Below are 55339 nucleotides of genomic sequence, written 5' to 3' on the forward strand. Positions count from 1 at the left end.
ACCAATGATGCCGCGCCCGGCCTCGAAGTGGTTTTCGGTGGTCAGCAGCAGGCTGCCATCGGGTGTGAAGACGCCGTGTCCGTAAAAGTGATGACCTGCTGGAGGCTCCAGCCGGGCCAGTTGCGCGCCGGTGCGGCAGTCGATCACATCGGCAAAGCGGCCGGGGCGGCGGGCAAAGGCCACCGCGATGGGCCGCGTGGGGTGGGCGGTGGCAGCATGGCCGCGGCCGGGCAGGGGGTGGCTGAACAGGAGGGTGCCAAGGTCCGAAAGACCCGCCAGGAAAAAGCTGCCGTCGGCGGCCTTGCCTGCGGACAGATAGGCGGGCGAGCCCAGATCGGCCCAGCTGGCCGCCGGGGCCATCCCCACCGCCAGAAGCCCGGCCAGAAATCCACGTCTTGAGGGCATGTCTTTGGGTCCTTTCTGTTAATCGCCATCCAGGGCGTTGAAACCGGCCTCGACGCCAAGCGCGGGACCAAGATCCTCACCGATGGTTTCGCGCAGTTTCCGGATGTCCTGCTGCACTGCCTCGATCCGCAGCCGCGTGCCCGGCTCTGCAACGCCTGCAAAGGTCGGATCGTCGAGGCGGCTGGCGTGCTCGACCGCAATGTCAAAGGCTGCATCCAGTTCCGCAGCAAGGTCGGCATCTCCGTCGCTGAGGATACGGGCCAGCGGTGCCAGCGCTTCCAGCGCCAGGATCACGTGGTGCTGGGAGCGCCCCGAACGATAGGCTTCGGCGCGTTTCGGGCGCGGCCTGTCGTAGGTGCCCAGCGGCCGTCCCAGCCGCATATCGATCAGGATCTGCAGGCCGGTATCCAGCGCCTTGAACAGTTCCTGTTTGACCTCGGCCTCTGAGCGGTAACGATCACCCGGGTGGCGGATCTGGTCGGCATAGCTGTCGCGCCAGTCCATCCAGATCACATCGGCTGTGGTGGCGATATCTTCTGCAATGGCGCGGGTCAGCTGGCAGCGGTAGTCGGCGCTGCCCAGCTGCTGCATGTCCTCGTCGTAAAGGAGGAATTCCAGCGCATAGAAGCCGCGCGCTGCAATCGATACGCTGGTATAGGCCGCCGCATCCTTGGCAATCGGATCCTCGGCAGTGATCAGCGCCCGCAGCGCCTTTGGCGTTTTGCCCCGGCTGTCCGGCCAAAAGGCGAGCGCAAAGGCGCGGTTATCCCTTTCGGTCGGCCCGAACCGCAGGTGGCTGACCGCGACCCAGGCATCAAAGGCTTCGCCGTAGGCCTGCTGCAACTGGACCGATCCGGGGTCGCAGACCTCAGCGGCTGTCGCGCTCAGTTGCTGGGCCTCCTGCGCCAGTGTTTCGAAGCCCGGCAGAATGTGCTGCTCCAGGGCCTCATCAATCACCTCCGCGCGTGCAGAAAATGGCGTTAGGGTAAGGGTGACGGCAAGGACAGGGGCCAGCAGGCGGGGCAGGATGGGGCGTGTCATAGGCGCTCCAGAAAACGGATAAGATCGGCGCGGTCCTCGGGGGGCAGGGAGACCACGTGGTCGCGGGCATCTTGCGCTTCGCCGCCATGCCACAGGATCGCCTCTAGCAGGCTGCGGGCGCGGCCATCGTGCAGGTAGGTGGCGCGCGGCGACACCTGTTGCGTCAGGCCAATCCCCCACAGCGGCGCGGTGCGCCATTCCCGACCAGTGGCGCGGGCTTCGGGGCGGTGATCGGCAAGGCCCTCTCCCATGTCGTGCAGCAGCAGGTCGCTATAAGGCCAGATCAGCTGAAAACTGTGCTCGGGGCGGTCTTTCAGGCGATGGGTCACGAATTTGGGCCGATGGCAGGCGGCGCAGCCGCTGTCGTAGAACAGTTCCTTGCCGCGCAGCACCTGCGCATCGTCCAGATCGCGGCGGGCGGGTACGGCCAGGTTGCGGGCGTAGAAGGTGACCAGATCCATGTTCGGTTGATCAATCTCGGTGCCGCGGGCGTCATCATTTCCGTGCGGGGCTGCGCGGCATTTTGTTTGGCTCGTGGTGCATTCCCCCCAAGGGGCGGGAAACAGCGGCGTGGAAATGCCGATATCGCCGGAAAAGGCAGCGGCGGATTGTTCGTGCACCGTCGGCATGCCCGCCTTGAGGCCAAAGCGGCCCAGCATGATCTGCTGAAACTCTTCGGACCAGACCAGATTGGCCCGACCGGAAATGCCATCTCCGTCGGCGTCGTCCGGATCGGCAGCGGCAAGGATATCGGCGGTGGGGATCGCCTCAAGCAGGCCAAGGCCAATCATCGGCGGCGCCACGCGGGGGGACAGCATGGCGTTGGTGTGCAGCGGGCCGTAGCCCAGATCCTCGGCGCTGTAGATCGGTCTGCGCAGCGAGGCGGTTTCGCCACCGTTCAGATCGACGGTCTCTTCTTCATATCGGATGCCAAGCCGGTATTCCGGGGAAATGCCTGGGGCCGAGAAATCCTGAAGCTGCTGCCCATAGGTGGGGTCGGGGGCCGTGCCGATATAATCCTTGATCGCCTGAACCTGCTCGGGTACCGGGCCGGGAATGGAGACGCGCAGAAACATCGCGGTAGAACGGTAATCCGGCCCCGCAGGCACATGGCCGCGCCCATCCTTCAGATGGCAGCGCTGGCAGGAGCGGGCGTTGTAAAGAGGGCCAAGCCCGTCAGAGGCGCGGGTGGAGGAGGGCGAGAACACCCAGATCTTCTTGAACAGCCCGTTGCCCAGCTTGAATTCCAGCTCCTGCTCGAAAGACAGGTTGGCGGAGTGTTGGGAAAAGGCCTCATCGTCGCTGCGGGCGCGTGTTGTCGTCGCGCCAGCAGGATGGGTTTCATAGGCTTCGGGAGCCGAAAAATCCGTGGCAGGGGCCGTCACGGCGCGGATGCGCTGGCTGTCCTCGGTGGTGCGGGGGATCACATCCAGATGCGGATCGCCAAGGGGCAGGCTGGTCAGATCCAGCGCCTGTCCGGCGTTGGCTGCGACAAGCGCCGCAGCCAATAGGAGGTTACTCTTCAGCCTCTTCCATCTTGGTGGCGTTGAGTTGTGCATAGTTTTCGGCACCGATCCGCTCGTGCAGGTCCAGCTGTGTCTCAAGAAAGTCGATATGGCCCTCTTCATCGGCCATCAAGGCTTCGAACAGCTTCATGGTTACGTAATCGCCTGCGGTGTCGCAGGCTTCGCGGGCTTCCTTGTAGAGCGCGCGGGCGCTGATTTCGGCCGCAAGATCGCATTCCAGCGTTTCCTTGGGGTTCTGGCCAATGCGAAGGGGGTCCAGTTTTTGCAGGTTGGGATGGCCGCCAAGGAACAGGATCCGTTCGATCAACTTGTCCGCGTGCTGCATCTCTTCGATGCTTTCCTCGCGGCTTTTCTTGGCCATGCTGCCCAGCCCCCAGTCTTCCTGCATGCGGAAGTGAAGCCAGTACTGGCTGACAGCGGTCAGTTCATGGCGCAAGGCCTTGTTGAGGTAGTCGATGACGATTGGGTCGCCCTTCATGGCTGTTCTCCTGTCCGAGTGGCTTGCGTAGGTTCTGCAACTGCGCAGGTACACTTACCTTAGCATTGCCGCGCATCGTGTCCAGGAAGAGCGGCATGCATCCGCCACAACCAGCGGCTTTGCCGAGCGCATGGTAGATTTTGCCGGGGGTGATGATCGTCCGGGGGTCTGCGGCGCGCATCCAGTCGATGGCGGCGTGAATGTCGTGATCGGTGATCTGTGTGCAGTGGCAGACGATCATGGCCTGGCTCCCTTAGAGGTGGCAAAGGGGATCTCGATTCCTGACATCAGGTATCTGACAAAAATAGTCAGACGGCAAGGGGTAATGCTGACTATTTTTATCGGAGATTGTCCGTGGCACAGTGTGGCTAGCCCAATGGGGACAGCAGGGCGCATGAAAAAGGGCCGCAGAAACTGCGGCCCAGTCGGGTTCTGTTGCGAAAAGCAGTCAAAACCGAGGGATCGTTCAGCCGCCAAGCGGAATGATAAGGCTCACACCCAGCGTCGTGTCGGCAACGCCGGTGTCTTCGACCTGGGCCAGCGCTCCGGACAGGGTCATGCCGTTCTGGAATTCGTAATCCGTGCCAACCGAGATCAGATCGGTGTCGCCAGCGCTGTCCAGATCACGGTGGGCCAGGGTGCCGGACAGGGTCCATTGGCCAATGCCATAGGCCGCGTTCAGCGTGGCATAGGTGGCGTCATCCGCGCCGCCGCCAAAGTTGGAGAAGGAGGCAACCTCTGCGAAGACATCAAACCCGTCTGCAAAGGAATGGCCGATGCCGGCGACGAAGCCTTGTTCGTCATCCACATCGCCAGCGCTTGCGCTCAGATGGCGGGCGCCAATATGGAACCGGGTTGCGCCGACGCTATGCGCCCATTGGATTGCAAAGTTGTCCAGCTCGCCGGTGTTGCCTGCGCCGCCCGCAGCGGCGGTATTACGGCCCCGGTCGAACCATGCCGAACGGCTAAGACCGGTGTCATCCGCATAGAAGACGCCAAAGGACAGGGTGCCCGCGCCATTGAGTTCTACATCAGCCAGGACACCGATCTGTTCGGCGAGTTCATAATCTTCGGCCAGGGTGCCGCCAAAGAAACCCGCTGCATCGTCCCATGCGGTGCCGAACACGGGGTGGAGTTTACCAATGGAGACGGTGGTTGCTTCGCCGATGCCAAAGCTGAGGCCGATCTCTTCGACGTAGAGGCCGATGTCGTCAAAGCTGCGGTCGGCAGTGGCGTCAGTCACGCTTTCGGCGGTGAGGGTCGAGAACAGCGAAACGCCATTGCCGAAGGTATAGGTGCCGGTGGCGGTGATGGTCGCGTAGGTGTCGCGGATTTCGTTCGCGGCCACGTCCGAAGAGATGATCTGCTCGTTGCCGATTTCGATTTCACCTTCCCAGGTGAATTCGGCCTGTGCCGCCGTTGCGGAAAACACGAAAGGGGCGCCGAAAGCCAGCGCCGCAGCCAGAGTCTTGTTCATAGTACTGTCCTGATATTTGGATGCCGGGCGGCGTATCTGGCTGCGGTTGTCGGCTGGGCCGCCCGGTGATTTTTTGAGTTATTGGAAGACGGCGCCCGGGTTGTCGAGCGAGTCGGAGCCTTCGAATTCGACGTCGGTCAGTTGCAACGTCGCAACCGCGCGTTCGATCGAACGGGTCTGGTCGATCAGACCGTTCACACCGCCCATCACCAGCGCTTCGCCTGCGGCATTGCCCTGTTCCAGCATCTGGTCATAGGAGAAACCGGCCTCGGCTGCGGTCTTGATCCGACCAAGCGCCTGCATGGTGTCGGCCAGCTTGCCGCGCAGTTCCGCGTCCAGATCGGCATCGGCCGAGGCAACAAGATCAGACAGTGAGGCGCCGGAGACGAGCTCACCGTTCACCCGCACGTATTCGCCCAGATAGACGTTCTGAATGCCAAGCCCATCGTAATAGTGGCTGTTGTGGGTGTTGTCGGAAAAGCAGTCGTGCTCTTCCTCGGGGTCGTTCAGCATCAGGCCAAGGCGCATCCGCTCACCGGCCTGTTCACCGTAGGAGAGCGATCCCATGCCGGTCAGCATTGCGACGATGCCTGCGCCTTCATCGGCCATCAATTCGGCGCGGGCGGCGCCACCCTCGGCCCATTGTGCGGCCATCCAGTCCAGATCGGAGACCAACAGTTCAGTTGCGGCCTGCAGGTAGGCGCCGCGCCGGTCACAGTTGCCGCCGGTGCAGGCCTCACCCTTGGCGTAATCGGTCCATGGGCGGTTGCCCGCGCCATGATCGGTGCCATTCAGATCCTGGCCCCAAAGCAGGAATTCGATGGCGTGATAGCCGGTTGCCACGTTGGCCTCGACGCCGTCTGCCTCGTGCAGGGTGTCTTCCAGCAGTGCCGGGGTGATGTCGCTGGTGTCGATGGTCTGGCCTGACAGCTCAAATGCGGGATTCGCGATCACGTTCAGCGCGGCCAGTGCATTCTCATCTGACGGGCCGCCATAGGAGGCATCCACGTAGTCGATCAACCCTTCATCTAGCGGCCAGGCGTTCACCTTGCCTTCCCAGTCGTCGACGATGGCATTGCCGAACCGGAAGGCTTCGGATTGCTGGTAAGGCACGCGTGCGGCCAGCCAGGCGGTGCGGGCGGCTTGTAGAGCTTCGGCCGAGGGCTCTGCCACCAGCGCATCAACCGCCGCCTTCAGGCGCTGGGCGGTGGTCAGGCTGTCCTGATAGGTCGCCTGGGCGATATTGGCATAGGTGGTCAGAACGGCGCCTTTTTCGGGGGCCGCTGGTGCGGCCATTGCGGCAGAGCCGCCCATGGCGAGGGCTGTGAGAGCGGTTCCGGTGAGAAACAGCGATTTCATCGGGGTTATCCTTGCTTGGTTGGATCGGAAGATGGAGGGGCGCAGGTTGTGCGTAGGCTGTGGCGAGCCTCTGAGGTTATTTTGTGAGGATCAGCTTCCCGGCGCGGGTGATGCGCAGGCTGTAGATCTGGCCGTTCAGCAGAATGCGTGCCTGAATTCCGCCGCGCGTCAGGTCTTCGGCGTGATATGTGGGGAATGCTTCAGTCGTGGCGGTGGTGGCCACGGGTTCAGATGTAATCTGGTTCATGATGAGTGCCCATTTCTGAAATCCGCCCTGTCAAATTCGGCCCGGTCCAGCAGCCATTCCAGGCAAAACCCCGAAAGGCTGCCGGAGCGCGCAAATACTTCGAGCCAGATCTGGGACAGGCTGTCCTGATCGTCAGGTTCGGATGCGGTGGGCGCGGGGCCAGGAGCGATGTTCGACATGATGACGCAATGTGGTTGTCTCGGTTCGTTCGGGCTGGCCTGACAGATCAGGTTGGCTGGATTGTGTTATACCTGATTTATTTACTCACCTTTGTCAATCCGACTTTTTTACTCGGAAATTTGTGCCGAGCGGCTCGCCTTAATGTGGATTGTTTCCAAAACTTAGGGAAAGGCGCAGTTTTCGTGCGGTCTGTTGCCGTCACGTGTCTGCCGCCCGGCTGCAACCTGGCGCCACGAGGTCTGATGTTTGCTGAACTAGGCCGAGTCGCTCAGGTGGCAGCAGACACAATAAAAAAGGCCGCCAATTTGGCGGCCTTTGAAATTTGATAAATTGGGCGTTGCTTAGTCGCGGGTGCCCGAGAACCGTTCCTGCCAGTCTTCGCGCTGCTCGTCTGCGATCTTCGCGAACAGAACCTCCGGCACGGTGAAGCCATGCCCGGCGGGCAGGGCGGAAAGGGCCGCAGCAACATCGGTAGGCCAGCCCATGTCCGAGCTATTCAATGCTTCCATCAGCTTGGCGCTGGCCTGCGGGATGAAGGGTGCGCTGAGCACGGCATAGAAGCGGATCAGGTTGAGGCCGAGACGCACCTGCGCAGCGGCGCGCTCGGGGTCTTCCTTGAACACCGACCAGGGCGCAGCCGATTGCAGGTATTCGTTGCCCGCAACCCAGATCGCGCGCAGCTCCTGCGCCGATTTGCGCACCTCCATCGCGCCCATCTGCTGCTCATAGGCGCGCAGGCGGGTGGTCAGCTCTTCGATCAGCGCCGTTTCCTGTTCACCGTATTCGCCGCCCGCCGGAACCTCTTCGCCGAACTTGGAACGGCAGAATTTGGTGATACGGGAGACGAAGTTGCCGAGGACATCCGCCAGGTCCTTGTTCACCGATTGCTGGAAGTTCTCCCAGGTGAATTCGGAATCGCTGCTTTCCGGTGCGTGGCTCAGCAGCCACCAGCGCCAGTAGTCGGCGGGCAGGATTTCCAGCGCCTGATCCATGAAGACGCCGCGCCCCTGGCTGGTAGAGAACTGACCGCCGTCATAGTTCAGGTAGTTGAAGGACTTGAGGTGATCGACCAGCTTCCACGGCTCACCCGACCCCAGAATGGTCGCCGGGAAAGACAGGGTGTGGAAGGGCACGTTATCCTTGCCCATGAACTGGACGTATTTCACATCCTCGGCGCCCTTGTCGGTGCGCCACCAGCGTTCCCAGTCGGCGTCCGTCTTGCCATGGGCATCGGCCCATTCCTTGGCGCAGGCGATGTATTCGATGGGCGCATCGAACCAGACGTAGAAGACCTTGCCTTCCATGCCGGGCCAGTCTTCTTCGCCCTTCTTGACCGGAATACCCCAGTCGAGATCACGGGTAATGCCGCGGTCCTGCAAGCCGTCGCCATCGTGCAGCCATTTCTTTGCGATGGAGGTCGTCAGGACGGGCCAGTCGGTCTTGCTGTCGATCCAGGCGTCCAGTTGGTCCTTCATGGCGGACTGGCACAGGTACAAGTGCTTGGTCTCGCGCACTTCCAGATCGGTGGAGCCGGAGATGGCCGAGCGCGGATTGATCAGATCGGTGGGATCGAGCTGCTTGGTGCATTCCTCGCACTGATCGCCGCGCGCCTTCTCGAACCCGCAGTTGGGGCAGGTGCCCTCGATATAGCGGTCGGGCAGGAAACGGCCATCGGCGTTGGAATAGACCTGTTTCTCCACCACTTCACGGATCAGCCCGGCCTCGGCCAGCTTGCCCGCGAAATGCTGGGTCAGCGCGTGGTTCTGTGGGCTGGAAGAGCGCCCGAAGTGATCGAAGCTGAGGCAGAACCCCTTGGCGATTTCGGCCTGCACATCGTGCATCTCGGCGCAGTATTCCGCGACCGGCTTGCCTGCCTTGGCGGCGGCCAGCTCAGCCGGGGTGCCATGCTCGTCGGTGGCGCAGAGGAACATTACCTCGTTGCCGCGGCCACGCTGATAACGCGCGTAAAGGTCGGCAGGCAGCTGGCTGCCCACGAGGTTGCCCAGATGTTTGATCCCATTGATGTAAGGGATCGCCGAGGTAATCAGAATGCGTTCCATACCATCCATCCACATGTCGCTTTGCCTGACCCTCTATCGCATGGCGGGGGCGGCGGAAACCCCGCCTGTGCCATTCGCGCGAAATCCAACAGAAGTCGAAACATGTTCAAGGTTTTTCTTGAGTATCAAACGGTCCCCGGCCATCGTACCCTCAGGTTGTACAGGGTGCGGGATTGAAACGGTCAATAACCCTTCCCATATTCATTGTATACTACTGCATACTTTATGATCCTGAGTTGTGAGGTCGGTTTCTACATGCTGCAATTTCTGCTCGACGGAGCTTTTGCCCCGTTCACATTGGCGCTTGGGCTGCTGACCGGCTTGATGGTGCTGGAATTGGTGGCCTTGCTCTTGGGCGGGAGCCTGATCGGCGCTGACAACGATGCAGATCAGGATATCGATGCGGGCGATGTCGGCGACTTCGATCTTGATCTGGATGGTTCGGAACTGGGCGGGGTTGAGGGCATTGATGCTGCGGATCTGGACCTGCCAGATGCAGAACTGGATCTGGAACTGGCACCTGATGCACCTGCAGATGCAGGTGTTTCGACCCCGACAGGCCTGGCATCCTGGCTGGGGCTGGGCCGCATGCCGACGGTGATCTGGCTTGGGGCTATTTTGCTCGGCTTTGGCCTTTCGGGTATGGGCTTGCAGGTGGCGCTGTCCTCGCTCTTTGGGCTGCTTGCCCCGGCTTGGGGCGCAGCCATTCCAGCAGGCGCCTTTGCCTTTTGGTTCGCGCGGGTTTTTGGGGCTGCGTTTGCCCGCGTCTTGCCGCAGACCGAAACCGAGGCACTGTCCGAGCGCAATCTGGGCCGCCGCCGCGGTATTGTCACCCAAGGTACCGCCGCCAGGGGGCGCCCGGCTGAGGTGCGAGTCATGGATGGCTATGGCAATGCCCACTACTTGCGCGCCGAACCTCTGAAAGATGGCGATACCATCGCTCAGGGCACCGAGGTTCTGGTGATCCGGGATCGGCGCAGGGGGAGTTACGTGCTTGTTGCCGTCTCCGAATAAGCTTGACGATAAAATTCTAACTTTTGTCCCACAGGGAGGTTTCTCAATGGAGTTTGAGTTTCTGTTGATTGTTGTTGTTACCGTAATTATTTTTCTTGCCCTGTTCGGGCTTGTTATTGGTCGCCTCTACCGGCGCTCTACCCGCGAGATCAGTCTTGTGAAAACAGGGGCTGGCGGCAAAAAGGTGATCATGGATGGTGGCACGATCGTTGTGCCCCTGTTGCATGAGGTCAGCCCGGTCAACATGAAGACCCTGCGCCTTGAGGTGAAGCGCGATGGCGAGGCGGCATTGATCACCCAGGACCGGATGCGCGTCGATGTGGGGGTGGAATTCTACGTCTCGGTCATGGCCACAACAGAAGGGATCGCCCGTGCGGCTCAGACCCTTGGCAGCCGGACCTTCGATGTGGAGCAGCTGCGAGAAATGATCGAGGGTAAGCTGATCGATGGTTTGCGCGCCGTGGCGGCGCAGATGACCATGGATGGCCTGCATGAGAACCGCGCTGACTTCGTTCAGGAGGTGCAGAACGCGGTTTCCGAGGATCTGCTCAAGAACGGTCTGTCGCTGGAATCCGTTTCCTTGACTGCGCTCGACCAAACCCCGTTCGAGGCGCTCGATGAAAACAATGCTTTTAACGCGGTGGGTATGCGCAGGCTGGCCGAGGTGATTGCGACCTCGAAGAAAGAACGCGCCCAGATTGATGCAGAGGCGGATGTCGCCGTGCGCCGCGCCGCGATGGAGGCTGAGCGTCATAAGCTGTTGATCGAACAGGACGAAGAACAGGCCCGGATCGAGCAAAAGCAGAAGGTGGAAACCCTGCGTGTGGCGCAAGAGGCCGAGATTGCCGCCCGGACTGAGGACAGCGTGCGCGAAACCGAACGCGCCCGGATCGCGCGGGAAGAGGCCATTCGCGCCGCCGACATTGAGCGCGAGCGTAAGATCCGTGAGGCCGAAATCTCCAAGGAGCGGGAGTTGGAGGTCGCTGAACAGGAGCGCCAGATCATCATCGCGCAGAAATCCGAAGAGGAAAGCCGCGCCCGTGCCTCGGCGGATCTGGCCCGCGCCGAGGCGACCAAGGCGACCGAAGCGGTGGCAACCGCCCGCCAGGTGGCAGAGGCTGAGCGTCAGAAGCAGATCGTTCTGATCGAAGCTACGCGCGAGGCGGAACGTCAGGCCACCGGCATTCGTCTGGCCGCTCAGGCGGAGAAGGAAGCCGCCGCCGACCGCGCCGAAGCGCGCCGTGAAGAGGCGCAGGCCGAAGCCGATGCACTCAACATCCGCGCCGAGGCCAAGAAGAACGACATGCTGGCCGAGGCCGAAGGTAAGCGCGCCATCGTTGAGGCAGACAATGTCCTGTCTGAGGCGCAGATCCGCTTCAAGGTCGATCTCGCCCGGATCGAAGCGATGCCTGCCATCGTGGCGGAAATGGTCAAACCTGCCGAAAAGATCGACTCGATCAAGATCCATCAGGTCGGAGGCATGGGCGTTGGCGCAGGCGGTGCAGGCTCCGTGGCCGCACAGGCGGGTGGCGGCGACAAGCCCGTCGTCAATCAGGCGCTCGATTCCATTATGGGCATGGCGGTTCAGATGCCCGCCCTGAAGAAGCTGGGCGAAGAACTGGGCCTGTCCATGGAGGATGGGGTGGCCGGGATCACCAGCGGCGCTTTGGGGGTGTCATCTGGACCTGCCAAAGAGACGGTGGAGGCCGAGGCATCGGCGGCAGAAGAAGCGGCTGATGAGGTGGAGACGCCGCTGGCCTAGATCGCCTGGTTGCACACATTGTATGAAAGGGCCGGATTTCTCCGGCCCTTTTTCGTGGGATCTAGCGTTTCTCGCGCGAGCCTTTCATCAACCGTCCGATGGTAAAGGAGGTGCGCGGGGCGTAGACGTAGTTGGTGCGTTCGTCCGGGGTCGGGCGCGAGCGCATGCGCGACAGGCCGAACAGGATCAGCCCGAAATGGCCAACCGCGATAAAGGCAAACAGCGCCTTGGGGCCGTAGCCGCTGATCAGTGCGGAGGATACATAAGGCGCAGCGATGGCGCCGAGCGCGTAAAAGAACATCAGTGCGGCAGAGAGTTCGACCCGCTCGTCTGATGTGGCAAAGTCGTTGGCATGTGCCGATGAGACCGAGAAGACCGGGAAGGCGGTGAAGCCAAACAGCCCTGCCATCATCATGGTGGCCTCGGTGCTTTGACCCGATATGAGGATCGTCAGGCCGCAAGACATAATGGCGGCTGCTGACAGCCAGATCAGCACCCAGCGGCGGTCATATTTGTCCGCAAGCCAGCCCACCGGGTATTGCGCGAGCGCGCCGCCCAGCACGAATGCTGCAAGGAAAAAGGCGACCTGGTTCAGCTCCAACCCAACTTCGGTGCCGTAGATCGGCCCCACCATCCGGAACGAGGCGGCGCCGATCGCGGCGACGATGACGCCGACAACGGCCAGTGGCGAACAGCGCCAGGCCAGCCCGGGCCGCAGGCGCGGCGCTGCTGGGGTTGCGGGTTGGCTGTTGCGGGTCAGGGTCAGCGGCAAGAGCGCGGCGCAGCAGAGCAGGGCCAGAAGGTTGTAGGAGACGTAAGAGGCTGGTGGCAGTACCGCGATCATCATCTGCGCTGCAAGTGAGGCGATCAGGTCGGCCAGCCGGTAGGTGCCCATGGCCCGGCCACGGCTTTCGTTGGTGACCTTGGCGTTCATCCAGGCTTCGATCACCGTGTAACAACCAGCCACCGACAGCCCGGATGCGATGCGCATCGCGGCCCAGGCCAGCGGCGCTTCGGTGAGGGTGTGTCCGATCAGGCCCATCGCCCCGAGGGCGGTGCAGACGGCAAATGCGCGGGAATGGCCCACCGTGCCCATCAGCCGTGGGGCCCACCAGCAACCGATGAAAAAGCCCAGAAAATGCGCAGACCCCAGTAGACCGATTTCTTGCTTGTCAAAGCCGAGCGTCAGGCCCGAGATCGCATCCAGCGGTCCGACGCCGCCAGCAGAGAGCTGCAACAGAATGACAGAAAGGAACAGGGCGGCAAAGGAAAGGATCAGGCGCATGGTGTTGCCGACTGTGCCAATGCGCGTGGGGATTGCTAGCCCTTTTCGTCAGATCATGTCGTATTCAGCTAACTTTTTTGATTTGCTTCCCGGCTTCTTCCATTGGGGGCGTGCCTCGGCTCTGGCCTTGGTCTTGTCCGGGGGAGGGAGTGGACGTGTCTGGGGCAACAGTTTCAGTCAAAGGGCCGCCCGGAGCCCGTTGTGTCAGCTGCCAGCTGCGCGGGGGCAGGGCGCGGGCGCGCAGCCGGTCCAACTGCCAGATACGATTGCGGTACTGATGCGCGGGGCGCATGGTCCAGCGGCTTTCGATGCCCTGGGCGCCGCCCGCGCCGGGCGTCAGCAATAGGGCCAGCGGCGCGTTTCCGTCCATCGCCAGAGGCCCGCCCGCCGCAGCTGCCATATGCAGGCGCCGGACCGGGGTAATGGCCGGGGGGGCGGGCAGGTCCGCGATGACAAGCGGGGTGGCGCCGCTACGCAGGGCTTCCTCCATGGTCCAGAGAACATCTTCGGATCGGGGGGCTGTCACCCAGAGAAACCGGGACGGATCCGCAAAATCCACCATGCCGTCGGGGTTCAGTTCTGCGGCGTCCCGGGGCGGAGAGATCCACAGCACTGGCCCGGCCATCGCCCCGGCCAGCCAAAGCGCGAAACTGTACCGGGCGCTACCACAGGCTTCATGCGCTCGACCGCGCTGCAGGGCGATATCCCCGAGCAGGGTGACGCTGGCCTTTCGCTGTCTTTGGCCAGGGGTGGAAGCAGAGGCTAGTCCGGTAGGCAGCTGTGGAGGGATGGGATGAATCGACATGGTTGTCAGATTACAGTGTTCTCTTTTTGTTCTCAATATTGTTTGGCGGGAGTGCAGCAGAAAGGGCAAGGCATGAAGGAGGGGGAATGGGGCAAAAGGAAAGCGACACGGGAGGGCCGTGTCGCTTTCCTTTTGCCGCTCAGGGCGGGTGATATCCGGCGGTGGGTCAGCTCTCGCGGGGGACGACGGCGCCGCCCTCTTCGGCCCATTTGGTAAATCCGCCTTCCAGATGCATGACCGGGGACAGGCCCATCTCCATCGCCGCGCGTGCGCTCAACGCCGAACGCCAGGCACTGGCGCAGTAAAACACATAGGTTTTGTCCTGGTTGAAGATGGGCTTGTGATAGGGGCTGTCCGGGTCGATCCAGAATTCAAGCATGCCGCGCGGGCAGGAAAACGCGCCGGGGATCATGCCCGAGCGCTGCAGCTCGCGAATATCGCGCAGATCGACAAAGATGTAAGACTCGTCCTGGGCTTTCTCTTTGGCGTCCTCCAGGGACATGGTGTCAACCATGGCGTTGGCTTCGGCAAGCAAGGCCTTGATGCCTTTGGTGATGTTCTGTGGCATGGAGACTCTCCCTGATTAGATCCGCCGCAGGCTGTTCTATTTTCACACCCTCGGCAAGACCCTCGGATGCGACAGGCAGCAGGAAAGCGCAGGGAGACATGACGACGCCCCGGCATTCGGAGGTGCCGGGGCGTCCAGAGAAGGGCGCAGGCCCTCTCTTTACTCAGTGCGGGTAGGCCAGCGTTACCATTTAACCGGACACAAGGCGCCGCCGCTTTCCATCCAAGCGTCCAGGCCGCCCTCCAGATGCCGGACCTCGGGAAGGCCCATTTCCAACGCAGCCTTGGCAGCCAAAGCCGATCGCCAGCCATTGTCGCAGTAAAAGACAAACAGCTTTTCTTCGTCAAAGACCTCCTTGTGGTAGGGGCTTTCCTTGTCGATCCAGAATTCCAGCATGCCACGCGGGCAGGAAAACGCGCCGGGGATCACGCCGGTGCGGTAAAGTTCGCGAATGTCGCGCAGATCCACGAATTGGGAGCGTGCCTGGCTTAGGAGCGCCTGGGCTTCATCGAGCGTCACGTGTTTCACCACGCTGTCCGCTTCGGCGATGAGTTCCTTGTAACTTTTCTTCAGTGGAAATGTCATGGGGTGCTCCTTCAATTCGGGTTATGTTTCAGGGTCTTGTTCCGGGTCCTTACGTGATTTTCGTTCGGGTCGGGCGGTACCTGTTCGCGTTAAGAGTGTGCCTTTTTTGGAGGCAGCAGGTAAAGCGACCAACGGCATAGGGTTGCACTCCTTTGGGTCAGGAGTAGTGTCTTTTGAAACGTTTGAGACAGGGATCGCGCGATATGAAAATGAACCCTCTGGGCCGCACCGGAATGACGGTATCCGAGCTGTGCCTTGGCACCATGACCTTTGGCACCCAGACCAGCGAGGCCGACGCACATACTCAGATCGACATGGCGCTGGCGGCGGGCGTGAACTTTGTCGACACCGCCGAAATGTACCCGGTGAACCCGGTCAGCAAGGAAACCGTCGGCCACAGTGAAGCGATTATCGGCAACTGGAATGAAAAGACCGGACGCCGCAGTGATTACATCCTGGCCACCAAACACTCGGGTGAGGGGCTTGCTGTGGTGCGCGACGGAGAGGCGATCTCGTCAAAGACCATCGCGCCGACCATCGAAGGCTCGCTGAAGCGGCTGAAGACCGATTACATTGATCTCTACCAATTTCACTGGCCCAACCGGGGCAGCTATATGTTCCGCAAGAACTGGAGCTATGATCCCTCGGGCCAGAACCGGGAGGAAACCCTCGCCAATATGCTGGATTGCCTGGAGGCGCTGCAGGCGCAGGTGGACAAGGGCAATATTCGCGCCTTTGGTCTTTCCAACGAAAGCGCCTGGGGCACAGCCCAATGGCTGCGCTTGTCCGAGGAAAAGGGCTATCCGCGCGTGGCTTCGATCCAGAACGAATATTCGCTCCTGTGCAGGATGTATGATACGGATCTGGCCGAACTCAGCGTCAACGAAGACGTGGGGCTGATGGCGTTTTCGCCGCTGGGAACCGGACTTCTGACCGGGAAATACCAGGGCGGTGCGGTGCCAGAAGGATCACGCAAGACGCTGAACCCAGAGCTGGGCGGGCGCCACTCGCCGCGGGTCTACGCCGCCGTTGATGCCTATCTGGAGATCGCAAAGCACCACGGGCTGGATCCGGTGCATATGGCGCTGGCCTGGTGCCGCACGCGGCCCTTCATGGCCTCGGCCATCTTCGGGGCGACCACCGTTGCGCAGTTGGAGCATGCCCTGCAATCAGTCGATGTAACGCTGGATGCGCAGGTGTTGGAGGAGATCGACGCGGCCCACCGCGCCCACCCGATGCCTTACTGATCGTTCACTACACGAAACAGAGCGCTCCCGCGCCCGCAGGTGCATCGGCTGATGCCGATACCCCTTGGCGGCCTTGGGCCAGGTTCGGCGCTTCCGCGCCGAGCCTGACCCAAGGGGAACGGTACATGTTTCATGTGCCGATGACGCGCGGGAGCGCCCCGCGATCCTTCAGCCCGGTCGTGTGACTTGGTCGACCCGTTTGCCGCATCCTCAGTGGGTGGTGGGGCGGTGATCCTGCGCGGCGTGGTCCGCGGTGGAATAGGCCGTGGATTGCGTTTCGTTCCGCTCCTGGCGCAGATCCCGGGCCGAGCTGCCATGTGCCAGCCGGAAGGCGCGGGCAAAGCTCGATTGCGAGGTGAAGCCCGTGGCCATGGCCACATCCATTAGCGGCAGATCGGTATCGGTCACCAGCCGCCGCGCCTCGGCCAGCCGCAGTTGCAGGTAATGGTCCTGCGGTGTGGTATTAAGGCGCAGGCGGAATTGCTGCTGCAGGCTGCGCGGGCTGGTGCCGAGGCTTTCTGCAATGCGCGCAAGTGGCATCGGATCATCCAACGCTGCTTCCATCAATGCATTGGCCTTGGCCGTCAGCGCGTTGTGCTTGTGTCCGCCAAGGCGGCTTTGCGGGCGGGCCATGCTGGCAGCTCCGTCATAAAGGAACAGACCAGCGACGCGGGCGGCAAATCCGGCGCCATGACGGGCGCTGATGATATGCAGCATCATCTCGATCGCAGGGGTGGCGCCGCCCGAGGTCATCCGTCCGTCGGACACGGTAAAACGGTCGCTGCGGCAATCCACATCCGGGAAACGGGCCGAGAAATTCTCCAGATCCTCCCAATGGGTGGTCGCGGGGTGATCGTTCAGCAGGCCCGCTTCGGCCATCAGCCAGGGACCGCCGTCGATGCCTGCAATGGTGGCACCTGTGCCCGCAATGCGGCGCAGCCCGGCCAGCAGGCTGGGGGTGGCGTGGCGCGCCAGCTGGAATCCGGCCACCACAATCATCAGCTCGCATCCTTCGAGCCGGGACAGAGGCGTGGTCGGCACCGTCAGCCCACTCGTCAGCATCGGCGGCTCATCCGTTGCGCTGATATAGTCCCAGTCAAAGGCACAGCGACCGGCCAGCCGGTTGGCCGCGCGCATCGGGTCGACCGCTGCCGCAAAGGACAGCGTGTTGCATTCGTCCAGCACCAGAACCGCGCATTTCAGCGGGCGATGCTCGGGTTGCAGGATGTTTTTCGCGGATTTCATCAAGTCGGATTCGCTTTGCGTAAACTGTTCCCCGGAAGGCTGAGGCACAGTAGAGGTCAACGCAAACAGGAATCTGGGGAGGAGCCTGGGGATAACCCACGGCAAAACCCTGTACATTGAGGGGAAAACGAAAACATGCCTCTGACCATGAACCGCGACGTCTTTATCACCTGTGCCGTGACCGGCTCTGGCGGCAGCCAGGACCGCAGCCCGCATGTGCCGCGCTCGCCCAAACAGATCGCCGACAGCGCCATCGCAGCAGCCAAGGCCGGCGCGGCCGTGGTCCACTGCCACGTGCGCGATCCGGAGACCGGCACCCCGAGCCGCGATCTGGGTCTTTACCGCGAAGTCACCGACCGCATTCGCGACAGCGACACCGATGTGGTGCTGAACCTGACGGCCGGTATGGGCGGCGACATCACCTTTGGCGACGTGGAAAACCCGCTGCCGGTCAAGGACGCGGGCACCGATATGATCGGCGCCACCGAACGCATGGCGCATGTGGCCGAATGCCTGCCGGAAATCTGCACTCTCGATTGCGGCACAATGAACTTTGCGGAAGCCGACTACGTGATGACCAACACCCCCGGCATGCTGCGCGCCATGGGGCAGATGATGACCGATCTGGGCGTGAAGCCCGAGATCGAAGCCTTTGACACCGGCCACCTGTGGTTCGCCAAGGAACTGGTGAAAGAGGGCATTTTGGACAGCCCGGCGCTGGTGCAGCTGTGCATGGGGGTGCCCTGGGGCGCGCCCAACGACCTCAACACCTTCATGGCGATGGTGAATAACGTGCCGGACGACTGGGACTGGTCGGCGTTTTCGCTGGGGCGTGATCAGATGGCCTATGTCGCGGCCTCGGTTCTGGCGGGCGGCAATGTGCGCGTCGGGCTTGAGGATAACCTCTGGCTGGAGAAGGGCGTGTTGGCCGAGAACTGGCAGCTGGTTGAACGCGCAGGCACCATCATCGAAAACATGGGCGCCCGGGTGATCGGCCCCGAAGAGGTCCGCAAGCAGCTCGGCCTGACCAAACGGGCGCCGGTGGCGAAGTGATCCGCCGGGCTCTGACATCCATGGTCTTTTGCGGCGCGGCGCTGTCTGCTGCCGCAGAGGAGGCACCGCTTTGGGAGGGCTACTGGTCCCCCAATGCGGCCTGGTGCGCCCGGGCCGGGGATGTCGGAGAGCAAACGCCTGACTGGTACGGGCGTGTAGGATTGTTCGGTCTGGAGTGGAGCTGTGACATTGCGGCGGTCCGCGAGACCGGCGTGGGCAACAGCTGGGCTCTGAAACTGCAATGCCTTGATGCGGGATACGCGTACAGCGATGCGCAGATATTCCTGGTGACGCCGGATGATCGGCTGCAGATCATTGATGAAAACGGGTTTGCGGCCGATCTGGTGCGCTGCGCAGCTCCACAAGACTAAACTGATGGGATGGCGTGCACGGCGCGCCCTGTGAAAGCGTAGGCGTTGCCCGCGCAGAGGCACAGCCAAATGCAAATGGAAATGAGAACATGAAAACAGCAGCAATCATTGGCGGCGGCGTGATCGGCGGCGGCTGGGCCGCGCGGTTCCTTCTGAACGGCTGGAACGTACGGGTCTTTGATCCCGACCCCGAGGCGGAGCGCAAGATTACGGATGTGCTGGACAACGCCCGCCGGTCCTTGCCGGGGCTTGGCAATGTGGCCCTGCCTGCCGAAGGCGCGCTGTCTTTCCATCCGACCATTGCCGAGGCGGTTGCTGGCGCTTCCTGGGTGCAGGAAAGCGTGCCTGAGCGGCTGGACCTGAAGCAGAAGGTCTATGGCGAACTTCAGCAGCATGTGGCGCGGGGCGCGGTGATCGGCTCCTCCACCTCTGGCTACAAGCCGTCGCAATTGCAGGAGGGGTTTGACAATGCGGCGCAGATCGTGGTCGCGCATCCCTTTAACCCGGTCTACCTGATGCCGCTGGTCGAAGTGGTCACGACCGAGACCAATACGCCCGAGGTCATCGACAAGGCCAAGGCGATCATTACCGAAATCGGTATGTACCCGCTGCACCTGAAAAAGGAAATCGACGCCCATGTGGCGGACCGCTTCCTGGAGGCGGTCTGGCGCGAGGCGCTGTGGCTGGTCAAGGACGGCATCGCCACCACCGAAGAGATCGATAATGCGATCCGCTATGGCTTTGGGATCCGCTGGGCACAGATGGGTCTCTTTGAGACCTATCGCGTTGCGGGCGGCGAAGCGGGCATGAAGCACTTCCTGGCCCAATTCGGCCCTTGCCTCACCTGGCCCTGGACCAAGTTGATGGATGTGCCGGAATACAACGACGAGCTGGTCGACCTGATCGCCGGTCAGTCCGATGCGCAATCGGGCAAATACTCGATCCGTGAGTTGGAGCGGATCCGCGACGACAACCTTGTCGGCATGATGCGGGCGCTGGGCAATACCAACTGGGGCGCGGGTGCGCTTCAGAACGCCCATGATAAGGCGCGCGAAGGCGCCATGGGGTTGGCCAGCACCATGCAGGACGTCGCCGACCTGTCGCAGCCGGTTCTGACCCTGAACCGCACCGTTCCGTTGGATTGGACAGACTACAATGGTCACATGACCGAAAGCCGCTATCTGGACGCCTTTGCCCAGTCCACCGATCGAATGATGGCAATCATCGGCTGCGATGCCAACTATATCGCCTCGGGCGGCAGTTTCTTTACCGCCGAGACCCACATCCGCCACATCGACGAGGTGCATGCAGGCCATCCCATTCAGGTCAGGACGCGGGTGATCATGGCCGAAGGCAAAAAGATGCACCTGTGGCATGAAATGTACGAAGGTAAACGTCTGCTGGCGACCGGGGAACACATGCTGCTGCATGTGGATCTGAAAACCCGCCGCTCGGCGCCGCCCGAGCCGCATCTGGCAGCGAACCTGACAAAATTCGCCGAGGCGCATGCGGCGCTGCCGACCCCTGAGGGGCTGGGCCGCGCCATCGGCGCGCCGCGCTAGGGCGGCGGCGATGCGGGTTCTGATCACCGCCGGGGCATCGGGCATTGGCCGCGCCATGGGCGAGGCTTTTGATGCCGCCGGGGCCGAGGTATGGGTCACCGATCTCGACCCCGCAGCGCTGGAGGCGCTGCCGGATCACTGGCACTGCCACGCGGCGAATGCCGCGTTGGAGCCGGAGATGCGGGCGGTCTTCGACAAGATCGCCGACGCTGGTGGGCTCGATGTGCTCTGCGCCAATGCAGGCATCGCCGGGCCGACCGCGCTGGTCGAGGATATCGACCTTGAGGACTGGCGCTCTTGTGTCAGCGTCAATCTCGAAGGCGCTTTCCTTGCTGCCAAACATGCCACGCCGCTGATGAAATCGGCGGGGCGGGGGGCTATCGTGCTGACCTCCTCGACGGCGGGGATCTATGGCTATCCGAACCGGGCGCCTTATTCGGCGGCGAAATGGGCGGTGATCGGCCTGATGAAGACCCTCGCGATGGAATTGGGGCCTTTTGGCATCCGCGCCAATGCGATCTGCCCCGGCGCTGTTGAAGGCCCGCGCATGGAGGGTGTGCTGGAGCGGGAAGCGGCGCTGAAGGGCATGAGCCGGGATGCGGTGTATGAGGGGTATGCTTCGGGCACCTCGATGCGGTCCTGGGTGACAGCCGCGGATGTGGCCAATATGGCGGTGTTCCTAGGCTCGGATGCCGCGCGGCTGGTGTCGGGTCAGGTGATCGCGGTGGATGGTCATACCGAAAACCCGGACCCGAAGGTCTGAAGGTGGCTCTGCCTGCTGCCGCAGGCCGAGCCTGAAGCTGCGCCTGGGCGCAGCTGTGCCTAATCGCGGATACCGGTTTTCCAGGCCCGCAGCCGTTCGGGCAGCTGACGGGCGGTCAGATCCGCCTCGCGGATCAGTTGGTCGAAGTGGTTGGTGAAGGTCTCGATCCGTTCGCGGTCGCGGAATGCCATGTAGTGGCTTCCGGCATAAAACACGCAAAGCAGCGGCCCGAAAATGGTCACAGGCGATGCGAACAGGCGTTTTGCATCAAAGAGATAGATCCGCAGTCGCGGATAGAGTTGGGTGCAAAGCCGTTCGAAATGATCCAGCTGCTCAAGCCGGATATCCAGCGGCAGACCTTCGTAATAGCCGCAGGCATTGGCAAAGCTTTCCAACTCGTACAGCGGCATCGCGATTTCATAGTCGGATTGGGCTTGCCGCATCAGGGACAGGCGGTCTTCGGAGGCGCCGATGGCCTGATCGGCAGTGCGGCCCAGGTGCGGCGCATATTCCCATTCCAGCAGGGCGCGGGTTTTCAGCAGATCGGGCAGGGCGGCCGGCACATGGCGGATCTTGTAACCCGCCGCCTCCCGATGCCATTCGAAAATCCTTTCATCCACCAGGGCGCGTGGGGCCTCGGTGACCGACATGCTGGAGGCCAGCAGCTCTGCCGCGCTTTCGGGGCGGTCCGACAGGCTCAGCAGCCAATCCGCCGATACGCCAAGCGCCGAGGCGCAGGACCCCACCACATGCGCATTCGGCAGCCGGGCGCCGTCATCGGTGAGCAGCTGCGAAATGGTGGACCGGTCCACGCCGGTCTGGCGGGCCAGGGCGCTTTGGCTCATCCCGCGTTCACCAAGTGCCCGGTTCAGGCGTTCGCGGAATTGCTGCGCGCGAACCCGTTTGTCAATTTTAGTATCCATTGGTGATAAATATCACATGTGATGAAGTTTGTTAATTACATTCAGAATGTCGAACATCCGATACCGGGCCTAGTCTGAGCGTAGAAGCAGAGCAGGGCGCGACCGACGGCAGCGCCTGCCAGCTCCAGTCAGCACAGTGTAGGAGGTACTATGGAAACGCGCAGACGTTCTGTCGTGAAAGCGGTAATCTGGAATGTGATTGGCCTGACCGTGATGACGGTTGTGGGCATGCTTGCAACCGGATCGGCGACGATCGGCGGGGCGATGGCCTTGGTGAACACGGGGCTGGGGTTCGTCACCTACCTGATCTATGAGCGGATCTGGGCCGGGATCGCCTGGGGGCGGGCGCATGTCTGAGGTGCGCGCACAAATGTCCGAGGCAATCGGCCAGGGTACGGAGGCGCCGATACTGCCCTCTGACCTGATGCCGCGCGGCGTGGAATGGGGCACGCTGGTGCTGATCCTGATCTGCTATACCACCTGGTTTGCGGTGATTTTCTGGCTTGCGGCCCTCAGCATGGCGCTGGCCGTGGTACTGGCGGGCGTGTTGATCGCCTTTCACTCTTCGCTGTGTCACGAGGCCTTGCACGGGCATCCGTTCCGCAACCGTCTGCTGAATGAGGCGCTGATGGCGCTGCCGCTCAATCTGGTGATCCCCTATGGCCGCTTTCGCGACACCCATCTGGCGCATCATCAGGACGAACGTCTGACCGATCCGTTCGACGATCCCGAAAGCAATTTCATGTGCCCCGAGGTCTGGCGCGGGCTGGCTCCGTGGAAACGTGCGGTTTTGCGTATGAACAACACGCTGCTGGGGCGGATGCTGCTGGGACCGCTGATCGGGCAGGTCTGTTTCATGGCGGGGGATTGGCAGCTCGTTCGGCAGGGCGACAGGCGGGTGATTGCGGATTGGCTCCTGCACATTGCGGGCAGCGCGCTGGTGGTCTGGCTTGTGCTCCGTGCGCCGATGCCGGTCTGGGCCTATGCCATCGCCGCCTATCTGGGGCTGGCGCTGCTGAAGATCCGCACCTTTCTGGAGCACCGTGCCCATGAAGAGGTCCGTGGCCGCACCGTGGTGATCGAGGATCGCGGGCCGCTGGCGCTGCTGTTCCTAAACAACAACCTGCATATCGTGCACCACATGCACCCGGGCGTGCCCTGGCACGCGTTGCCGCGGCTCTATCATCGGCACCGCGCGCTCTATCAGGCGGCCAACCGTGCCTATGTGTTCCCCTCCTACCGGCAGATTTTTCGCGACTATTTCCTGCGGGCCAAGGATCCGGTGCCGCATCCGCTCTGGCAAAAGGGGAAATAAGCGCTCATAAGCTGATCATGCTGACCTGGATTCCCGTTTCAATCGCCGCCGCGAGCTTTCAGACCGTACGCTTCATGCTGCAAAAGGTTCTGAGCAGTGTCACCCTGTCCCCGGGCGGGGCGACCTTTGCCCGCTTTGCCTATTCGGCGCCGATCATTCTGGCGGCACTGGCGGCTTATCTGATGGCAACTGGGCAGAGCCTGCCGCATCTAGGCCTCATGTTCTGGGTCTTTGCCACCATCGGCGGCACGGCGCAGATCCTCGCCACGGTCTGTGTGGTAGCCCTGTTCAAGCAGCGCAATTTCGCGGTTGGAATCACCTTCAAGAAGACCGAGGTTATCCAGACCGCGATTGTCGGCCTTGCGGTGCTGGGGGACGGGATCAGCCCCTGGGGCTGGGCAGCGATCCTGATCGGGCTCTCGGCCGTGCTCGTCTTGTCGAAAACTCCGGAAGTGAAGGGCGCCTGGTGGCAGCATCTGACCAACAAGGCCTCACTGCTGGGGCTTGGCTCTGGTGTGCTTTTCGCCTTTTCCGCCGTCAGCTATCGCGGGGCATCACTGCAACTCGGTGATCTGGACCCGGTCTTTCGTGCCGGTGTGACGCTGGCATCGGTTGTCTCCTTGCAGACGGTGCTGATGCTGATCTGGCTGGCGCTCAAGGAAAAGGGTGAGATTACCCGCGTCTGGCAGGCGCGCCGGGTTGCGGTCTGGGTTGGTCTGACCAGTATGGGCGGTTCGTTCTGCTGGTTCTGGGCCTTCACCTTGCAAAACGCTGCCTACGTCAAGGCGCTGGGACAGATCGAACTGGTGCTGTCGCTGCTGGCCTCGGTCCTATTCTTCCGGGAGAAAATCACCGTCCGCGAAATCACCGGCATGGGACTGCTGATCCTGTCGATCCTCGCGTTGGTGCTGGCAATCTGACCTTCCGCCGTCACGGAGGGGTGAGCAGGTTCAGGAGCTTTCCGGCATCGGATAGCCCTTCAGCCGCAGGAACAGGCTGGTTTCATCATCGTTGCGGAAATAGGGTACGCTGTCCGGCGGATTGGTGTCGCGGATGCGGCCAGTCACCTCGGCCAGAACCACTTCGGTGATAAAGGGCAAATCGAAGGTACGAACCTCGCTGAGCGGGATCCACTGCAGATGCGACAGCTCGTCCGAGGCCTGCGAGAAATCATCGAGATCGCCGACAATGGCATCGGCATCGATCAGAAAGAACCGCGCATCGAACCGGCGCGGGCGGCCCGGCGGGGTGAGCGCCCGGAACACGAATTGCAGCGCCCGCGCCGAAGGCAGATGGCCGCTTTTTGCAAAGGTCTGCCAATCCTCGGGGATCGGGTCGGCCCAGTCGCCCGGCGTGCCAAGCAAGAGCCCGGTTTCCTCCCACAGCTCGCGGATCGCGGCAATGGCCAGTGCGTGGTGCAGATCATGCGGCGCCTGTTCGGACAGGCGGTCGCGGCAGACGGCGGGCAGAGGATCGGCCAGCGGCACGGAACTGTCGGCCAGATCCACCGCGCCGCCGGGAAAGACGAACTTGTTCGGCATGAAGGCAGCCTTGGCGCCACGCTGGCCCATCAGGACCTGCGGGTCATCGGCCATCCGATCACGTACGGCGATCACCGTCGCCGCGTTGCGGATTGCCGTTTTGTCCTGACTTGTTACGCCCTGAACCTCTGCGCTGCTCATCTGCCTCTCCCCTTTGTTTCCAAAGGGTTCAGGTTCTGTCTTCGAACCCGTGCATCCGCCGCGCCCATTGATAGGCGACGACAACCCCCTTCAGTCTGGGGAGAAGATACAGCGACGAAGCCAGACAGCCAATCGAGAAAACTGTGAACGTTACGAGAGGTGCCGGCCGCCAGGCGAAATAAACCACATGCAACAGCGGCGCCATCAGATGGCCCACCACCAGAATGGTCAGATAGGCGGGGCCGTCATCGGCGCGGTGGCCGGACAGATCGAGGCCGCAATTACTGCAGCTGTCGTTCACCTTGAGGTAGGAATGCAGCAGTTTGCCTTTGCCGCACTCGGGGCATTTCTGGCGCCAGCCTTTCAGCAGGGCAGGCATCGTCTCGCGTTCGGTATCGGTGTCGGGGGCCATCACGGCTTGGGACTCAGTCATGAAATATCCTGTGTTGCAAACGCATGTTTGCGCGCTTCTTGCCCGAGGGAAAGGGGGGCGCACAAGGTCTGCGGCTGGATGCCGCAAAAATAGCAGGCAAAAGTAAATCACATTTTTGCGACGGAAAGATCGGGCTGCGGCGTTTCTTCTATGCATCGGGCAGCACAGGGCTGCCACCAATCAAAGGGAAGATGACATGAAACATACGCAGTTCATCGCCGCTATCGTTGCAGTTGCCGGCCTGGCCGGAGCTACGGCTGCTCTTGCTCAATCGGGTCCCGGCCATCACGGCCCCAAAGTGTCGTTCGAGGAACTGGATGCCGATGGCAATGGCGCGGTATCGCCCGGGGAAATGACCGCCCACCGCGCGGCCCGTTTCGCGCAGGTTGATGCGAATGGTGACGGCAAACTGTCGGTCGAGGAAATGCAGGCCGAAGGTGCGCGGCGCGCAGCCCAGCGTGCGGCGCGGATGATGGAACGGTTCGACAGCGATGGCGATGGCGCGCTCAGCCAGGATGAGTTGCCTGATCACTCCAAGCGTGGTGATATGTTCTCTCGGATGGACAAGGACGGCAATGGCGCTGTGTCAAAGGAAGAGTTTGACCAGGCCCGGATGAACCGTGGTGGTATGCATCATGGCGGCAAGGGCGGCAAGAATTGCGGTCAGAAACAGGGCATGGGGCAGAACTGATCCTTCAGGCGTGCTGCAAAGAACGGATACATCAGCGGGCAGGGCTTCCTTGGAAGGCCTGCCCAAGGTGAGCGCGTCGCCGGATGACGAGGTGCTGCTGGAGCTCTTTGCCCAGGGCGACCAGCGCGCAGCAGCCCTGCTGACCGACCGGCTTGGCCCCCGTGCATTCGGGGTGGCCATGCGGGTTCTGGGCAACCGGGCCGAAGCAGAGGATGTGACACAGGAGGCGATGATGCGCCTGTGGCGGATCGCTCCGGAGTGGCGGCGCGGAGAGGCGAAGATCTCAACCTGGCTCTACCGGGTGGTGATGAACCTTTGCATCGATCTGAAGCGTCGCCAGCGCGGCGGGTATCTGGATCTGGACGCGGTCCCCGACCCGCCGGATCCGGCGCAAAGCGCGCCCGAGGCGATGCAGGACGGGGCCCGCCATGATGCGCTGCAGGAGGCGCTGATGCAATTGCCCGAGCGGCAGCGTCAAGCAGTGATCCTGCGCCATCTGGAAGAGCTGGCAAATCCGGAGATCGCCGGAATTATGGATATTAGCGTTGAGGCGGTCGAAAGTTTGACCGCCCGGGGCAAGAGGGCGCTGGCGGCACTGCTTGCCGGGCGCCGAGAAGAGTTGGGGTATCACGATGGCTGACACCGAAAAAGATATCGACCTGCTGGAGGCGCTGTTCGAAGAGGCGCGGCGGGACCAGCCGACATTGCCGGATGACCTGAGTGCGCGCATTCTTGCGGATGCAGCGGATGTTCAGGCCCGGCAGGCGGCGGCTTTGGCCGTGCCCCCGGCGCAAAATCCGGCAGGGGCGTTGGCTGCATCGGCAATCGGGATGTGGCGCCAGTTTCGCGCCGCGGTTGGCGGATGGCCGGCCATGGGTGGCATGGCAGCGGCCTGCGCTGTCGGGCTGTGGATCGGACTGGCGCCGCCGTCCTTTCTGCCGGACCCGGCCGAGTTCACGCAGCTGTCCGTGGACACGACAGCCCTGCCATACGACAGTTACGATCTGGCTGTGATGCTGGGTGAGGAGACAGAATGAGCACTGACGGACATACCCCGAACTCTACCGGAGGCGGCGCGGGTGAAGCCCGGACTGGAATGCGGCTTTGGCTGAAGGTGCTTCTGGCCGTGTCTCTGGCGGCCAACCTTGCGGTGGCAGGGCTCGCGATCGGGGCTTTCATGCGCTGGCACGACGGATCGCATCCGGGCAAGCGTCCGCCCTCGGTCGGGTCGATGATATTTCGCGATCTGGACCGGGAGACCCGGACAGAATTGCACCGTCGCGCCGAAGGGGATCATGGCAGCTATGGGGCCCGCCGCCGCGCCGAGGGCGAGGCGGTCATCGCGATCTTGCGGGGGGATCCCTTTGATGCCGGGCAGCTGGCCAGGGTCCTGGAGCAGCAGGCCGACAACCGGCGGGCCTTTCAGATCTCGGTGCAGCGGGCCTGGATCGCACAGGTGGAGGCCATGACTGCAGATGAACGTGCCCGCTATGCCGAGCGGATGCGGGAGATGCTGCGCCGACATGCGGAATGGCACAAGGCGCATAGGTCCGGGAAACCCTGATACTGCTGCGCAACGTAGGCAGTGCCGGAAACTAATAGCAGCGGTGAGGAGCGCTCAGGCGACTGCTGTGTCGGGCCGTGACAGGGTGACCTGGTTGCGGCCTGAGTTCTTGGCGCCATAGAGCGCCTGATCTGCCTTGGCGATCAGAGAGGTGACATTTGTCATCTCCTTCTCAGCACCATCGCCAATGACCGCGCCGATGCTGATCGTCACCGCGATCGGTTCATCAATTTCTGGCACATCAAAGGGAGTGCTGTTGATCGCGTTGCACAGGGCAACGGCGGCCTCGCTCGCTTCCTGTTCATTGGCGCCGGGCAGGACGATCATGAATTCCTCGCCGCCAACCCGCGCCAGCAGGTCCACCGGACGCAGGTGGCTTTGCAGCCGGCGGGAGGCTTCGATCAGAACCGCGTCGCCGGCTGGGTGGCCATAGCGGTCGTTGATCTGCTTGAAGTGGTCAAGGTCGGCCAGCATCAGGGCGAATTTATCGCCGCTTTCGGCGGCGCTGCGGGCGGTGCGGTCCAGAAACGGTTTTGCATAGCGGCGGTTGAAGAGCCCGGTCATCGGATCTTCGACAGCGGCGCGCAGCCCGTTGCGGACGCTGTCGCGCAGCAGGTCGTGGCGGTGCTTGTATTGCAGCTGCGTGCCAAGACGCAGCGCCAGTTCCTCGACGTTGAACCCGTTTTGCAGCACATCATGGGCGCCGCGGTCCAGCGCTTCGGCGGCGATATGCGCATCGGCCGGATTGGGCACTGCGATGACCACCGACTGACGGGTGGTGGCCCGGGCTCTCAGATCGGCCAGAAGCCGCAGGCCGACGCCCGACGACATTTCGTTCAGCTCGATAATGAAAACATCGGCGACGGGATCGCTCATCAACGGTTGGATGTCACCGATCTGATGGGTGCGGATGTCATGCGGCACGTAGTGGGACAGACGGTCCTGCCAGTTCCGCGCGGTCTGGATATCCTCGGCCACCAGCGCCACCGTTGCCTTGATGTTGTGGGGGGAGCGGCTACGGTCGGTCAGGGGCAGGACAAAGCCATGCGAGGCATCGCGCTGGAGGTTCAGCTCTTCATTGGCGCTGCGGGTGCGCAGCAGGCTGCGGATCCGGGCCTGCAGGATCACATCGTCCAGCGGTTGCGGCAGCACGTCGTCGATCCCTGCCGAAAGCGCCTCAAGCCGCCGCATGGGGTTATCCGTGCGGCTGACGGCGATCACCGGCACATCCGCCAGGCTGTCGTCGCGGGTCAGTTCCCGTTTCACATCTGCGGCGCTGCCATCGGGCAGGGAGTTGGCGGTCAGAACCAGATCGGGGCGGCAGCCACGGGCAATTTCCAGCACACCGGAGACCTGTGTCGCCAGCACGACATCATAATAAGCGGCAGCAAGCTGCACCTTCATCATGATGCGGTTGGTTGATACACCGTCTATGACCAGAATGGTTCCCTGCACGCGCAATCCTTTCGAGGCATGCGTTTCGATGACTAGAAGTTTTCACCTCTGCTGGTTAATAAACCCTTTCATATTTTCATTAAAATGGCCGCAAAGTGTCAGGAAGGTGCCGACATGCAGTTTTCCGCCGATCAAGCTGAAACCATTGCCTTGCAGGCCCTTGCCTGGCTGTCCGGAAATGACGAATTATTTCCGGTGTTTATGGGCGCAACCGGGGCCAGCGAGGATGATCTGCGCAGTCGCGCCACCGATCCGGAATTTTTGGGCTCGGTGCTCGATTTCTTAACGATGGACGATTCCTGGGTTGTGGAATTCTGTGACAGCTTGGGCCTCAGTTATGAGACGCCAATGCACGCGCGGATGGCGCTTCCGGGTGGTGCGCAGGTTCACTGGACCTGATATGCAGTGCTCTGACCCTATTCTGATCAGGACCTTGTGATGCTGGTAGATGCTTTTCTGTTCGACAAGGACGGAACCCTTTTTGATTTTGCTGCCACCTGGAACAGCTGGGCGGCCGGGGTGCTGAAGAGCCTCGCGGGCGGGGATGTGGCCCTCGCAGGCGCCATGGCCGACACGCTGCGGTTTGATCTGGAGCGGGAGTGTTTCCATCCGGACAGTTTCGTGATCGCGGGCACCAACGGTGAGGTGGCGGCGGCCCTGGCGCCCCATGTGCCGCACATGAGCGAGGCCGAGCTGGAGCGGTTTCTGGCCGAAGGCGCAGCCAATGCGGCGCTAGCCGAGGCCGTGCCGCTTGCCGATTTCCTGGACGGGCTGCTGGCGCGGGGCAAGGTGCTGGGGGTGATGACCAATGATGCCGAAGTGTCGGCGCTGAGCCAGCTTGAGCGGGCAGGGGTTCTGGACCGCTTCACCTTTGTCGCCGGGTTCGACAGCGGCCATGGCGCCAAACCAGATGCCGCGCCGCTCTTGGCCTTCTGCAAGGCCTGCGGGGTTGCCCCAGAACGCACCGCGATGGTTGGCGACAGCCTGCATGATCTGCAGGCGGGGGCGGCGGCGGGCATGCGCCGTCTTGGGGTGCTCACCGGAATGGCCAGCCATCAGGATCTGGCGCCTCACGCCGATGCGGTCTTGCCGGACATTGGCCATATTCCCGAATGGCTCGACCGCGCGAGCCAGCCAGCGGCGCAATAACCTGCGATCCTGACGTGATGTTGCTGTGCGGATCTGTCCGCGCAGCCAAAAATTTGGGCTGAACTGTTCACTTGTGTCTAGAAAATGCCTCCATGCACCCCGGGGAGTGAAAAAACGACAGCGGATGTCGTGAACGGAAAGGTTGCAGGCCTCGTTCTCGGGCCAGTTGAACGGCGCAAGAAAACACAGACGCTTCAACAGGACGGAGGTCATCATGGCACGAGCAACAGCGGGACGCAGGCGCGGCGGCGGCAGAGCAGGCGCGGCGGCCCGGCGCGGAGACGCGGCACTGGCGCAGATGCCTTGGTCGATCCCGGTGAACATTGACCGTCCCATTGAACCGCTTAGCCCGGATGGTGTTGAAGCCATCCACGATGGCGCCATGCGCATCCTCGAAGAGATCGGTATCGTCTTCCTCAACCCTGAGGCGCTGGAGATTTTCAAAGAAGCAGGCTGCCGTGTAGAAGGCGATCTGGTGCGGATGGACCGCGAGTTCGTGATGGAGATGGTGGGCAAGGCGCCGGACAGCTTTGACATCACCCCGCGCAATCCAGAGCGCAGGATCCCCATTGGCGGCAATCATATCCTGTTCGGTAATGTTTCCTCCCCGCCCAACTACTGGGATATGGAGCTGAACAAGAAAGTCGCGGGCACGCAGGAGCAGTGCCGGAACCTTCTGAAGCTGACGCAGTATTTCAACTGCATCCATTTCGCCGGTGGATATCCGGTGGAGCCCGTGGATATCCATGCCTCTGTGCGCCACCTTGATGTACTTTATGACAAGCTGACGCTGACGGATAAGGTGATGCACGCTTACTCGCTCGGCAAGGAGCGGGTTGAGGACGTGATGGAAATGGTGCGGATCGCCGGGGGGCTGAGCCATGAAGAGTTCGAGTCCCGCCCGCATATGTACACCAACATCAACTCGACCTCGCCGCTGAAGCATGACTTCCCGATGATCGACGGCTGTCTGCGGTTGGTCCGCAAGGGGCAGGCGGTGGTTGTGACGCCCTTTACCCTGGCCGGGGCGATGGCGCCTGTCACCATGTCGGGTGCAGTGGCGCAATCGCTGGCGGAATCGCTTTGTGCCATTGCGCTGTTCCAATATGTGCGGCCCGGCACCCCCTGTGCGATTGGCACCTTCACGTCAAATGTGGACATGAAATCCGGTGCTCCCGCCTTTGGCACGCCGGAATACATGCGCGCCACCCAGATGACCGGCCAGATGGCGCGCTACTATGGCTTGCCGATGCGCTCTTCCGGGGTCTGCGCGGCCAATGTGCCGGATGGGCAGGCCATGTGGGAGACGTCGAATTCCCTCTGGGCGGCGGTGCAGTCGGGCACCAATATGGTCTACCACGCCGCTGGCTGGCTGGAGGGCGGTCTGATCGCCAGCCCGGAAAAGTTCATCATGGATTGCGAGGTGCTGCAGCAGATCCAGCGCTACTTGCAGCCGCAGATCTGCGCCACCGGCCCCGAGGAGATTGCTCTGGATGCCATCCGGGAGGTCGGCAACGACGGGCACTTCTTTGGCCTGAAACACACGCAGGACCGCTATACGGATGCATTCTATCAGCCGTTCCTCAGCGACTGGCGCAACTATGAAGCCTGGGAGGCGGCAGGTGCAGTCTGGACGCCGGAGCGGGCGCATAAGATCTATAAGGACATTTTGGCCGATTTCGAGGCGCCGCCGATGGACGACGCGATCCGCGAAGAGCTGGGCGATTTCGTGGCCCGTCGCAAGGCCGAAGGCGGCGCACCCACAGATTTCTAATCAAAATCGGCGACAGGGAGTCATAAGGGAAACGCCAAGCGTGGGGTCAAAATGACCCGTGGTCCTCTGATTCCCTGTCATTTTGTCTAAATGGCCAGAAAGTTTGCATGCGCAGATTTTCTGGTTACTGCTGTCTGCCCGGATTGTGAGCCGCGGGTCGGAGACAGAGCGCGGCGGTCTCAGTTTTGATGACCGCGATAGCTTGTGTTTTCCTTGCAGTGTTCGTGGCTTACGCAGACTCTCTTGGCAGAGTCCCGTGTCGGAATAGTGAAAACCTGGGATGGTTTTCCGGCTGGTTTCCTGAGGTATTTGGCCGAATTTCGTGCGCTTTCAGGGCCGCGTTGGCTAAAACCACCGACGTTAATCTAAGAGAAAATTAGGGAAGTATCTCTAACCTTGCATGTAAATGAGCGTCACTAAAGGACCAGTCTACTATGCCTACGTTTCTCTACCGATTGCCGGCCCGTATCTATGCGCTGGCAGGATTGGGGGTTGCTCTTGCCGCCGCTTTGACCTTTGTGCTCCTGACCCGCGCTGTCGACAATGCCTACGAGATGCGGGAAAAAGAACTCGACAGCCTGACCGATGCCATGGTCAGCGTGCTGGCCGATCTGGAGGCGCAGGTTCAAGCAGGTTCCCTGACCCCGGAAGAGGCCCAGGAACGCGGGATCGCCGCGGTTGAGACGCCGCGCTTTGGCACGGCAGGATATTTCTTTGCGCTGAACCGGCAGAACTACATGGTCGCCCATCCGGTCGCCAAGCAGCTGATCGGCAAGGATCAGACCATGTTCGAAGACGTCAATGGCGTCCTTGTGTTTCAGGAATTCCAGAAGATCGCGGATTCGACGGGCCACGGCCCACTCATTTTCCACTTCAACAAGCCTGACTCGGACATCCCTGAGGCAAAGATGGGCTATGTGAAGCTGTTTGAGCCCTGGGGCTGGATCGTCGGCACTGGCGCCTATGTGGCCGATATCGAGGCGGATGTTGCCGCCATGCGCAATTCTGCCCTGATCGCGCTGGTGATCGGACTGGCAGCCATGGGGGTTGCAGCCTTCTTCCTGGCGCGCAGCGTGATCAAGCCGGTTGAACGTATCAAAGACCGTATGCAGTCCATGGCCGAGGGGGACACCAGTGCCGAGATTCCGGGATTGGCGAGCCACAGCGAGATCGGCGACATGGCGCGCACGCTGGACGTGTTCCGTACCTCTCTGATCCGCCAGAAAGAACTGGAAGCAGAACAGAAAGAGCGCGACCAGGCTCAGGCTCAGGTGGTACAGACTTTGACCAGCCGCCTGTCGGTTCTCGCGAATGGCGATCTGACCGTGCGTATCGACAGCGCCTTCCCCGAGGACTACGAGCAGCTGCGTATCGACTTCAACCGGACGGTCGAAAATCTCAGCGATACCGTGTCGAAAGTGGTGGAATCCGCGTCCAGCATTCGCAACGGCGCGGCTGAGATCAGCCAGTCTTCGGATGATCTATCGCATCGCACCGAAAGTCAGGCCGCAACGCTCGAAGAAACCGCTGCTGCGCTGGATGAGTTGACCGCATCGGTCAAATCCGCTGCCGACGGTGCACGTAGCGTCGAAAACATCATGGATGAGGCCAAGCAGGAAGCCGAAAACAGCGGCGTCGTGGTGCAAAGCGCGGTTTCGGCGATGACTGAAATCGAGCAATCCTCGACCCATATCGCCCAGATCATCAGTGTCATCGACGACATCGCCTTCCAGACCAATCTCCTGGCGCTCAACGCCGGGGTCGAAGCCGCCCGTGCCGGCGAAGCAGGCCGTGGTTTCGCAGTGGTTGCATCCGAAGTGCGCGCCCTGGCGCAGCGGTCCTCGGATGCGGCGATGGAGATCAAGACCCTGATCGGCGACAGCTCGAAACAGGTAGAGCGCGGTGTGGATCTTGTCGGCAAGGCCGGCGAGGCGCTGCAGAATATTGTGCAACGGGTCAACCACATCTCGAAACTGGTGACCGATATCGCCGAGGGCGCGGCCGAGCAATCGACCGGTCTGGGGGAAATCAACACCGGTGTGGTGCAGCTGGATCAGGTGACCCAGCAGAACGCCGCCATGGTGGAAGAGGCCACCGCTGCGGGCCATATGCTAAACAGCGACGCCACCAAGCTGGCCGAACTGGTCGCACACTTCAAGATCACGGGCGGCAGCAATATCACCGCAATGCCGCAGCCTTCGGCACCCATCGCACCGACGGCTCATGGCGAAGATGATTGGGATCTGGACGAGATCACTCCGACCCCCGTCGCCGCAACTGATGGAAACGCTGCCATCGACAAGTGGCAGGACTTCTAAGGGATCGCGATCCTTGTCTCTGAGCGGGAGATCCGTGCCTTTATAAACTGGTTTTCCCGCTCACGTGGCGCGCAAGGCTCAGAACAATGACTAAAGAAAACGCCCGGCAGGATCTGCCGGGCGTTCTTGTATTGCTGTGCCTTTGAGCGGGGACGGACGCCCCCGCTGTCCCGGCCCTTAGCCGATGATCGCGTTCAGCGTTGCGCTGGGGCGCATCACGGCTGCTTTTTTCACCGCATCGGGGTGGTAGTAGCCGCCGATGTCCGCCGGGTTGCCCTGGGCAGCAGCGAATTCAGCCAAGATCTGCTCTTCCTTGGAAGCCAGAGCTTCGGCGATCGGCTTGAACTCGGCTGCCAGATCCGCATCCTCGGTCTGCGCGGCCAGGGCTTCGGCCCAGTAGCGTGCGAACCAGTAGTGGCTGTCGCGGTTGTCCGGTTCACCCACTTTGCGCGAAGGCGACTTGTTGTTGTCCAGAATGCCCTGGGTCGCCACTTCGGCTGCGCTGCCCAGGACGCCGGCTTTGGCGTTGCCTTTGGCATCGGCAAGGAAGTTCAGCGACTCGCCCAATGCGCAGAATTCACCCATCGAATCCCAGCGCAGGTGGCTTTCTTCGACCAACTGCTGCACGTGTTTCGGAGCCGAACCACCGGCGCCGGTTTCGAACAACCCGCCGCCGTTCATCAACTTCACGATCGACAGCATCTTGGCCGAGGTGCCCAGTTCCAGGATCGGGAACAGGTCGGTCAGGTAGTCGCGCAGCACGTTGCCGGTGATGGCGATGCTGTCCTTGCCCGCAGTGATGGTGTCCAGCGACTGACGGGTCGCTTCGCGCGGCGCCATGATCATGAACTTGTCGGCCACGCCAGCAGCCTCCAGCGCCGGTTTGACGTATTTGATCAGCTCGGCGTCATGGGCGCGGTTTGCGTCCAGCCAGAAGATCGCTTCGGAGCCGGTCAGGCGCTGACGGTCCATCGCCAGTTGGATCCAGTTCTCGATCGGTGCCTTGTTGACGGTGCATGCGCGCCAGATGTCACCGGCTTCCACATCGTGGCTGTGCAGGGTTTCGCCATTGGCCAGCACGATGCGGATGGTGCCGTCTGCCGGGGCTTCAAAGGTGGTGGGGTGGCTGCCGTATTCTTCGGCTTTCTGCGCCATCAGGCCGACGTTGGCGACGGAACCTGCCTTGGTCACGTCGAGCGCACCGTTTTCTTTGAAGTAGTTGATCGTCTCATCATAGACGGTCGCATAGCAGTTGTCGGGGATCACGCAGTTGGTATCGCCCTTGTTGCCTGCTTCGTCCCAGCCTTTGCCGCCAGCACGGATGACCGCGGGCATGGAGGCGTCGATGATCACATCCGACGGCACGTGCAGGTTGGTGATGCCCTTGTCGCTGTCGACCATGTACATGGAAGGACGGTCGAGCGCTGCGATCTCGGATTTGATCTCAGCCGCGTTGGGCAGCGTGTCGATGGCAGCCAGAACAGCGCCCAGACCCGAGTTCGGCGAACCACCGGCAGCAGCGATCGCCGCGCCGTGCTTGTCCCAGACCGGACCCAGCCAGGCTTTGACAGCGTGGCCAAAGATGATCGGGTCCGAGACCTTCATCATGGTCGCCTTCATGTGCAGCGAGAACATGGTGCCGTCGGCCTTGGTGTCCTCAATGGCATCGGCCAGGAAAGAGGACAGCGCCTTGGCAGACATGAAGGTCGCGTCGGTCACGGTGCCTTCGCCCAGCGACCAGCCGTCTTTCAGCACGGTGACAGAGCCGTCCTTGGCGACGAATTCGATTTTCGCGTCACCGGCCTGTGCGGCGGTGATGGTCGCGGATTTTTCGTTCGCGTAGAAATCGTTGCCGGGCATCGAGGAGACTTTGGTCTTGCTGTCAGCCGACCATGCGCCCATCGAATGCGGGTTGTTCTGGGCGTAGTTCTTCACCGCCTTGGCCGAACGACGGTCCGAGTTGCCTTCACGCAGCACCGGGTTCACGGCCGAGCCTTTGAGGGTGTCGTAGCGCGCGCGGATTGCCTTTTCGGCGTCACTCTGCGGGTCTTCGGGGTAGTTCGGGATGTCATAGCCCTGCGCCTGCAGTTCGGCGATGGCGGCGGTCAGCTGCGGCACCGAAGCGGAGATGTTCGGCAGCTTGATGACATTGGCGTCGGGGGTTTTGACCAGCTCACCGAGGGCCGCCAGATCGTCGCTCTGGCGCTGCTCTTCGCTCAGACCTTCGGGGAAGGTCGCGATGATGCGGCCGGCCAGCGAGATATCCTTGGTTCCGACAGAGACACCGGCAGCCGAGGCGAACTTGCGGATGATCGGCAGGAAGGACGCCGAGGCCAGCTCGGGCGCTTCGTCTACGATGGTATACAAAATGTCGGGGTTTGAATTTTCTGTCATATTCCACAACCTTTCAGCGATATCGGAAGCTTTGTTGACTTTGGGCGGCGGCGCTTCACCTCCCGGGTTTTGGTGATGTCCCGGGCGCGTTGCCGTACATATCGCCCCCCGTGTAAAACACGCGGCGCCGGGGCGCAATTGCCTGCTTGGATTTTCAAGGGCGCAGTTTGACGCGGGGTCGCGAATTCCCGCGGATATTGTTCCGAAACGCCCGAATGCGAGGCATTTTTCCGGTTTGCGGACCCCGGTCCGCACCAATCTTGGTGCGGAGATTGTCGTTGGCCTGCCTTAGAATCGCGGACCCGGCCCGCAGGCTGCAGAGCTGCAAAGCCGCGTTGACCCTGTCGGTCGGCTCTGCCACCTATGACAGTGAACACTGCCCCGGTCCGGAGACCTCAATGCCGTCCATTCGTTTCCTGCACACCTCTGATTTGCACTTAGGCAAACGGTTCGGGCGGTTCGCAGAGGAAACGCGGATGGCATTGCTGCAGGCGCGGCAGGAGATCCTGTCCCGGCTGGCAAAGCTGGCGCAGGCACATGACGCCAGGCATGTGCTGATTGCCGGAGACATGTTCGACACCGAAACACCATCGGACCGGGTGCAGCGGCAGGCCCTTGCGGCCATGGGCGCGGCGCCGGACCTGCAATGGTGGATCATCCCGGGCAACCATGACAGCGGCGCGGCAGAACCACTCTGGACGTCGCTGCATAGCCATCTGCCGGAGAATGTGCATCTCTTGATGACCGCCGAGCCGGTGCAGATGGCGCCCGGGGTCATGCTGCTGCCCGCGCCCTGTAGCCATCGGTTTCCAGGGCAGGACCTGACCGCCTGGATGGACGAATGCGAAACCGGGGATAACGCGCTGCGGATTGGTCTGGCCCATGGTGGTGTGCTGGAATTTGGCAGCAGTGCGGCGGGCGGCGGCGATTGCGCCGAGACGATCTCACCGCAACGGGCCCAGGCGGCGCGGCTGGATTATCTCGCACTTGGCGACTGGCATGGCCGGTTCGAGGTCAACCCGCACACGCAATATAGCGGCAGCCCCGAGCCGGATCGGTTCAAACACGCCGGGCGTGGCCAGTGCCTGCTGGTCGAGCTTGCAGGTGCTGGGCAAGCGCCGCTGGTGCAGCCCATTGAAACCGGTCAGTACCATTGGCAGGAGGTGGCGCTGGACCTGACGCCTGAAACAGATCCAGAGGCGGCGATCACGGGCCTGTTGCCGCCGGAGCGGGCCGACTGGCGGTATCATCTCATGTTGATGCGGGCGTCGGGCTGGGTGACGCCGCCGCAGCGGCTGGCGCTGGAACAGGCGGTGGGGCGCTATGCGCCGGAGTTCTGCCACCTGGAGCTGGATCTGTCCGCAGTGGGCACCGAACATCAGGCCGGGGATCTGGATCTTATCGCCCGGGGCGGCGCGCTGCGGGTTGCCGCGCAAGAGCTGATGCAGGCCGCCGAGGATCCGGCCCTTGCCGAACAGGACCGCAGGGTGGCCAGCGCAGCGCTCAACCGGCTTTTTGCTTATACGCAGGATGATGGCGACGGGGGAGAGCGCGCATGAAACTCTGCTCTATCCGGCTGGAGAACCTGCGCCGTTTTACCGATCCGGTGGAAATCACCGGTATCGGGCCGGGGCTGAACGTCTTGGCAGCCCCGAACGAACAAGGCAAATCCACTATCTTTGATGCGCTTCACGCGCTGTTTTTCAAGGACGCTAAGGCCTGGGACAAGGAGATCCGCGGGCTGGTGCCGCATGCGGGTGGCGATCCCCGGGTCGAAGTCGAAGTGGACCATGAAGGCGCTCGCTATCGCATCGCCAAACAGTTCTTCAAGACCTCTGGAAAAGGCGAGGTGCGGATCTGGCGCGAGGGGACGCTGCTGCATCAGGCCGACGCGGCAGAGGCCTGGCTGAAGGCGCTGATCAAACCGCCCAAGGAGGATGGCCCGTCGGGACTGTTGTGGGTGCGGCAGGGGTTGACCTCGTTCGAGGATGCCAAGGAAACGCTATCCGCGCGGCGGGATCTTTTGTCCTCGGTCGCGGGTGAGGTCGAGATGGTGACCGGCGGCCAGCGCATGGATGCGATCCGGCGGCAGGTGCGCGAGGCGCTGGATCAATTGGTGACCACGCGCGGCGCCCGCAAAGGCGGTGCGCTGGATCTGGCCGAACGCGCGGTCGCCGACTTGGTGCAGCGCCGGGATCAGCTGAGCGCGCAGGTGCAGGAGCTGCGACAGCTTCTGGATCAGCGGCGGGCTCTTCAGGTCGAGCAGGCGGCGCTGAATGACCCGGAGGAACGCGCAGAACTACAGGCGCGGCTTGAGGCGGCAGAGGCTGCGATGGAGGCCGCCAACCGGCATCAGGAGCAGCTGGCGCAGGCCTCCCACGCGGTGCAGCTGGCGGAAACCGTGCTGGAAAACCATCAGCGCAAGATCGCGGAGCTGACCGCGCGGCTGGAGGAGGCGAGCGACGCAAAGGCAGCCGTGGCCGAGACATCAGAGGTCGCAGCGCGGGCGCACGTCACGTTCGATGCGCAAGAAGAGAAAAAGCGGCATCTGACCGAGGCGGCCACCCAGGCCCGCGCGGGCGCGAAAAAGGCGCGGGCCGCTCTGGACGCGGTGCAGCTGGCGATTTCAGTGGCGCAGGCAGAGGGGCTGCGCCGCGATCTGAGCGACCGGCTGAAACAGGCGCGGGCGCAAGCCGAACAGATCGACAGTCTGGCCAAGGCCGCCGCATGCGGACCTGATGAAGCGGTGTTGCGCCGGATCGAGGCTGCGCGCGAGGCGCATAATCTGGCCCGGCGGGCGCAGGAGACAACCGCGACTGCGGTGACCGTGCACTACCAGGCGGGTCAGGAGGGCGGCATCCACTTGGAAGGCGCCGGAGTTCCGGACGGGAAGCGGTTGCCGCTTCCGGGCGGCGGGCGGCTGGTTGTACCGGGCGTGGCAGAGATCGACATTCACCCCGGTCAGGCTGGTGGCGCCGAGGCGCTGGAGCAGGCACAGGCCGCGCTGACGCAGCTCTTGGAGCAGGCCGGTTGCACCAGCGTCGAGGAGGCCCGCACGCAGCACAAGGCACGGCAGGAGGCGCAACAGCAGCGGCAGGAGGCGCAGACCCTGTTGAAGGTACTCGCCCCGGATGGGATCAAGGCGCTGATCGACCAGCTGGAGGCGCTTCCACAAGCACCGGGGGCAGGCGCGCAGGACGAAAGCACGACTCCCTTGCCGGACCGGGCAGAGGCCGAAGCTGCCTTCCGCGCCGCCGAGCAGGAGGCCGAGGCGGCGGAAAACGCGCTGGAGGCCATTCGCAGCGCGGCAGCAGACTCCCGTCTGGCGATGGAGAGCGCCTCGGCACGCGCAGATGCAGCGGTGCAGCGGCTGGACCGCGCTCTTGCTGTCATCGAGGGGCAGGAACAGGCGGCAGAGGCGCTGCAGCGCCTGTCGGAAGACCTGCCCGCCCTGCAGCAGAACCTGTCACAGACCAAGGCCACCGAAACCGCCCTGCGCCAGGCCGCACCGGACCCGGCGCAGACCCGTGCCATTCTGCAGCGGGCACAATCGGCGCAGGAGGCCGCACGCCAGCGGGCGCAGGAGGTGGCGCGGGATCTGGCGGTGCTGGAAACTCGGATCGCCACCCATGCCAGCGCCGCAGTCGAGGAGGAGCTTGCTGACACCGAGGGGCAATTGGATCGGGCACAGAAGCGTCTTGCGGCGGTTGAATTCGAAGTGGCGGTGCTGCGCCGTCTTGATGTGGCACTGGAACGGGCAAGATCCGAGGCGCAGGAGCACTATGTCGGACCGGTGATGGCGGAATTGCGCCCCCTGTTGCGGATGCTCTGGCCCGAAGCGGAACTGTCGGTGGACGCCGGTAAGGTGTTGCCCGAAGAATTGCAGCGCGGCGGTGAGACGGCAGCCTTTGACAGCCTGTCCGGGGGCACCCAGGAGCAGATCGCCCTGCTGGTGCGGCTGGCTTTTGCCCGGTTGCTGGCCCGTTCAGGCCATCCTGCGCCGGTCATTCTGGACGATGCGATCGTCTATACCGATGATGCGCGGATCGAGAAGATCTTTGATGCGCTGACCATGCAGGCGGATGAATTGCAGATCTTGGTGTTTTCCTGCCGTCAGAAAGCCTTTCGCGGGCTCGGGGGAACGCAACTGACGATCCGGCCCGTGGAACCGGGCAGCTAATAGCAACCAGGACCCGCCCAAGGTTCGCCGGGGTTATTCGCGAATTTCCTCGGGGTAAACGCCCCAGATCGTGGTCTTTGGCGTCCAGCCGCTGTAGCCGCCAGCAGAGATTTCGCACCAGTCGATGGTGCATTCTCCCAGACGTGCAACCACGCCCAGTTCAAAGGCGGCGGTCACAGGCGCTGCCTTGTCCGGTCTAGAGTGCACGGTCAGCAAATCCTGCTGCACCAGCGCCATGCGCACGCCTGAAATCAGCGTATAGTGCACCCATCCGCCGGCGTTGTCATGGTCCCGCACGCGGCGCCAGTGCCCGTATTCGGCGGTCACCTCCAGAGGCATGCCGCGCCGTTTGAACACCCAGTCGATCCGGTGGGTCAGCGAGGGGCCGCGCCGGATGTTGGCCTCGGAAGCTTTCATCGAAACGAAGCGGGGCAGGGGTAGATTCGTGACCGGGCCACGCGCGTCCTTGGCCATTGCCCCATGCGCAGCTGCCACAGTCGCGCAAATGGCCACCGCAAGAAGGCGCAATTTCAAAGCCGTCATGTTCACCGCCTGCTCGTTCTGTGCCGGTTCCGGCGCCGGTCCTGGGGCTGGCCTGCCGTGTCAGCCCGGTTTCTTGTCCGGTCGCGTCCGCGTGTCCATAGGTCATAGGATCAGATGATCTGGAGGGAAAGACCCGAATGTCGCGTCACTTGGACCGAGGAGGCGGAAGGGTTCTTGTGCCTGCCTGCATCCTGCGCCACGATGCCATGGAGGTGCAGGAACTGAAAAGCCATGGGAGAGCGCAAGTGGTAAGAGAACGTCTGACTGTTGTCGTTACGCGACGGTTGCCGGAACCGGTCGAAACACGGCTGAGCGAGCTGTTCAACGTGCGGCTGCGCAGCGATGACACACCGATGACGCGCAGCGAAATGGCCGAGGCGATGCAAGAGGCCGATGTGCTGGTTCCGACGGTGACCGACACCATCGACGCGGCGCTTCTGGCGCAGGCAGGGCCGCGGCTGAAACTGATTGCGAATTATGGCGCCGGTGTCGATCACATTGACGTGGCCACGGCGCGGCAGCGCGGGATTCTAGTCTCCAATACGCCTGGCGTGCTAACCGATGATACGGCGGATATGACCATGGCGCTGATCATGGCGGTGGTACGCCGGATTCCCGAAGGTCTCGCCCTGATGCAAAAGGGCGAATGGGACGGCTGGGCGCCGACCGCGATGCTGGGTGGGCGGCTGGCGGGCCGTCGCCTGGGGATTCTGGGCATGGGCCGGATCGGTCAGGCCGTTGCCCGCCGGGCCAAGGCATTCGGCATGCAGATCCATTATCACAACCGCCGCCGCCTGCGCCCGGAGATCGAGGAAGAGCTGGAAGCCACCTATTGGGAGAGCCTCGATCAGATGGTCGCGCGGATGGATGTGATCTCGGTCAATTGCCCGTCCACGCCCTCGACCTTTCACTTGATGAACGCCCGGCGGCTGAAGCTGATGAAACCGGATGCGGTGATCGTCAACACATCGCGCGGCGAGGTAATCGACGAACACGCGCTGACCCGGATGCTGCGCGCCGGGGAAATCGCCGGGGCGGGGCTGGATGTCTATGAACATGGCACCGACATCAACCCGCGCCTGCGCGAGCTGCCCAATGTAGTGTTGCTGCCGCATATGGGGTCGGCCACCATCGAAGGGAGGATCGAGATGGGCGAGAAGGTGCTGCTGAATATCAAGACATTCGAGGATGGCCATCGCCCGCCAGATCAGGTGGTTCCGGCGATGCTGTAACACAGGATTGATCTTTGCGACGCGGGCTATTGGCCCGCGTTTGCATTTTGAGGCAAGGCATTGTTTTGGAGGAGGCGATTATGAAGAAGATCTTTTTGATGTGCCTGTGCATGTCCGCAGGCACGGTGAGCGCGCAGCAGGCTGCAGATGCGGTGGCGCCGGAACCGGCTGCAAAAGGCGGGGCCGAGGCGCTGTCGCCCCAGGTGGCTTCTGCGCTCAAGTTCAAAGACGCCGGTCTGCCGGTCGAGGCGGACAACTGGATGGTGGCTGCAGCCAATCCTCACGCGGTGGAGGCCGGGGCGGCCGTGCTGCGCGCCGGGGGCACGGCGGCGGATGCCATGGTTGCGGTACAGGTGGTTCTGGGACTGGTCGAACCGCAATCCTCAGGGCTGGGCGGTGGTGCCTTTCTGGTCTGGTACGATGCGGAAACCGGCGAGATGACGACGCTGGATGGGCGTGAGACCGCGCCGCTGGCGGCCACACCGCGGCTGTTTCAGGATGACAGCGGCGCGCCGCTGAAATTCTTCGACGCTGTTGTCGGGGGTCGCTCTGTGGGCACTCCCGGCACGCCCGCGCTGCTGGAAGCAGCCCATCGCCGCTGGGGCAAGGCCAACTGGCCGTCGCTTTTCGAAGCAGGGATTTCGCTGGCCGAGGATGGGTTCGCGGTGTCGCCGCGTTTAGCCGGTCTGATCGAACGGGACGCCGAGCGCCTGTCGCGGTTTTCCGCAACCGCCGAGTATTTCCTGCCGGGGGGCAAGCCGCTGAAGGCGGGAGACAGGCTGGTCAACCCGGCCTATGCCGAGGTGCTGCGGACTCTCGCAACAGAAGGCGCGGATGGGTTTTACACCGGGCCGGTTGCAGCGGATATCGTGCGCACGGTGACCGGAGCCGTTGGAAATCCCGGCGTTCTCTCCGCTTTCGATCTGGCGCTTTATCAGGTCAAGGAACGCCCGGCGGTCTGCGCCGAATACCGCGCGTTTGAGGTCTGCGGCATGGGACCGCCGTCCTCCGGGGCGCTGACCGTGGGGCAGATCCTTGGCATGCTGGGGCAATACGATCTGGCGGCGCTGGGCGCCGAAAGCCCCGAGGCCTGGCGGTTGATCGGCGATGCCTCGCGGCTCGCCTTTGCTGATCGGGGCCGCTACATGGCGGATAGTGATTTCGTGCCGATGCCCACGCGGGGGCTGGTCGATTCCGCCTATCTGGCGGAGCGGGCGAAACTGCTGGCAGGCGACGATGCCTTGCCCGAGGTGGCGCCGGGGGCGCCTGAATTCGACCACGCGGGGCTGACGCCGCAATGGGCCGATGATGCGTCGATCGAGTTCCCTTCGACCTCGCATATCTCGATCGTGGACCGCTATGGCAACGTGCTGTCTATGACCACCACCATCGAAAACGGCTTTGGCTCGCGGCTGATGACTAACGGCTTCTTGCTCAACAATGAGCTCACCGATTTCTCCTTCCGCACGCACCGGGATGGGGTGCCGATTGCCAACCGGTTGGAGCCGGGCAAACGGCCGCGCTCCTCAATGGCGCCAACCATCGTGACCAAGGACGGCGCGCCGGTGCTGGCCATCGGATCGCCCGGCGGCAGCCGGATCATCGGCTATGTCGCTTCCTCGATCATTGCCTGGGCTGATTGGGGCATGGATGTTCAAAAATCCGTGTCCCTGCCGCATGCCGTGAACCGGTTCGGCACCTATGATCTGGAAGAGGGCTCGGCAGCGGTTGGATTGGAAGCACCGCTCACGGACATGGGGTATAAGGTCAATGTCCGGGGGCTGAATTCAGGTCTGCACGCGATTGAGATCGGTGAACGGTTGAAAGGCGCTGCCGATCCCCGCCGCGAAGGCATTGCCCTGGGGGAGTAAATAATGCGGACCGGGGCGCGAATGGTCCATCACCGCGCCCCTTCAGCCCCACTTGCGTCTGCAGGTGTTGAGACTATATTGCCGCTCGTGTTGACGTGACAACACGAGCCTGGAGGAGAAAGGACGACCCATGGTGCAAGCCACTTCACTGCCGCGGAACGAGCCGGGGATCAAAGCCGCCATAGGCGTTCTGAAACAGACATTCGGTGACCGGCTTCAGACCGGGCAGGCCATCCGTGAACAGCATGGCCACACCACCACCTGGATCGAAACCCAGGCGCCGGATGCGGTTGTCTTTCCGACCTCGACCGAAGAGGTCGCCGCCATCGTAAAGACCTGCGCCGAATATGGCGTGCCGGTCATTCCCTTTGGCACCGGAACCTCGCTGGAGGGCCATGTGAACGCTCCTGCAGGTGGCATTTCCGTGGATATGGCGCGTATGGACAAGATTTTGGCCGTGCATGCCGAGGATCTGGATGTGGTTGTGCAGCCGGGGGTGACGCGCGAGCAGCTCAATACCTTCCTGCGCGATCAGGGTCTGTTCTTTCCCATCGACCCCGGCGCCAATGCTTCGCTTGGAGGGATGGCTGCGACGCGGGCCTCGGGCACCAACGCGGTGCGCTATGGCACCATGAAAGACAACGTGCTCGCGCTTGAGGTCGTCATGGCTGACGGCGAGGTGATCCGTACCGCCCAGCGGGCCAAGAAATCCTCGGCCGGATACGATATGACCCGGCTGATGGTTGGCTCCGAAGGTACCCTTGGCCTGATCACCGAAATCACCCTGCGCCTGCAGGGCATCCCAGAGGCGATCCGCTCTGCGCGCTGCGCCTTCCGCTCGGTGGATGATGCCTGTCGCGCGGTGATGATGACCATCCAATACGGCATTCCCGTCGCCCGGATCGAAATGCTGGACGCGATGAGCGTCAAGGCCGCAAATACCTATTCCAAGCTGGACCTGCCCGAAGTGCCGCTGCTGCTGCTGGAATTCCACGGCTCCGAAGCGGGCGTAGTGGAGCAGGCCGAGATGTTCAGCTCCATCGCCGAAGAGTTCGGCGGTTTCGATTTCGAGGCGACCTCCACCGCGGAAGAGCGCAACAAGCTCTGGCAGGCGCGCCACGATATGTACTGGGCCTGCCTCGGCCTGCGCCCCGGTGCCAAGGGGATTTCGACCGATGTCTGCGTGCCGATCTCGCGGCTGGCCGAATGCGTCTCTACCGCCCGCGAAAAGGCAGAGGAAATGGGACTGATGGCGCCCATGGTCGGCCATGTAGGCGACGGCAACTTCCACGCGTTGCTGCTGATCGACATGGACAGCGCTGAGGAACGGGCCAAGGCGGATGAATACGTCGGCTGGCTCAACGATCTGGCGATTTCCATGGATGGCACCTGCACAGGTGAACATGGCATCGGGCAGGGTAAACGCCCCTATCTGACCAAGGAACTTGGCGCCGCGACCCGCTATATGGCGGCGGTCAAGGCAGCACTGGATCCGGATAATATCCTGAACCCGGGTAAGATCATTTCCGATTGATCAAAGGGATTAAAATCACGACCCTTGAAGGGCGGTGCGGGCGTGAACCTGCGCCGCCCTTTTGCGTTCGGCGCGGGGCAGGGATTCTGTCGCGTAGCGAAGATTCCGCACGGCAGGGCGCGAAAGGTCGGTTTTGTCGACTTTTGCGTCGGATGGATTTCGCGGTGATTTCAGGAATTCCGGCATACCATTGCCAAACCCTAGTCATTTCTTCCGGAGAAGCGGGATATGAAAACCCAAGTCAAAGCACTGGTTGTCGGCGGTGGCGCCGTCGGGACCTCGATCGCCTATCATCTGGCCAAGGCGGGCTGGGACGATGTGATGCTGATCGAACGGGACGAGCTGACCTCGGGCTCTACCTGGCACGCGGCCGGCCTGTTGCCGCTGTTCAACATGTCCTATGCGACCACCCACATCCACAAGTACTCGGTCGATTTTTACAAGACGCTGGAAGAAGAAACCGGGCTCAACGCCGGGTTTGCTGTGGTGGGCAACCTGCGTATGGCGCAGACGCAAGAGCGTATGGACGAATACATGCTCTATGCCTCGACCGCCGAGACCTGCGACGTCGATTACGAATGGCTGACCCCGGAGCAGATTAAGGAACGCTGGCCGCTGATCGAGACCGGCGATCTGAAGGGCGCGATCTACCACACTGAGGACGGTTACATTAACCCCGCCGATGTGACCCAGGCGATGGCCAAGGGCGCCCGTCAGCGCGGTGTCGAGATCGTGCGCAAACTGCAGGCCGATGCCTTCCACTGGAATGGCACCCACTGGGAAGTCACCTGCACCAAGATGGTCGAAAAGGGCGGCAACCTCGTCGAGAGCGACGAGCAGGTGGTGATCACCGCCGAGCACGTGGTGACCGCCTCCGGCAACCACGCGCAGCGCACCGCCAAGATGCTGGGCATCAAGATGCCCGCGATCCCGGTCGAGCACACCTTCATCGTCATGGACAAGGACCCCGAGCTGGTCAAATGGCGTGAAGCGGGCAACCCGGAGCACCCCGTCGTGCGTGATGCCGACAATGAATCCTACGCGCGTGAAGAGCGTGGCGGCTGGATCCTCGGCATCTATGAGCATGGCGCGCCCGCACGGTTCGAACACGGCGTGCCGGACAGCTTCCGCGCTGATCTGTTCCCGTTGGATCTGGACCGGATCGCCGATCAATACATGGCGATGGCAGAGCGCGTGCCCTCCTGTGCCGAATCTGGCCTCAAGGACGATTTCAACGGCCCGATCTGCTATACGCCCGACGGCAACCCGCTGGTCGGCCCGGCGCCCGGTCTGCGCAACATGTGGCTGGCCGAAGGCTTCTCCTTTGGCATCACTGCTGCGGGCGGCACCGGCTATTACCTGGCGCAGATGATGGTCGATGGCGAGGCCGAGATCGACATGGCGTCGCTCGACCCCAAGCGGTACTCCTCCAACTGGATGACGACCGAGTTCGCCGCGCGCAAGAACGAGGAAGCCTACGAGCACGTCTATATCCTGCACCACCCGGACGAAGAACGCCCGGCTTGCCGCCCCCTGCGGACCTCACCGGCCTATGATCGTCAGGCGGCCCGTGGCGCGCAATTCGGTTGGGTCAACGGCTGGGAACGCCCGAACTATTTCGGCCCGCTGGACGCGCCGGAGAACTTTGATCACGATGCACGTTCGTTCCGCCGTGGTGGCTGGTGGCAATACGCGGTCGAAGAGGCCAAGGCGATCCGTGAAGGCGTCGGCCTGATCGACGCGACCGCTTTCACCAAACACGTGGTCAAGGGCCCCGGTGCCACTCAGTTCCTCGACTGGTTCACCTGCAACAAGCTGCCCAAGGTGGGCCGTATCAACCTGACCTATGCGCTGACCTCGGCCGGGACCACCCGCACCGAATACACCATCGTGCGCAACGGCGAGAACAACTACTACCTCGTCTCTGCGGGTGCCTGGACCGAATATGATGCGGATTACCTGCGCAAGGCGGCCGAGGACAAGATGGAGGAGTTCGGCTATATCGAGATCCAGGACGTGACCACTCAGTGGGGCGTCTTCGCCATCGCCGGGCCGAAGTCCCGCGATGTTCTGAAAGAGGTGATCAAGGACGCTGATCCGGAGACCGCGCTCAGCAACAAGCGTTTCCCCTGGCTGTCGGCCAAGCAGATCGAACTGGGCATGTGCCCGGTGAACGCGATCCGCGTGGCTTACACGGGTGAGCTGGGCTGGGAGCTGCATCACCCGATCGAGATGCAGAACTACCTGTTCGACCTCTTGGAGAAGGCAGGCGAGAAACACGGTATGAAGCTGGTCGGCGCCCGTGCCCAGAACTGGCTGCGTCAGGAGAAGAGCTACCGCGCCTTTGGGCACGAGCTGGGCCGCGACGCGACCCCGCTTGAGGCAGACCTGCCGCGCTTTGTCGATCTGGAGAAGGATTTCTACGGCAAGGACGAAATGGTCGCCAAGGGCATCCGCTCCAAATGCTGCACCATTCTGATCGACGGTCCGTCCGACACCGATCCCTGGGGCCGCGAGGCGCTTTATGCCGAGGATGGCACCCGCGTCGGGCGTCTGACCACCGGCGGCTATTCGGTGGCCTTCGAGAAGAGCATCGGCATGGGCTACGTGAAACCGGAATACGCGGTGGAAGGGACCAAGCTGAAGGTCAAGATGCTGGACCAGCTGTGGGATGCGGTCGTGACCTGCGATAGCCCCTATGATCCGAAGAACGAAAAGATCCGTGTGAACGGATAAAACAGCAAAGCCCCGGCCACCGTGCCGGGGCTTTTTTGTCGGAATGACGAACCGGTCGCACTTTGCTGCCGGTTGTCCTGCTTCTTTTTCCGACTACCCTTTGCGAGGTGCCGTGCATGGCTGTGGCGTCTGCGGGCTGGTGATCGAATTTGCGATTTAAGGGAGAAGAGGATGAAGCAGGTCTTTGGCAGTGCAGCTTTGTGTCTGACGCTTGCAGCGTCTGCATCGGCGCAGTCCGCTCCCGGAGAACCGGGCACGATTAGGATCACCGGATCCGCCGAACACACCTATATCGACCAAGACACGGCATCTGCCGATGCGTTGCGGCGCGTGTTGGAGGGCATCCGTTTGCCGACGGGGTTCAGGATCGAACTCTATGCGATGGTTCCCGGTGCCCGCCACATGGCACTTTCCCCTGATGGCACAATTCTGTTTGTCGGCACACGGCGGGACAAGGTCTGGGCAGTTCTGGACCGTGACCGCGACGGCGCTGTTGATGAGGTCAAGGATTTCGCGCCCTCCCTGAGCCTCGATATCCCCAATGGCGTGGAGGTTTCTCCGGACGGTGATCTGTTCATCGCCGAACGGAACCGGGTTTTGCGCATTGCAGGCGCCGAGGCTTTTGAACAAACCGCTGATATGGTCGCGGTGCCAATCGTGCCGCGGGGCAGCCTGATCCCCGTGGGGGAGGAAAGCTCTTATCACACGGCGCGGGTCATCAAGCTGGGGCCGGACAACAAGCTGTATATCTCGCTTGGGCAGCCCTTCAACGTGGCGCCACCGGAAAAGCTGGCGCTTTACAATGAAACCGGGATTGGCGGGATCATCCGCATGAACCGTGATGGCAGTGGGCGCGAAGTCTTTACCTATGGCGCGCGCAATTCCGTTGGGCATGACTTTCACCCGGAAACCGGAGAGCTGTGGTGGACCGACAATCAGGTCGACGGCATGGGCGACGACATTCCACCCGGCGAAATTAACCGCCAGATCGAGAAGGGTCAGCATTTCGGCTTTCCCTGGTACGGTGGCGGATCAACCCGGACGCGCGAGTATGCGGGGCAAGAGGTTCCGGTCGAGGTTGTCATGCCTGCGGTCGAAACCATCGCCCATGCGGCTGATCTGGGCATGAGTTTCTACACCGGGGACATGTTCCCCGAAAAATACCGCAACGCGATCTTTTCGGCCCAACATGGGTCCTGGAACCGCTCCGAGCGGGTCGGCGCACGGGTGATGGTGACCTTCATCGACGCGCAGGGGAACGCGGCCATCGAACCCTTTGCCGAAGGCTGGCTGAACCAGGATGGTGAATATGATGGTCGCCCGGTGGATGTTATCCAGCACCCGGATGGCTCCATTCTGGTGTCGGATGATTTTGCCGGTGCCGTCTACCGGATTTCCTACTCCCCGTAGGCCTGCTGCCTTGTCCGACCCGATGAGAGGGCACGCCGCTTGTTTGGATGCCAGAGGGATGCCACAGTCACCTCATCAGGTGCAGGAGGGATAAGATGCTGGGTTTCCTTACGCTTATACTGGTGTGTCAGCTGGCTGGGGAGTTCATCACCGGCGCCTTGGCGCTGCCCATACCGGGGCCGGTGCTGGGCATGGTGTTTCTGTTCATCATTCTGATGCTGCTGGGCCGGGTGCCCGCGCAGCTGGATCAGACGGCAAACGGCCTGTTGCGGTCGATGTCGCTGCTGTTCGTGCCGGCCGGGACCGGGGTGATCCTGCATTTCCAGCTGCTGGGACAGGCGCTGTTGCCGCTGGGGCTGGCGCTGGTGGTCTCGACTTTGGCGACCATCGCGGTCACCGGGCTTTTGATGCAGTGGCTGGGGGCAGGGTCGGCCGATGGATAACCTGCAGGACACCTGGGTCTATCTCAGCGCATCGCCGCTGTTCCATCTCACCCTGACGCTGGTTGCCTTTCAGCTGGCCAGTTTCCTGTTTGAGAAAACCGGCAGGAACCCATTGCTGAACCCGGTGCTGGGGGCGGTGCTGATCGTTGTGGCTGTGCTGATGCTGACCGGGACGGATTATGGCAGTTATTTCGAGGGCGCCCAGTTCGTGCACTTCCTGCTGGGGCCTGCCACGGTGGCCCTTGCGGTGCCGCTCTATCGGCAATGGTACCGGGTGCGCCGTTCGGCTCTGGCTATCGTGGTGAGCCTGGTTGCCGGATCGCTGACCGCCATCCTGTCCGCCTTGGCAGGGGCCTGGCTTGCAGGCAGTTCCGAGGCAGTTCTTGCATCGGTGGCGCCGAAATCGGTGACTGCGCCCGTGGCAATGGGCATTGCCGAGAAACTGGGCGGCCTGCCGTCGCTGACCGCGGTTCTGGTGATCGTGACCGGTATCCTTGGCGCCATGCTGGGGCCGAAGGTTCTGGACGTGACCGGCGTGGTCGACTGGCGCGCGCGGGGGCTGGCGATTGGCACCGCCAGCCACGGGATCGGTACCGCTCGGGCGCTGCAGGTGAACGAGACCGCTGGCGCCTTTTCCGGCCTTGCCATGGGCCTCAACGCGCTCGCAACCGCGCTGCTGCTGCCGATCATCTGGAGTGGCATCCTGTGGATCATGGGCGGCTGAGCCGGATCAGCTGTCGCTGGTCTCGTTCAGCTCCATGTGGCCTTCGCCGCGCGCGAGCACCCGGCGCAGGATCGGTTCGAAGAATTCCAACGGTTTCGTCGGGTAATCCGGGTCAAAGGCGCATTGATCGTAGTCGTGACAGAACTTGCGGCAGTCCTCCCAATAGGGGCTGTCGCGGTATTTGTCGCGTGCGTGGCGGTCGCCGCCAAGGTGGTGATTGTAGTAATACCCCTGAAAGACACAGTGGTGTTTCAGGATCCACCAGGTGCGTTCGCTGACATAGGGTTTCATCATCGCGGCGGCCAGTTCGCCGTGGTTATAGGGCGACAGGATATCGCCCACATCATGCACCAGCGCCGCAACGACGATTTCGTCATCAGCGCCATCGGCATGGGCGCGGGTGGCGGCCTGAAGACAATGCTGGAAGCGGTTTACCGGGTAGGGCGTCCAGTCCTCGTCAAGCGAGCGGATCGCGTCCAGAATACGGTCGGGCAGGGCGGCGTTATAGGCTTCCTCATACTCCATGACCGCATCCCAGTCTGCCTTCCCAGCCTCTTCAAAGCTGGTCCAGGTGGGGGTGTGACGTTGATCTTTCATGGCAGGCTCCCGGTTGATCTTTTCCGGAAGCCTAGCCGCTGTTTTTCGAATGGAACAGGCCATTCTGTGTGTGGTGATCCACGCCTCAGGCGGCGGTCAGCTCGTCAAAGCAGGTCATCGCCTTGGCTGCGTACATCATCGCGGGTCCGCCGCCCATCTGGATCGACATCGCCAGTACGTCGGCCACTTCTTCGCGGGTGGCGCCAGCCTTGATCAGGGTTTCCACGTGCAGCCCGATACAGTCCTCACACCGCAGGGCGACCGCGATGCCAAGCGCCACGAATTCCTTCTGCTTGAACTCCAGCGTGCCACCCTGCTTCACCGCCTTGCCAAGGGCGCCAAAGGCCTGCGCGGTCTCGGGGATCGCCCGGTTCAGATTGCGCAGCCCGTTGCGGGTTCCGTCCAGTTTCTCGTGCCAGCCCATGATCTGTCCTTCATCATCATATTCATTTTCCTGAAGGAGTAGGTTGGCTGCAGTACTGCGGCTTTGATCTGGGTCAGAAATCCGGTTTTTGCGCCACCAGGGCCAGATTGTTTGCTGGCATTTCGATCACCTCGGCCAGATCAAGGCCCGCCTCCTGCAGCCAGTCGATGGTGTCGAAATCGTCCTTGTAGCCGATGAGCGGATCATGCCCCGTCAGAGAGGCGTGGAACCTCTGATCGCCTTCGCTTGTCAGCTCACCAGCGCGCATGAAGGGTCCATAGATCGCGATCCTTCCGGCCGGGGCCAGCGCGCGTGCGGCTTCGCGGATCAGGGTCTTGGCGTCTTCCTCGGTGATAAGGTGCAGAAGATTCGACAGGATGATGAAATCGACTGGCCCGACCGTTGCGGCCCAGCCCGGCGCCGTCGCATCCAGTTCTGCGGCGGGGCGCAGGTTATCAAGGCCCGCCTCTGCGACATAGGCATCGATGCTGGCGCGCCGGGCGGCGTCCACCTCGGTCGGTTGCCATGTCAACCCGGGCAGGCGCCGGGCATAGGCCACCACATGTTGCCCGGTGCCGCTGGCGATCTCCAGCGCGCTGCCGGTTTCAGGGGCGATGTCGGCTAAGAGATCGCACAGGGGATCGATATTGCGCTCAGCGGAAGGGGCGAAGAGCTTGCCGTCCTGCGCAGCGGCGACAGAGGCGGTGCCGGGAACAGAGCGAACGGGCATCAGCGCAGCCTTTCTGGTGACAGGGCGGCGATGATATCGCGGTCCAGTTCGGGCGTCTTGCCGCCGATCAGGTCGCGCAGCAGGCGCGAGGCGGCTGGTGCGGTTTGAAAGCCATAGCCGCCCTGCGCCGCGCACCAGATGAAATCGGGGCGGTCAGGGTCCGCGCCCAGCACCAGCGCGCCATCGCTCACGAAACTGCGCAGACCGGCCCAGTTGCTTTCGACCCGTGTGACGGGTTCGGTCACCTTTTCCTCATAACGCGCCAGCCCCTCGGCTAGCACCATATCATCGGCAAAGGCATCGTGCGGCTCAACCGGGTCGGCATCCGCAGGGGAGACCAGCAGCTTGCCTGCATCGGGTTTGGCGTACCAGCATTCCCCGACGCCCATCATCATCGGCCATTTGGTGACATCGTGACCGCCCGGCGCGGGCAGCCGCGCCATGGAGCGGCGTTTTGGTGTGATCCCGATGGGCGCAACACCGGCAAGGGCGGCGATACGATCCACCCAGGCCCCTGCGGCATTGACCAGTTGCTTGCCCTCGTATGTCTGACCGCCTGCCGTCACCTGCCAGCCCGATCCGCTATGCTGGATCGCGGTGACCTCGGCCCGTGTGATCACCTGTCCGCCTGCACCGCGCACCACGCGGGCAAAATCCTGGATCATCCGGTCGGTATCCAGATCCTGCGCGTCCTCGTGTAGGGCGGCCATGGTGACGGAGGCCGGATTCAGGATCGGCACCCGGGCATAGGCATCGTCGATATGGATCTTGTGCAGGTCCAGTTCTGCGACATCGGCTGCAAAACCGTCTTCTTCGCCGGGGCCTGCCACCAGCATGAAACCGCGCGGTGTCAGGTAACCGCCGTTGGCATTGTGGTGGTAGTCGGAACTGGCCTTGTTGAGCGCGACAACGGCTGGGTTTCCATAGCTTTCCTCGAACATGGCGGCCGAGCGCCCGGAGGCGTGGTAGCCAAGCGCCTCTTCCGCCTCCAGTACCGTGACGCTGCCGAGCTCCGACAGCCGCGCTGCGGCGCTGATCCCTGCGATGCCGCCGCCGATGACGATAAAATCACTCATGCCGAAATACCTTCGTCCTGTTCTTCAAGCCGGTCTGTCGCCGGCGCCGGGCGCGGGCTGAGCGCTGAAATCCGCGCATAAAGATCGGCACTCATGTCAAAATCCATCGCCGCAAGCGACGGCGCAAGTTGTTCTGCGGTGCGTCCCGAGATGATCGGCATCGGACCGCTGGAATGGGCCGCCACCCAGGCCACGGCAAGGGTCGCCGGATCGGTGCCAAGCTCCTGCGCCAGCGCGGCCAGATCTGCGGCGGCGCGGTGCATCCAGTCCTGCCCATAGCGGCTGTTGTAGCGGGGATCTTCCTGCAGGCGCCCTTCGCCACTGCCCTCGGCGTATTTGCCGGTCAGCAGTCCGCCGCCCAGCGGAGAGTAGGGCGCGATGGCGATGTCCTGATCTGCGCACATGGGCAGGATCTCGACCTCGGCCTGGCGTTTGACCAGGGAATACATCGGCTGCAGGATATCAATCGACAGATCGAATTTGGCGCCGATCATCTGCGCCTTGACCACCTGCCAAGCGGCGAAATTCGACAGGCCCACGTAACGGATCAGCCCCTGTTGTTTCAGGGATGCAAAACATTCCAGCGTTTCGTTCAGGTCGGTCTCGGGATCGAACCGGTGCAGGTAAAGGACATCCACCATATCCAGATCCAACCGCGCCCGGCAGGTGTCGAACTGCGCCCGCATGTTGGCTTCCCCTGCGCCGCCGGTATAGCCCACCTTGGTCGCGATCAGCAGCTTGTCGCGCTCCCCCTTGATCAGGCGGCCGAGGATCTTCTCGCTTTCGCCCTCGTTATAGACCCAGGCGGTGTCGAAATGGGTAATCCCGGCTGCGCGGCAGGCGTCATACATTTCGGCCGATTGCGTTTCGTCGGCGCGGCCTCCGAACTGCATGGTGCCGAAGGCAAAGCGGCTGACGGGGGCGTGGTCGGGGGTGGTCAGGATGCGTGTCATGGCGGCAACCTGCCACGTCGCGGGAACAGGGAAAAGAGCGAAGATGACGCAACAACAGGCTTCTGCCAAAAACGCCGCCGCGCGCAATTGTGACTGGAGCGCGCAGCGTTTGCAGGGCACAACAGAGCCATGTTTGATGCCCGTATCCGCCCGTT

General features: G+C 62.4%; 53 protein-coding genes (2 of these 53 running past the window's edge). 28 read left to right on the forward strand and 25 right to left on the reverse strand.

The window, feature by feature from the left end; translation table 11 throughout:
- The 9 genes from AC5SSZ_RS02005 to metG form a co-directional block, all read right to left on the reverse strand.
- On the reverse strand, window positions 1-405 hold the 5' end (the start) of the coding sequence (locus AC5SSZ_RS02005; RefSeq protein ID WP_495436566.1) for a DUF1513 domain-containing protein. It extends 675 nt beyond the left edge of the window; only the first 405 of its 1080 coding nucleotides appear in the window; its start codon is at window positions 403-405; its stop codon lies off the left edge, out of view.
- 18 nt (window positions 406-423) lie between these two features.
- Window positions 424-1446, reverse strand: a complete 1023-nt coding sequence (locus tag AC5SSZ_RS02010; protein WP_495436568.1) for an imelysin family protein — start codon at window positions 1444-1446, stop codon at window positions 424-426.
- On the reverse strand, window positions 1443-3005 hold the full coding sequence (locus tag AC5SSZ_RS02015) for a di-heme oxidoreductase family protein (RefSeq protein ID WP_495436570.1): 1563 nt from the start codon (window positions 3003-3005) through the stop codon (window positions 1443-1445). The genes AC5SSZ_RS02010 and AC5SSZ_RS02015 overlap by 4 nt, the downstream gene beginning before the upstream one ends.
- Window positions 2962-3450 carry a bacterioferritin gene (bfr, locus tag AC5SSZ_RS02020; RefSeq protein ID WP_065271139.1) on the reverse strand — a complete coding sequence of 163 codons (489 nt, stop codon included), beginning with the start codon at window positions 3448-3450 and terminating at the stop codon, window positions 2962-2964. Before bfr ends, AC5SSZ_RS02015 begins: the two co-directional genes overlap by 44 nt.
- Complete coding sequence (locus AC5SSZ_RS02025; protein WP_495436573.1) at window positions 3398-3691, reverse strand: (2Fe-2S)-binding protein; 294 nt, start codon at window positions 3689-3691, stop codon at window positions 3398-3400. Before AC5SSZ_RS02025 ends, bfr begins: the two co-directional genes overlap by 53 nt.
- A 225-nt stretch (window positions 3692-3916) precedes the next feature.
- Window positions 3917-4927 (reverse strand): porin, encoded by a 1011-nt coding sequence (locus tag AC5SSZ_RS02030; protein WP_495436575.1) that lies wholly within the window; start codon window positions 4925-4927, stop codon window positions 3917-3919.
- 78 nt (window positions 4928-5005) lie between these two features.
- Window positions 5006-6286, reverse strand: coding sequence for an imelysin family protein (locus tag AC5SSZ_RS02035; RefSeq protein ID WP_274829568.1), 1281 nt, complete (start codon window positions 6284-6286; stop codon window positions 5006-5008).
- A gap of 76 nt (window positions 6287-6362) precedes the next feature.
- The gene (gene hemP / locus AC5SSZ_RS02040; protein WP_065271136.1) at window positions 6363-6533 is read right to left on the reverse strand and encodes a hemin uptake protein HemP; all 171 of its coding nucleotides are present in this window, start codon (window positions 6531-6533) and stop codon (window positions 6363-6365) included.
- A gap of 521 nt (window positions 6534-7054) precedes the next feature.
- A complete protein-coding gene (gene metG / locus AC5SSZ_RS02045) occupies window positions 7055-8773 on the reverse strand; it encodes a methionine--tRNA ligase (protein ID WP_495436578.1) in 1719 nt (572 codons plus the stop codon).
- 255 nt (window positions 8774-9028) lie between these two features.
- Between metG and AC5SSZ_RS02050 the strand changes: the two genes are divergently transcribed.
- A complete protein-coding gene (locus AC5SSZ_RS02050) occupies window positions 9029-9787 on the forward strand; it encodes an OB-fold-containig protein (RefSeq protein ID WP_495436580.1) in 759 nt (252 codons plus the stop codon).
- Between the two features lie 46 nt (window positions 9788-9833).
- A complete protein-coding gene (locus tag AC5SSZ_RS02055; protein WP_495436582.1) occupies window positions 9834-11549 on the forward strand; it encodes a flotillin family protein in 1716 nt (571 codons plus the stop codon).
- A gap of 61 nt (window positions 11550-11610) precedes the next feature.
- Here AC5SSZ_RS02055 and AC5SSZ_RS02060 read toward each other — a convergent pair whose 3' ends face one another.
- The 4 genes from AC5SSZ_RS02060 to AC5SSZ_RS02075 form a co-directional block, all read right to left on the reverse strand.
- Window positions 11611-12834, reverse strand: a complete 1224-nt coding sequence (locus AC5SSZ_RS02060) for an MFS transporter (protein WP_065273556.1) — start codon at window positions 12832-12834, stop codon at window positions 11611-11613.
- Between the two features lie 64 nt (window positions 12835-12898).
- The gene (locus AC5SSZ_RS02065; RefSeq protein WP_495436585.1) at window positions 12899-13639 is read right to left on the reverse strand and encodes an ImuA family protein; all 741 of its coding nucleotides are present in this window, start codon (window positions 13637-13639) and stop codon (window positions 12899-12901) included.
- A gap of 166 nt (window positions 13640-13805) precedes the next feature.
- The gene (locus AC5SSZ_RS02070) at window positions 13806-14207 is read right to left on the reverse strand and encodes a rhodanese-like domain-containing protein (protein ID WP_495436587.1); all 402 of its coding nucleotides are present in this window, start codon (window positions 14205-14207) and stop codon (window positions 13806-13808) included.
- Window positions 14208-14390: 183 nt separating this feature from the next.
- Window positions 14391-14792, reverse strand: coding sequence for a rhodanese-like domain-containing protein (locus AC5SSZ_RS02075; RefSeq protein WP_065271130.1), 402 nt, complete (start codon window positions 14790-14792; stop codon window positions 14391-14393).
- Window positions 14793-14995: 203 nt separating this feature from the next.
- Between AC5SSZ_RS02075 and AC5SSZ_RS02080 the strand changes: the two genes are divergently transcribed.
- Complete coding sequence (locus AC5SSZ_RS02080) at window positions 14996-16039, forward strand: aldo/keto reductase (RefSeq protein ID WP_495436590.1); 1044 nt, start codon at window positions 14996-14998, stop codon at window positions 16037-16039.
- A 210-nt stretch (window positions 16040-16249) separates the two neighbouring features.
- Here the strand turns inward: AC5SSZ_RS02080 and AC5SSZ_RS02085 are convergent, their stop codons facing one another.
- On the reverse strand, window positions 16250-17284 hold the full coding sequence (locus AC5SSZ_RS02085; protein WP_065271128.1) for a GlxA family transcriptional regulator: 1035 nt from the start codon (window positions 17282-17284) through the stop codon (window positions 16250-16252).
- A 135-nt stretch (window positions 17285-17419) separates the two neighbouring features.
- On the opposite strand from AC5SSZ_RS02085, the gene bcoG reads away from it, so the two are divergent.
- The 4 genes from bcoG to AC5SSZ_RS02105 all read left to right on the forward strand — a co-directional run bounded on the left by bcoG (window position 17420) and on the right by AC5SSZ_RS02105 (window position 21033).
- The gene (bcoG, locus tag AC5SSZ_RS02090; RefSeq protein WP_065271127.1) at window positions 17420-18337 is read left to right on the forward strand and encodes a 3-dehydrocarnitine:acetyl-CoA trimethylamine transferase BcoG; all 918 of its coding nucleotides are present in this window, start codon (window positions 17420-17422) and stop codon (window positions 18335-18337) included.
- Window positions 18334-18708, forward strand: a complete 375-nt coding sequence (locus AC5SSZ_RS02095; protein ID WP_495436593.1) for a hypothetical protein — start codon at window positions 18334-18336, stop codon at window positions 18706-18708. Before bcoG ends, AC5SSZ_RS02095 begins: the two co-directional genes overlap by 4 nt.
- A gap of 89 nt (window positions 18709-18797) precedes the next feature.
- Window positions 18798-20270, forward strand: a complete 1473-nt coding sequence (locus AC5SSZ_RS02100; RefSeq protein ID WP_495436595.1) for a carnitine 3-dehydrogenase — start codon at window positions 18798-18800, stop codon at window positions 20268-20270.
- 10 nt (window positions 20271-20280) lie between these two features.
- A complete protein-coding gene (locus tag AC5SSZ_RS02105; protein ID WP_274866649.1) occupies window positions 20281-21033 on the forward strand; it encodes an SDR family oxidoreductase in 753 nt (250 codons plus the stop codon).
- Window positions 21034-21092: 59 nt separating this feature from the next.
- Here AC5SSZ_RS02105 and AC5SSZ_RS02110 read toward each other — a convergent pair whose 3' ends face one another.
- On the reverse strand, window positions 21093-21956 hold the full coding sequence (locus AC5SSZ_RS02110; protein WP_065271123.1) for a helix-turn-helix domain-containing protein: 864 nt from the start codon (window positions 21954-21956) through the stop codon (window positions 21093-21095).
- Window positions 21957-22106: 150 nt separating this feature from the next.
- Here AC5SSZ_RS02110 and AC5SSZ_RS02115 point away from each other — a divergent pair, with 150 nt between their 5' ends.
- The 3 genes from AC5SSZ_RS02115 to AC5SSZ_RS02125 all read left to right on the forward strand — a co-directional run bounded on the left by AC5SSZ_RS02115 (window position 22107) and on the right by AC5SSZ_RS02125 (window position 24191).
- Window positions 22107-22313 carry a DUF2061 domain-containing protein gene (locus tag AC5SSZ_RS02115; protein ID WP_495436598.1) on the forward strand — a complete coding sequence of 69 codons (207 nt, stop codon included), beginning with the start codon at window positions 22107-22109 and terminating at the stop codon, window positions 22311-22313.
- A 67-nt stretch (window positions 22314-22380) separates the two neighbouring features.
- The gene (locus tag AC5SSZ_RS02120) at window positions 22381-23271 is read left to right on the forward strand and encodes a fatty acid desaturase (RefSeq protein ID WP_495438312.1); all 891 of its coding nucleotides are present in this window, start codon (window positions 22381-22383) and stop codon (window positions 23269-23271) included.
- A gap of 17 nt (window positions 23272-23288) precedes the next feature.
- Entirely contained in the window at window positions 23289-24191 is a 903-nt protein-coding gene (locus tag AC5SSZ_RS02125) for an EamA family transporter (RefSeq protein ID WP_495436600.1), read from the forward strand.
- A gap of 30 nt (window positions 24192-24221) precedes the next feature.
- On the opposite strand, the gene AC5SSZ_RS02130 is transcribed toward AC5SSZ_RS02125, so the two are convergent.
- Both AC5SSZ_RS02130 and AC5SSZ_RS02135 read right to left on the reverse strand, forming a co-directional pair.
- Window positions 24222-24953 carry an NUDIX hydrolase gene (locus AC5SSZ_RS02130; protein WP_495436602.1) on the reverse strand — a complete coding sequence of 244 codons (732 nt, stop codon included), beginning with the start codon at window positions 24951-24953 and terminating at the stop codon, window positions 24222-24224.
- A gap of 28 nt (window positions 24954-24981) precedes the next feature.
- Complete coding sequence (locus AC5SSZ_RS02135; protein ID WP_065271119.1) at window positions 24982-25386, reverse strand: DUF983 domain-containing protein; 405 nt, start codon at window positions 25384-25386, stop codon at window positions 24982-24984.
- A 196-nt stretch (window positions 25387-25582) separates the two neighbouring features.
- Here AC5SSZ_RS02135 and AC5SSZ_RS02140 point away from each other — a divergent pair, with 196 nt between their 5' ends.
- The 4 genes from AC5SSZ_RS02140 to AC5SSZ_RS02155 all read left to right on the forward strand — a co-directional run bounded on the left by AC5SSZ_RS02140 (window position 25583) and on the right by AC5SSZ_RS02155 (window position 27641).
- The gene (locus tag AC5SSZ_RS02140; protein WP_495436605.1) at window positions 25583-26077 is read left to right on the forward strand and encodes an EF-hand domain-containing protein; all 495 of its coding nucleotides are present in this window, start codon (window positions 25583-25585) and stop codon (window positions 26075-26077) included.
- A 67-nt stretch (window positions 26078-26144) separates the two neighbouring features.
- Window positions 26145-26717, forward strand: a complete 573-nt coding sequence (locus tag AC5SSZ_RS02145) for an RNA polymerase sigma factor (RefSeq protein ID WP_495436607.1) — start codon at window positions 26145-26147, stop codon at window positions 26715-26717.
- On the forward strand, window positions 26710-27114 hold the full coding sequence (locus AC5SSZ_RS02150; RefSeq protein WP_065271116.1) for a hypothetical protein: 405 nt from the start codon (window positions 26710-26712) through the stop codon (window positions 27112-27114). The genes AC5SSZ_RS02145 and AC5SSZ_RS02150 overlap by 8 nt, the downstream gene beginning before the upstream one ends.
- A complete protein-coding gene (locus AC5SSZ_RS02155) occupies window positions 27111-27641 on the forward strand; it encodes a periplasmic heavy metal sensor (RefSeq protein WP_274840711.1) in 531 nt (176 codons plus the stop codon). The genes AC5SSZ_RS02150 and AC5SSZ_RS02155 overlap by 4 nt, the downstream gene beginning before the upstream one ends.
- A gap of 54 nt (window positions 27642-27695) precedes the next feature.
- Here AC5SSZ_RS02155 and AC5SSZ_RS02160 read toward each other — a convergent pair whose 3' ends face one another.
- Window positions 27696-29096, reverse strand: coding sequence for a diguanylate cyclase (locus AC5SSZ_RS02160; protein ID WP_347509228.1), 1401 nt, complete (start codon window positions 29094-29096; stop codon window positions 27696-27698).
- A gap of 114 nt (window positions 29097-29210) precedes the next feature.
- On the opposite strand from AC5SSZ_RS02160, the gene AC5SSZ_RS02165 reads away from it, so the two are divergent.
- The 4 genes from AC5SSZ_RS02165 to AC5SSZ_RS02180 all read left to right on the forward strand — a co-directional run bounded on the left by AC5SSZ_RS02165 (window position 29211) and on the right by AC5SSZ_RS02180 (window position 34337).
- Complete coding sequence (locus AC5SSZ_RS02165) at window positions 29211-29495, forward strand: DUF3572 domain-containing protein (RefSeq protein ID WP_495436612.1); 285 nt, start codon at window positions 29211-29213, stop codon at window positions 29493-29495.
- A 39-nt stretch (window positions 29496-29534) separates the two neighbouring features.
- Complete coding sequence (locus AC5SSZ_RS02170) at window positions 29535-30245, forward strand: HAD family hydrolase (protein WP_495436614.1); 711 nt, start codon at window positions 29535-29537, stop codon at window positions 30243-30245.
- Between the two features lie 214 nt (window positions 30246-30459).
- Window positions 30460-32019 carry a trimethylamine methyltransferase family protein gene (locus AC5SSZ_RS02175; protein ID WP_495436616.1) on the forward strand — a complete coding sequence of 520 codons (1560 nt, stop codon included), beginning with the start codon at window positions 30460-30462 and terminating at the stop codon, window positions 32017-32019.
- A gap of 434 nt (window positions 32020-32453) precedes the next feature.
- Window positions 32454-34337, forward strand: coding sequence for a methyl-accepting chemotaxis protein (locus AC5SSZ_RS02180; protein WP_274831146.1), 1884 nt, complete (start codon window positions 32454-32456; stop codon window positions 34335-34337).
- A 177-nt stretch (window positions 34338-34514) separates the two neighbouring features.
- Here the strand turns inward: AC5SSZ_RS02180 and AC5SSZ_RS02185 are convergent, their stop codons facing one another.
- Window positions 34515-36731, reverse strand: a complete 2217-nt coding sequence (locus AC5SSZ_RS02185; RefSeq protein ID WP_495436618.1) for an NADP-dependent isocitrate dehydrogenase — start codon at window positions 36729-36731, stop codon at window positions 34515-34517.
- 398 nt (window positions 36732-37129) lie between these two features.
- Between AC5SSZ_RS02185 and AC5SSZ_RS02190 the strand changes: the two genes are divergently transcribed.
- Together AC5SSZ_RS02190 and AC5SSZ_RS02195 are read left to right on the forward strand one after the other, a co-directional pair.
- A complete protein-coding gene (locus tag AC5SSZ_RS02190) occupies window positions 37130-38290 on the forward strand; it encodes a metallophosphoesterase family protein (protein ID WP_495436621.1) in 1161 nt (386 codons plus the stop codon).
- Entirely contained in the window at window positions 38287-40911 is a 2625-nt protein-coding gene (locus tag AC5SSZ_RS02195) for an AAA family ATPase (protein ID WP_495436623.1), read from the forward strand. Before AC5SSZ_RS02190 ends, AC5SSZ_RS02195 begins: the two co-directional genes overlap by 4 nt.
- A gap of 33 nt (window positions 40912-40944) precedes the next feature.
- Here the strand turns inward: AC5SSZ_RS02195 and AC5SSZ_RS02200 are convergent, their stop codons facing one another.
- On the reverse strand, window positions 40945-41454 hold the full coding sequence (locus tag AC5SSZ_RS02200; protein ID WP_425537296.1) for an SH3 domain-containing protein: 510 nt from the start codon (window positions 41452-41454) through the stop codon (window positions 40945-40947).
- Between the two features lie 245 nt (window positions 41455-41699).
- On the opposite strand from AC5SSZ_RS02200, the gene AC5SSZ_RS02205 reads away from it, so the two are divergent.
- From AC5SSZ_RS02205 to AC5SSZ_RS02235, 7 genes are all read left to right on the forward strand, one after another.
- Window positions 41700-42686 carry a 2-hydroxyacid dehydrogenase gene (locus AC5SSZ_RS02205; protein WP_065273552.1) on the forward strand — a complete coding sequence of 329 codons (987 nt, stop codon included), beginning with the start codon at window positions 41700-41702 and terminating at the stop codon, window positions 42684-42686.
- Between the two features lie 80 nt (window positions 42687-42766).
- Window positions 42767-44557: a gamma-glutamyltransferase gene (gene ggt, locus AC5SSZ_RS02210; protein ID WP_495436626.1), complete on the forward strand. Its 1791-nt coding sequence runs from the start codon at window positions 42767-42769 to the stop codon at window positions 44555-44557.
- 130 nt (window positions 44558-44687) lie between these two features.
- Window positions 44688-46091, forward strand: coding sequence for an FAD-binding oxidoreductase (locus AC5SSZ_RS02215; protein WP_065271106.1), 1404 nt, complete (start codon window positions 44688-44690; stop codon window positions 46089-46091).
- 228 nt (window positions 46092-46319) lie between these two features.
- Window positions 46320-48827, forward strand: coding sequence for a GcvT family protein (locus AC5SSZ_RS02220; protein WP_495436628.1), 2508 nt, complete (start codon window positions 46320-46322; stop codon window positions 48825-48827).
- 171 nt (window positions 48828-48998) lie between these two features.
- On the forward strand, window positions 48999-50237 hold the full coding sequence (locus tag AC5SSZ_RS02225; RefSeq protein WP_495436630.1) for a PQQ-dependent sugar dehydrogenase: 1239 nt from the start codon (window positions 48999-49001) through the stop codon (window positions 50235-50237).
- A 95-nt stretch (window positions 50238-50332) separates the two neighbouring features.
- Window positions 50333-50680: a CidA/LrgA family protein gene (locus AC5SSZ_RS02230; RefSeq protein WP_274830849.1), complete on the forward strand. Its 348-nt coding sequence runs from the start codon at window positions 50333-50335 to the stop codon at window positions 50678-50680.
- The gene (locus AC5SSZ_RS02235) at window positions 50673-51404 is read left to right on the forward strand and encodes an LrgB family protein (RefSeq protein ID WP_495436633.1); all 732 of its coding nucleotides are present in this window, start codon (window positions 50673-50675) and stop codon (window positions 51402-51404) included. The genes AC5SSZ_RS02230 and AC5SSZ_RS02235 overlap by 8 nt, the downstream gene beginning before the upstream one ends.
- Window positions 51405-51410: 6 nt before the next feature.
- Here AC5SSZ_RS02235 and AC5SSZ_RS02240 read toward each other — a convergent pair whose 3' ends face one another.
- The 5 genes from AC5SSZ_RS02240 to AC5SSZ_RS02260 all read right to left on the reverse strand — a co-directional run bounded on the left by AC5SSZ_RS02240 (window position 51411) and on the right by AC5SSZ_RS02260 (window position 55184).
- Entirely contained in the window at window positions 51411-52001 is a 591-nt protein-coding gene (locus AC5SSZ_RS02240; RefSeq protein ID WP_065271101.1) for an HD domain-containing protein, read from the reverse strand.
- 85 nt (window positions 52002-52086) lie between these two features.
- Entirely contained in the window at window positions 52087-52425 is a 339-nt protein-coding gene (locus AC5SSZ_RS02245; RefSeq protein WP_065271100.1) for a carboxymuconolactone decarboxylase family protein, read from the reverse strand.
- 73 nt (window positions 52426-52498) lie between these two features.
- Complete coding sequence (locus tag AC5SSZ_RS02250; RefSeq protein ID WP_495436637.1) at window positions 52499-53155, reverse strand: DUF938 domain-containing protein; 657 nt, start codon at window positions 53153-53155, stop codon at window positions 52499-52501.
- Window positions 53155-54231, reverse strand: coding sequence for an NAD(P)/FAD-dependent oxidoreductase (locus AC5SSZ_RS02255; RefSeq protein ID WP_495436639.1), 1077 nt, complete (start codon window positions 54229-54231; stop codon window positions 53155-53157). The genes AC5SSZ_RS02250 and AC5SSZ_RS02255 overlap by 1 nt, the downstream gene beginning before the upstream one ends.
- Window positions 54228-55184, reverse strand: coding sequence for an aldo/keto reductase (locus AC5SSZ_RS02260; RefSeq protein WP_495436641.1), 957 nt, complete (start codon window positions 55182-55184; stop codon window positions 54228-54230). Before AC5SSZ_RS02260 ends, AC5SSZ_RS02255 begins: the two co-directional genes overlap by 4 nt.
- A 129-nt stretch (window positions 55185-55313) precedes the next feature.
- Here AC5SSZ_RS02260 and AC5SSZ_RS02265 point away from each other — a divergent pair, with 129 nt between their 5' ends.
- On the forward strand, window positions 55314-55339 hold the 5' portion of the coding sequence (locus AC5SSZ_RS02265; protein ID WP_274837478.1) for a CDP-alcohol phosphatidyltransferase family protein. Its footprint extends 589 nt past the window's final position; the window shows 26 of its 615 coding nt (coding positions 1-26); the start codon lies at window positions 55314-55316; its stop codon lies beyond the right edge, outside the window.

This window comes from Phaeobacter sp. CC-HEC084 (assembly GCF_059429255.1).

What these genes read in the sequence shown, in the direction of transcription:
- AC5SSZ_RS02155 (WP_274840711.1), top strand. Translation starts at nt 27,111, where the DNA reads ATGAGCACTGACGGACATACCCCGAACTCTACCGGAGGCGGCGCGGGT.
- AC5SSZ_RS02260 (WP_495436641.1), bottom strand. Translation starts at nt 55,184, where the DNA reads ATGACACGCATCCTGACCACCCCCGACCACGCCCCCGTCAGCCGCTTT.
- AC5SSZ_RS02150 (WP_065271116.1), top strand. Translation starts at nt 26,710, where the DNA reads ATGGCTGACACCGAAAAAGATATCGACCTGCTGGAGGCGCTGTTCGAA.
- AC5SSZ_RS02015 (WP_495436570.1), bottom strand. Translation starts at nt 3,005, where the DNA reads ATGCACAACTCAACGCCACCAAGATGGAAGAGGCTGAAGAGTAACCTC.
- AC5SSZ_RS02115 (WP_495436598.1), top strand. Translation starts at nt 22,107, where the DNA reads ATGGAAACGCGCAGACGTTCTGTCGTGAAAGCGGTAATCTGGAATGTG.
- AC5SSZ_RS02085 (WP_065271128.1), bottom strand. Translation starts at nt 17,284, where the DNA reads ATGAAATCCGCGAAAAACATCCTGCAACCCGAGCATCGCCCGCTGAAA.
- AC5SSZ_RS02140 (WP_495436605.1), top strand. Translation starts at nt 25,583, where the DNA reads ATGAAACATACGCAGTTCATCGCCGCTATCGTTGCAGTTGCCGGCCTG.
- AC5SSZ_RS02170 (WP_495436614.1), top strand. Translation starts at nt 29,535, where the DNA reads ATGCTGGTAGATGCTTTTCTGTTCGACAAGGACGGAACCCTTTTTGAT.
- AC5SSZ_RS02075 (WP_065271130.1), bottom strand. Translation starts at nt 14,792, where the DNA reads ATGACATTTCCACTGAAGAAAAGTTACAAGGAACTCATCGCCGAAGCG.
- AC5SSZ_RS02065 (WP_495436585.1), bottom strand. Translation starts at nt 13,639, where the DNA reads ATGTCGATTCATCCCATCCCTCCACAGCTGCCTACCGGACTAGCCTCT.
- AC5SSZ_RS02060 (WP_065273556.1), bottom strand. Translation starts at nt 12,834, where the DNA reads ATGCGCCTGATCCTTTCCTTTGCCGCCCTGTTCCTTTCTGTCATTCTG.
- AC5SSZ_RS02225 (WP_495436630.1), top strand. Translation starts at nt 48,999, where the DNA reads ATGAAGCAGGTCTTTGGCAGTGCAGCTTTGTGTCTGACGCTTGCAGCG.
- AC5SSZ_RS02200 (WP_425537296.1), bottom strand. Translation starts at nt 41,454, where the DNA reads ATGACGGCTTTGAAATTGCGCCTTCTTGCGGTGGCCATTTGCGCGACT.
- AC5SSZ_RS02055 (WP_495436582.1), top strand. Translation starts at nt 9,834, where the DNA reads ATGGAGTTTGAGTTTCTGTTGATTGTTGTTGTTACCGTAATTATTTTT.
- AC5SSZ_RS02215 (WP_065271106.1), top strand. Translation starts at nt 44,688, where the DNA reads ATGGTGCAAGCCACTTCACTGCCGCGGAACGAGCCGGGGATCAAAGCC.
- AC5SSZ_RS02120 (WP_495438312.1), top strand. Translation starts at nt 22,381, where the DNA reads ATGCCGCGCGGCGTGGAATGGGGCACGCTGGTGCTGATCCTGATCTGC.
- AC5SSZ_RS02110 (WP_065271123.1), bottom strand. Translation starts at nt 21,956, where the DNA reads ATGGATACTAAAATTGACAAACGGGTTCGCGCGCAGCAATTCCGCGAA.
- bfr (WP_065271139.1), bottom strand. Translation starts at nt 3,450, where the DNA reads ATGAAGGGCGACCCAATCGTCATCGACTACCTCAACAAGGCCTTGCGC.
- AC5SSZ_RS02105 (WP_274866649.1), top strand. Translation starts at nt 20,281, where the DNA reads ATGCGGGTTCTGATCACCGCCGGGGCATCGGGCATTGGCCGCGCCATG.
- AC5SSZ_RS02050 (WP_495436580.1), top strand. Translation starts at nt 9,029, where the DNA reads ATGCTGCAATTTCTGCTCGACGGAGCTTTTGCCCCGTTCACATTGGCG.
- AC5SSZ_RS02080 (WP_495436590.1), top strand. Translation starts at nt 14,996, where the DNA reads ATGAAAATGAACCCTCTGGGCCGCACCGGAATGACGGTATCCGAGCTG.
- AC5SSZ_RS02195 (WP_495436623.1), top strand. Translation starts at nt 38,287, where the DNA reads ATGAAACTCTGCTCTATCCGGCTGGAGAACCTGCGCCGTTTTACCGAT.
- AC5SSZ_RS02125 (WP_495436600.1), top strand. Translation starts at nt 23,289, where the DNA reads ATGCTGACCTGGATTCCCGTTTCAATCGCCGCCGCGAGCTTTCAGACC.
- AC5SSZ_RS02255 (WP_495436639.1), bottom strand. Translation starts at nt 54,231, where the DNA reads ATGAGTGATTTTATCGTCATCGGCGGCGGCATCGCAGGGATCAGCGCC.
- AC5SSZ_RS02180 (WP_274831146.1), top strand. Translation starts at nt 32,454, where the DNA reads ATGCCTACGTTTCTCTACCGATTGCCGGCCCGTATCTATGCGCTGGCA.
- AC5SSZ_RS02245 (WP_065271100.1), bottom strand. Translation starts at nt 52,425, where the DNA reads ATGGGCTGGCACGAGAAACTGGACGGAACCCGCAACGGGCTGCGCAAT.
- AC5SSZ_RS02010 (WP_495436568.1), bottom strand. Translation starts at nt 1,446, where the DNA reads ATGACACGCCCCATCCTGCCCCGCCTGCTGGCCCCTGTCCTTGCCGTC.
- AC5SSZ_RS02135 (WP_065271119.1), bottom strand. Translation starts at nt 25,386, where the DNA reads ATGACTGAGTCCCAAGCCGTGATGGCCCCCGACACCGATACCGAACGC.
- hemP (WP_065271136.1), bottom strand. Translation starts at nt 6,533, where the DNA reads ATGAACCAGATTACATCTGAACCCGTGGCCACCACCGCCACGACTGAA.
- AC5SSZ_RS02165 (WP_495436612.1), top strand. Translation starts at nt 29,211, where the DNA reads ATGCAGTTTTCCGCCGATCAAGCTGAAACCATTGCCTTGCAGGCCCTT.
- AC5SSZ_RS02030 (WP_495436575.1), bottom strand. Translation starts at nt 4,927, where the DNA reads ATGAACAAGACTCTGGCTGCGGCGCTGGCTTTCGGCGCCCCTTTCGTG.
- AC5SSZ_RS02240 (WP_065271101.1), bottom strand. Translation starts at nt 52,001, where the DNA reads ATGAAAGATCAACGTCACACCCCCACCTGGACCAGCTTTGAAGAGGCT.
- AC5SSZ_RS02220 (WP_495436628.1), top strand. Translation starts at nt 46,320, where the DNA reads ATGAAAACCCAAGTCAAAGCACTGGTTGTCGGCGGTGGCGCCGTCGGG.
- bcoG (WP_065271127.1), top strand. Translation starts at nt 17,420, where the DNA reads ATGCCTCTGACCATGAACCGCGACGTCTTTATCACCTGTGCCGTGACC.
- AC5SSZ_RS02230 (WP_274830849.1), top strand. Translation starts at nt 50,333, where the DNA reads ATGCTGGGTTTCCTTACGCTTATACTGGTGTGTCAGCTGGCTGGGGAG.
- AC5SSZ_RS02025 (WP_495436573.1), bottom strand. Translation starts at nt 3,691, where the DNA reads ATGATCGTCTGCCACTGCACACAGATCACCGATCACGACATTCACGCC.
- AC5SSZ_RS02175 (WP_495436616.1), top strand. Translation starts at nt 30,460, where the DNA reads ATGGCACGAGCAACAGCGGGACGCAGGCGCGGCGGCGGCAGAGCAGGC.
- AC5SSZ_RS02250 (WP_495436637.1), bottom strand. Translation starts at nt 53,155, where the DNA reads ATGCCCGTTCGCTCTGTTCCCGGCACCGCCTCTGTCGCCGCTGCGCAG.
- AC5SSZ_RS02035 (WP_274829568.1), bottom strand. Translation starts at nt 6,286, where the DNA reads ATGAAATCGCTGTTTCTCACCGGAACCGCTCTCACAGCCCTCGCCATG.
- ggt (WP_495436626.1), top strand. Translation starts at nt 42,767, where the DNA reads ATGAAGAAGATCTTTTTGATGTGCCTGTGCATGTCCGCAGGCACGGTG.
- AC5SSZ_RS02130 (WP_495436602.1), bottom strand. Translation starts at nt 24,953, where the DNA reads ATGAGCAGCGCAGAGGTTCAGGGCGTAACAAGTCAGGACAAAACGGCA.
- AC5SSZ_RS02185 (WP_495436618.1), bottom strand. Translation starts at nt 36,731, where the DNA reads ATGACAGAAAATTCAAACCCCGACATTTTGTATACCATCGTAGACGAA.
- AC5SSZ_RS02070 (WP_495436587.1), bottom strand. Translation starts at nt 14,207, where the DNA reads ATGCCACAGAACATCACCAAAGGCATCAAGGCCTTGCTTGCCGAAGCC.
- AC5SSZ_RS02190 (WP_495436621.1), top strand. Translation starts at nt 37,130, where the DNA reads ATGCCGTCCATTCGTTTCCTGCACACCTCTGATTTGCACTTAGGCAAA.
- AC5SSZ_RS02235 (WP_495436633.1), top strand. Translation starts at nt 50,673, where the DNA reads ATGGATAACCTGCAGGACACCTGGGTCTATCTCAGCGCATCGCCGCTG.
- AC5SSZ_RS02100 (WP_495436595.1), top strand. Translation starts at nt 18,798, where the DNA reads ATGAAAACAGCAGCAATCATTGGCGGCGGCGTGATCGGCGGCGGCTGG.
- metG (WP_495436578.1), bottom strand. Translation starts at nt 8,773, where the DNA reads ATGGAACGCATTCTGATTACCTCGGCGATCCCTTACATCAATGGGATC.